Origin of the sequence: Anoxybacillus suryakundensis (assembly GCF_001418025.1) — a bacterium.
GTDB lineage: Bacteria > Bacillota > Bacilli > Bacillales > Anoxybacillaceae > Anoxybacillus > Anoxybacillus tengchongensis.
The window spans coordinates 1-57,671 of sequence record NZ_LIOK01000009.1; the positions used below are offsets into that span (position 1 = coordinate 1).

The following is a 57,671-nucleotide window of genomic DNA, read 5'->3' on the forward strand; positions in this document are numbered from 1 at the left end:
TTGATCAATAATGGGCAAGACTCGCTTCGTTTCATCGGAATACTCCTTTCCATGATAGTTTTTCTGCCGATGAATAGTGGTTGGAGCCTCATTCTGTTTTAGATATTTGCTTACGGTATTTCTTGAAATCCCTAATTTTTGAGCAATTTGTCGTTGGGATAGACCTTCTACCTCATGCAAGAATTTGATATGATGAAATTGAGCCATCTTGATCATCCTTTTTCTCTCCCTCTGATTAAAAGTTTAGGCACTTTCAATCATAAGGGAGGTAATGAAAATTGGAAATCAGGTGGCTCATTTTTTATGTGATCGAACCCTTCAAAAGTGGCTCAATTTTAAATTATCAAATACAGCAACATATGTGGCCAGCGAAGCAACACCCGCAGAATGTGAACTTGGCATACCTCCTGTTTCAAAAAAAAGCGACCAATCCCACTTTTTTGTTTTTCTTTTCGTCAATGGAATTTTTAAAAATTGCGCTAACGCAATTGTACATAATGCTGTTTGAATGGCTCGATTCATGTCACTGCCTCCTCTTTATATATATTTTTCGAAAGAGACGGATACAATATGCACAGGAGGTGGACATAATGAGTAAAAATAACGGAAGGAATCGTGGGCAAAACGCTCCAAGCGTCAATCCACAAGGATATGATGCTACATTTACACCCGAGCCAAAAAGTGCCTTAGAAAATGCGGCGAAAAAAACGAACAAAAAATAAAGAAGAGAGCGGTCTGCTCTCTTCTTATCGTTTTAATTTTTCGCGTAATACCATCGGTAAAATACCGCCATGGCGATAGTAGTCAATTTCTACTTCGCTATCGAAACGAACAAGTACTTCAAATTCTTTTTTGTTTCCTTGTTCGTCTGTTGCTGTTACTTTAACGTAGTCGCGCGGTTTGACGTTTTCATCAATATGCACTTCAAATACTTCTTTACCTGTCAATCCAAGCGTCTCAGCATTTTCCCCTTCTTTGAATTGAAGTGGTAATACTCCCATAAGTACAAGGTTTGAACGATGGATACGCTCAAAACTTTCAGCAATAACTGTTTTAATACCAAGCAAGTACGTTCCTTTTGCTGCCCAGTCACGCGAACTTCCCATTCCGTAGTCTTTACCAGCGACGACAACAAGTCCTGTGCCATCTTGCTTATATTTCATGCATGCATCGTAAATCGACATAACTTCGCCTGTTGGCCAATATGTTGTATAGCCACCTTCTGTACCTGGTGCAATTTGGTTACGGATACGAATATTCGCAAATGTACCTCGCATCATCACTTCGTGGTTACCACGACGAGACCCATACGAGTTAAAGTCCTTTGGATCGACACCTTTAGAAATCAAATATTTTCCTGCTGGTGTATTTACACCAATTGATCCAGCTGGTGAAATGTGGTCTGTTGTAACAGAGTCGCCCAACTTACCAACCACTCTCAAACCAGTAAGTGGTTTTACTTCTTCCACTTCTGGGGATAGTCCTTCAAAGAATGGTGGATTTTGAATGTACGTTGAATTTTCATCCCATTGATAAAGCGGCTCGTCCGTCGTTTCGATCGCGTTCCAACGCGCGTTATCATCGAATACTCGCTCGTATTCTTTACGGAACAATTCTGGTGTTACCGCTTGTTTCACAACTTCTTTCACTTCTTCGGTAGATGGCCAAATATCATTAAAGTACACATCATTTCCATTTTGATCTTTACCGATCGGATCATTTAATAAATCGATGTCGACGGTTCCAGCTAGTGCATATGCCACAACAAGCGGTGGTGACGCTAAATAGTTGCCTTTGACGAGCGGATGAATGCGCCCTTCAAAGTTTCTGTTACCAGACAATACGCTTGTTACGAGCAAATCATTTTCTGCAATCGCCTTTTCAAGCTCTGGAACAAGTGGACCAGAGTTACCGATACATGTTGTACAACCGTAACCGACGATATTAAAGCCAATTTGCTCTAGGTAAGGGAGAAGACCTGAATCTTTTAAGTACCCTGTGACAACTTTTGAACCAGGTGCAAGCGATGTTTTCACATATTTCGGCACTTTCAAACCTTTTTCTACCGCTTTTTTGGCCACTAGTCCTGCACCGATTAACACATATGGGTTAGATGTGTTCGTACAGCTTGTAATCGCCGCAATGGCAATCGCACCTGTTTTCATTTTTATTTCTTCGCCGTTTAACGTAACTGTTATTTCTTTATCAAAATCCGCCTCAGTCAAGCCAAAACCTTGGTTTCCTTGTGGAGAAACGACAGCTTGACGGAACGATTCTTTCATTTTTGAAAGCGGAATTAAATCTTGTGGACGTTTTGGTCCAGAAAGATTTGGTTCAATTTCTGATAAGTTAATCTCAACAACATCTGTAAATACAGGCTCTTGTGTATCTGGGGTATAGAACAAACCGTTTGCCTTGCAATATGCTTCAACCACTTGCACATGTTGCTCGTCACGACCTGTTAAACGCAAGTAATCAAGCGCCTCTGCGTCCACCGGGAAGAAGCCACATGTCGCCCCATATTCAGGTGCCATGTTCGCTACTGTTGCACGATCAGCTAACGGTAATGTCGCAACACCAGGTCCGAAAAATTCAACGAACTTGCCGACAACACCTTTTTTCCGAAGCACTTGTGTCACTTTTAACGCAAGGTCTGTTGCCGTTGTTCCATTTGGCAATTTTCCTGTTAAGCGCACACCGATCACTTCTGGTACTGGGAAGTACGAAGGTTGTCCAAGCATACCTGCTTCTGCTTCGATACCACCAACGCCCCAACCGAGTACACCAATGCCATTAATCATCGTTGTGTGAGAATCCGTACCTACAAGTGTATCCGGGAACGCTTCATATTCACCATTTTCCCCTTCAACAACGTGAACAACGTTTGCTAAATACTCTAAGTTTACTTGATGCACAATACCTGTTGCTGGTGGGACAGCACGATAATTGCTAAACGCTTTTTGTGCCCATTTTAAAAACTTGTAGCGTTCTGCATTGCGCTCAAATTCTAAATTCATGTTATACTCGAGCGCATCTTCTGTTCCAGCTTTATCTACTTGAACAGAGTGGTCGATCACAAGATCAACAGGAATTTCGGGGTTAATTTCGTACGGATCTCCACCGATGTCCGCCATCGCTTTGCGCATAGATGCTAAATCAACAACGGCAGGGACACCTGTAAAGTCTTGCAAAATAACGCGAGACGGTTTAAATGGAACGTCTACATCTTTCAGTTCGCTCGTTCCCCATTTCGCCAAATTTTCAACATGCTCTTTTGTAATAACGCGTCCATCAACTTGACGAAGTACGGATTCAAGAAGTACTTTAATGGAATACGGAAGGCGTGATACGTCTCCGATTCCTGCTTCTGCAAGCGCTTGTAAGCGATAGTAATGATATTTTTTTCCGTTTACCTCAAATGTAGAACGAGCTTGAAACACATCATTTTTCACCATTATGTATTACCCCCTTCTAAACAAATCATCTTCTCCCACACCCACAAAATTCCTACGCTTTTATCTTAATACAATGCTCTACATAAGTAAATAATAATTGTTTATAAGTTTCAGATAAATGCATATTTTTTTGCTCTCTTTCCAACAATAGTTGCAGGAGGTGAAACAAGATGGTAAAAAGAAAAGCTAATCATGTAATCCCTGGCATGAATGATGCGAGTGCCCAAGGAAAAGGTGCCGGCTACAATGAAGAATTCTCCAATGAGCCGCTGACAGAAGCGCAAAAACAAAATAATAAAAAACGGAAGAAAAATCAATAATCCCGCTCTAAGCGGGATTATTCATACATGTTGACTTCGTCGACAATCGCTTGCAAATCGTGGCGAAATTGTTCAAGCTGTTTTCGTTGTTTTTCCGAAGCTACTTCAAGTGCGTTATTAATTTGCTCAAACGCTTCATTTACCTCTTGTTTCAAATGGTGCAATTGACTTCCATAATCTGCATCACTTTTTACAAGATGATCGTACCATTCTTTTGCTTCCATTGTTCCTTGTTGCGCAGCTTCAAACGCTTGTTGCTTATTTTTATGATAAGGCATGTGATTCACTTCCTCTCTTTTTAATATTATTGTGCCTATTCACGGACGAAATATGCATAAATACCGTTTATCATGCCATCATATGAAAGAAAGGAGTGTTCTACATGAACAAAAATACAAGCAAAGATATGCGCAAAAATGCCCCAAAAGGAGATAATCCGGGACAACCAGAACCACTTAGTGGTTCAAAAAAAGTAAAAAATCAGAATCATACCCGTCAAAAGCATAACTCAAGTCACGATATGTAAAAGAGCTGACGCCATTGTCAGCTCTTTTACTTGATTCCGTTATTATTTTTTTACATAATAAACGTTGAGGTGGAATGTATGCTAACAGGTTGGTTTCTATGGTTTATTTTATTTTGGGTCGTTTTTCTTCTCGTTATGATGTCGATCGGTGGGTTTTTTATGTTTCGAAAATTTTTAAAACGTTTGCCAAAAGAAGATGGAAAATCCGAATTAGACTGGCAAGAGTATTACATTGAACAAACGCGTCACTTATGGTCTGAAAAAGAAAAAGAGTTACTTGAAGATTTAGTTCGTCCTGTTCCCGAGCTATTTCGTGATGTAGCTCGCCAAAAAATTGCTGGCAAAATTGGAGAGTTAGCGTTACAAGAGAAAGTGAATCGAATTACAGAAGATTTAGTTGTCCGTGGCTATATTCTCGCCACACCAAAACGGGACCATAAATTTTTAATGAAAGCACTACGAGAAAAACAAATTGATTTTACAAAATACGAACATTTACTAGCCAAAAAAAGCTAATCGCCTGTTGCTGATTAGCTTTTTTCTTTTATTTCGCGTTGAAGTCGACGATACGATGCGTACATCGCTACGCGCCACGGAACGATCATCGAAAAGGCTAAAATCCAAAACATTCCCGCGAGTTCTCCGTACTCAATAGTGCGACTTAAATATGTTTTTAGAGCTAGACGCAATACAATTAAACCAACAAAAATAAAAACGAACGCTTTTGATCGTTGTAAGTAAATGTCGTTACCTCGAACTTCAAACGAGGATGTTTTAATTAACAAAACAGAAAAAAGCGCCCCAACAAAAATTGCTTCTACACATTCTAGCGCCGTTACTCGAAACATCGGATGAAGAAACATAAGAGCACCTGTGCTCATAAAAATAGGGGGTAATATAATTTTTTTGGCGTTTGTCGGTTTTTCGGCTGCTTTCATACGAATAAAGAAAACGATTCCAGCCATAAATACCGCAAATACTGAACTAAAAATAGCCAAAGTGAATCTTCCTTTCCCGTCTTACTGTAACACACGTTGAATGGCTTCCATGACGCGACTTTCATCAAATGGTTTTACGATAAAATCGAGCGCTCCTGCTTCAATAGCTTCAACGACCATCTTTTGTTGTCCCATTGCTGAACACATAATAATTTTTGCATCCGGATCATGCAATTTAATTTCCTTGACAGCTTCAAGTCCGCTCATTATCGGCATCGTAATATCGAGTGTCACCACGTCTGGCTTTAACTCTATATAGAGCTCAACAGCTTCTTTCCCGTTTTCTGCTTCCCCTATCACTTCATGATTTGCTTTTTTTAAAATGTTCGCTAATGTCATGCGCATAAATTTTGCATCATCGACAATTAAAATTCTCGCCATTTTCTTTCCCTCCACACCCTAAGAAACTAGAAACCTGTAAAGCCACCAAATATATTTGTCATATAGATCGTGATTTTCGTCATCCAGTCAAAAAACAACACAACCCCCATACCAATCATGACATATCCACCGACTTTCATTAGCTTAACATGATGTCTTCGAATCCAACCCATTTTTCCAATAAAAAACGATAAAAGTAAAAACGGCAAAGCAAAACCAAGTGAATAGGCCGTCATATAAACAACACCTAAACTCGGGTTCGTCGCTGCTAGAGCAATGACCGATACTAAAATCGGACCTGTACACGGTGTCCAACCAGCAGCAAACGCCATACCGATAAGAAAAGAACCAATGTAACCTGATGGACGTTGTTGAAATGATAAACGTCGATCAGTCATTAAAAAGGCGGGCTTAAAGATGCCGATAATAACAAATCCAAAAAATACCATCAATATTGCCCCAATTTGACGAATGAGATCTTGGTATGTATGAAAAAAACGTCCAAGCATAGATGTACCAAAACCAATGGCGATAAAAATAAATGAAAATCCGAGCAAAAAAAATAACGTATGTAACAAACTTCTTTTTTGTAGCAATGCATAATCGGATTTTAAATCACTAACAGAAATTCCTGTAATATATGATAAAAAAGCTGGATAAAGTGGTAAGCAGCATGGGGATATAAACGAAAGCACACCTGCCCCAAACGCAACAAGCAGTTGAATGTCCATATGATTGACACTCCATTCTTTCTTCATTTAATTATATTTTATCAAAAAAATACAAATACGAGCAACAGCTTCTTCCTGTGCTAAAAAAGACACTCGTCACGAGTGCCTTGCCTTTATTTTAACTGGTTATTCATTGCTTTCATCATTTGATTAATTTTCTTTTGCGATGGAGTCATACCCATTTGCATCATCATCATTCGAATCATTTGCTCGTTAATCGGTGGATTTTTCTTTAAGTAGTTCATCATTGTTTTACGCGCAATAAAAAATCCTAGGGCAACGCCAGCAGCAAGCGCTACAATGCCTACTAAAATCATTTCCCACATATTTTTTCCTCCTTCATGTTGTCTACATTACACTATACTAAACAATAACGGTTTGTACAATATGTTCAGCAAAAAATCTTTATTCGATAATAAAACGGGGAGATGTGCTCCCCGTTTTATTATTTGTCTAATAATGCTTTAACTCGTGCCACAACGTTTTCCACTGTAAATCCATATTCTTGCATAATTTTTTCACCAGGTGCCGAGGCCCCGAAGCGATCGATAGCTAAAATATCACCTTCATCACCTGTATAGCGCTCCCAGCCAAGAGATGAACCCATTTCGATAGCAAGACGCTTTTTCACATGCTTTGGAATGACACTCTCTTTATATTGCGCTGGTTGCGCTTCAAAACGATCCCATGAAGGCATGCTTACAACAGAAACATGAATACCTTCATTCGCTAACGCTTTTTGTGCTTCTACCGCTAAGCTCACTTCTGAACCAGATGCAAGCAATAATGCTTGTACTTCCCCTTGCGCTTCAGAAACAACGTACGCTCCTTTTTTCACTCCTTCATATGCACGCTCCGCTGTCGTTGCTAGCGTAGGAAGATTTTGACGTGTCAACACAAGTGCCGTCGGACGATCTGTGGATTCTACAGCTAATCGCCATGCAGCTGCTGTTTCGTTTGCATCTGCTGGACGAATGACACATACATTCGGCATCGCTCTTAATGAAGCGAGTTGTTCAATTGGTTCGTGCGTTGGACCATCTTCACCAACCGCAATGCTGTCATGTGTAAATACATATGTGACAGGTAATCCCATAAGCGCAGCAAGTCGAATCGCTGGACGTAAATAATCTGAAAAGACGAAGAACGTACCACCGTACACTTTCACACCGCCGTGAAGCGCCATACCATTTAACGCTGCGCCCATCGCAAATTCACGTACACCAAACCAAATGTTACGACCTTCATAACTTCCAGGTAAGAAGTCCCCTGCTCCTTTAATCAACGTTTTATTTGAACCTGCTAAGTCTGCGGATCCACCTAAAAATTGTGGTACGACTTTTGCGATTGCATTCAGTACTTCTCCAGAAGAAGCACGTGTCGCTAGACTTTTTCCTTCTACATATACCGGTAACTCTTTTTCCCATCCTTCAGGAAGTTTGCCATCAATCGCCATGCGTAATTGTTTTGCTAAGTCTGGATACGCCTTTTCATATTCAGCAAATAAAGCATTCCACTCTGCTTCTTTTTTCTCTCCGGCTTCTTTTACTACTTTTTCAAAATGAGCGTACACTTCGTCTGGAACATAAAAATCTTCTTCAAACGTCCATTTATATGCTTGTTTTGTTAGCTTAATTTCATCTTTCCCAAGCGGGGCACCATGTACATCTGCTGTTCCTGCCTTGTTTGGTGAACCGTAACCGATTGTTGTTTTCACTTCAATTAATGTCGGGCGTTCTAAATCTTTTTGAGCTTCAGCAATAGCTCGAGCAATTTCCTCGATGTTATTACCATCTTCTACACGAATATATTGCCATCCGTACGCTTTGAAACGTTGTTCTACACTTTCTGAAAACGAGAGATTTAATTCACCATCTAGCGAAATATCATTCGAATCATAAAGGACAATGAGGCGACCGAGTTTTAAGTGACCAGCTAACGAAGCAGCTTCTGCAGAAACCCCTTCCATTAAGTCACCATCACCGCAAATGGCATATGTAAAGTGATTGATGATTTCGAAGTTATCTTTGTTGTATGTAGCCGCTAAATGACGCTCTGCCATCGCCATTCCGACAGCCATCGCAATCCCTTGCCCAAGCGGTCCAGTCGTTGCTTCGACACCTGGTGTATGACCGTATTCTGGATGTCCCGGTGTTTTACTTCCCCATTGACGAAACTGTTTAATGTCTTCCATCGTGACATCGTAACCGCTTAAATGGAGCAAGCTATACAACAGCATAGAACCATGTCCTGCTGATAATACAAAGCGATCCCGGTTGAACCATTTTGGATTGCGCGGATTATGGTTCATAAACTTCGTCCATAATGTATACGCCATTGGCGCTGCACCCATTGGCATACCTGGATGACCAGAATTTGCTTTTTCAATAGCATCAATTGACAACGTACGAATGGCTGTAATTGATAATTGTTCGATAGAGTGTGTCATTATCTTCATCCTTTCGTTTGCAAGCATTCTCACCTTTTATGATATAGAAAAGTTCGTAAAATGTACAATGGTTCACAACATTTTTTTTGACAAACTACTGAAAAAAGAGAACATCTATGTAGTATGTTCTCCATGATAAGCACATTAATGCAAACGTTTTTTCTTACTATCCTTTAATTTTTTTGGTGTGACATCATTGCCATTTGGATCAATAACTTTTACAGCATGCAACGTTTCAATCATCGACGCTCGAAAGGCAGCAATATACTCTGTACGGAGTTGAAGCTGTTCTTGCTTTTCTTCATCTGTAAGACCTTCTACTTTTGCTTTTTTAGCTAGCGCATTAATTCGTGCTATTTTTTCAGAAGATAACATTCAACCTCATTCCTTTGTATTAACATTTTTGCTCGTATCATCATACAAAAATTTTTCTTTGTTGGCAAGTTGCTCATATTCTTTGTATCGGCGATGAACGGTAGCTTTTGATACATCATATCCTAGTGAACGGAGCGTAGCCGCAATTTCTGCGAACGTTAAGCGATTTTGACGCAAACGAACAATGTCTTCTATCGGTACGTCTTTCCTATCTCTTCCAGCCTGTTTACCAACATTGCGTAAATTATTTTCCGGTCGATAGCCGTTTTGAACAGCCCGTTGCATCCCACGTTTAATTTTTAAGTTATGTATTTTTCTTTGATACTCCTCTACAATACTAATGATTTCTAACACCATCGAATCGGCTTCTGACAACTGAAGCTCCCCACGATGACTAACTGTATACACGTGAATACCTTCTTTTTGTAAACAACGGAGAAGGGCAATTTTTGCATTTCCCCGTCCGAGCCTTGTTTCATCTTGAACGAGAACGACATCAATGCGATGTTGTTTAATGGCATCAAGCAACTCCATAATTCCTACGCGTTCAATGTCATAACCACTTGCCTGTTCTTCAATGATCTTGATAATATTCATTTCATATTCTTGGGCTAATTTTTTGAGCTCCTCTTTTTGTCTTTGTAACGATGTTTCTTGCGCCTGTTTTGTCGTACTTACACGACAATAAATAATTGCGTTCATCCGTCATCCCTTTCTCTATGGTTTGTTAGCAACAAGTTGATTTTCATGATTTGATTTTAACACAGGAATGACAATTTTCTCACCAACGATTAATCGGTCATCCGAACGCCCATTTACTTTCATCACCCATTCAATAAATTGCTGGTGCGACAATTGATGCTCGTGTTTATATTGATCTGCAAGCTCCCATAACGTATCGCCGGCTGATACTGTAATCTCAACATATTTTTCTTTATCCACAGATTGTGTTACATGTAGAAATGCCCATACAAATAGTACACTAAATAAAACCATCACCACATAATGTGATTTCCCCATACGACCTACCCCCTAGAACATTTGTTTGTATACATAATAACGGGAACTTTTGTTCGTGTCAACTACTTTTTCGAACTTATGTTTGTATTCACGTACAAAATTATGTTATAATATGGACAAAAATTGAAAAGGAAGAGGTGTATAATGATGACGAAATTGTCAAAACGGCAACAACAAATTTTGGACTTTATTAAACAAGAAGTGCGTACAAAAGGGTATCCACCGTCAGTAAGAGAAATTGGCGAAGCAGTTGGTTTAGCCTCGAGTTCTACCGTCCACGGACATTTAGCTCGTTTAGAAAGTAAAGGCTTCATCCGACGCGACCCTACAAAACCTCGAGCTATTGAGATTTTGGACGAGCACGAATCCATCCCAAAAACCAATGTCATCAATGTTCCGATCGTTGGAAAAGTCACAGCCGGACAACCAATTACTGCAATTGAAAACATTGAAGAATATTTCCCTCTTCCAGAACGGTTCGTCTCACCAGATGATCAAGTATTTATGCTACAAATTGTCGGAGAAAGCATGATTGAAGCCGGTATTTTAGACGGAGACTATGTGATCGTTCGGCAACAACAAACCGCTAATAATGGGGATATCGTTGTAGCGATGACTGAAGATCATGAGGCGACAGTGAAGCGATTTTTTAAAGAAAAAGATTATATCCGTTTGCAACCCGAAAATTCAGCGATGGAACCAATTATTGTTCAAAATGCTACAATTTTAGGGAAAGTCATAGGTGTATATCGTGCCATTCATTAAAAAAGGGAACATAAAAAAGCTAACGGAAAAACCGTTAGCTTTTTTAGTAAAGACTCATATATTGCTCACGTTCCCATGGATGTACCGCTGTGCGGAACATATCCCACTCAATTTCTTTCGCTTCGACAAAGTGCTCGAATAAATGTTTGCCAAGCGCGTTAACAATTACTTCATCCGATTTTAAGTTTTGAAGCGCTTCTGCTAATGTTGCAGGTAAGTCAACAATACCTTCTTCTAAGCGTTCCTCCTTTGTCATCACATAAATATTGCGATCGACTGGTGCAGGAGGTGTTAATTTATTTTTGATTCCATCTAATCCAGCTGCCAATAATACAGCCATCGCTAAATATGGGTTTGCCGCAGGGTCTACACTACGCACTTCAATGCGCGTACTCATGCCACGTGACGCAGGAATGCGAATAAGCGGGCTTCGGTTGCGTGCTGACCAAGCAACGTAACAAGGTGCCTCATATCCTGGTACAAGTCGCTTATACGAGTTCACCGTCGGGTTTGTTACTGCTGTAAAGTTTGGCGCATGCTTTAACACACCTGCGATAAACTGCAATGCTGTTTCACTTAATTGCAATCGACCGTTTGGATCAAAGAAAGCATTTTCACCATTTTTAAAGAGCGATAAGTTACAATGCATGCCTGAACCATTCACGCCAAAAAGCGGTTTTGGCATAAATGTCGCATGCAAACCGTGTTTACGTGCAACTGTTTTTACGACAAGTTTAAATGTTTGAATATCGTCGCATGCTTTTACGGCATTCGCATACTTGAAGTCAATTTCATGTTGCCCTGGTGCAACTTCATGATGGGATGCTTCGATTTCAAATCCCATCTCCTCTAACTCTAGTACAATATCGCGTCGGCAGTTTTCACCTAAATCCGTTGGTGCTAAGTCAAAGTAACCGCCATTATCGTTTAACTCTAACGTCGGCTCTCCTTTTTCATCTAACTTAAATAAGAAAAATTCCGGCTCTGGACCTAAATTAAACTCTGTAAATCCGAGCTCCTCCATCTCTTTTAATACACGTTTTAAGTTATAACGTGGACACCCTTCAAATGGCGTACCATCTGGATTGTAAATATCACAAATAAAACGTGCCACTTTTCCTTTTTCTGCTGTCCACGGAAAAATCACAAATGTATCTAAATCTGGGTATAAATACATATCAGACTCTTCGATACGAACAAATCCTTCGATCGATGATCCGTCAAACATCATTTTATTATCGAGCGCCTTTTGTAATTGACTAACTGGAATTTCCACATTTTTAATCGTGCCGAGAATGTCTGTAAACTGCAAACGAATATACTTTACATTCTCTTCCTTAACAATACGAAAAATGTCTTCTTTCGTGTACTTAGCCATACATATTCCTCCCCCAAAATGAAAAAGATCATTTATGTTAAAAAACATAAATTTTTAGTGAAAAAAGCGAGCAATATCTCCTTGACGAAGCGATGCCCGATTAAAACGGCCGGCTTGCATTAACTCGGCACGCAACAGTTTGCGCAACTCCGCTTCGGACAAATCTTGTTTCATCACTTTCGGTGCAACAGATGGCGTTGTTTCCGTATGTTGTTGTTGACGCGAAGCAAAAATTTGTTTAATGCCTGCTAAATTAACACCTTGCTCGATTAAATCTTTAATTTCAAGCAAACGATCCACGTCATTAAACGAAAATAATCGGCGGTTACCTTCTGTCCGAGCAGGTGAAACAAGACCGTGTTCCTCATAATAACGAATTTGTCGCGCTGATAAATCTGTTAATTGCATAACGATGCCCATTGGAAATAACGGCATGGAGCGACGAATGTGACTATTCATGTCGACCCCTCCTTACGTAATACGTATTTTCATTTTATTCTATGTCACTTTATATGTCAATGATATGTTATATTTTATCACATATTTTTTCTGAAAGATTTTATAATTGAATTAATTGTTTTTCAAGCAATCGATCAATCGCCATACACACAGCAATTTTTACATGTGAATACGTTAATCCGCCTTGCACATACGCCACATAAGGCGGCCGAATTGGCCCATCAGCTGATAGTTCAATGCTTGCACCTTGTACAAACGTTCCTGCGGCCATAATGACGTCATCTTCATAGCCTGGCATGTAGTTTGGATATGGCGTAAAATGCGAATTGACAGGAGACGCAAATTGAATCGCTTGACAAAATGCGATCATTTGTTCTGCATCGTCAAATTGCACAGATTGAATTAAATCGGTGCGTGTTGCGTTCCATGTCGGATACGTATTCATACCAATACGCTCAAGCATCGCCGCAGTAAAGACCGCGCCTTTTAACGCTTGGCCGACAACATGTGGCGCTAAAAAAAAGCCCTGATACATCTCCTGCAAGCTGTACAGAGAGGCGCCTGCTTCCGCACCAATTCCCGGTGATGTCATCCGATACGCACACATTTCGATATATTCGCGTTTACCAACGAGATATCCTCCTGTTTTTGCTAATCCGCCACCTGGATTTTTAATAAGTGAACCAGCAATTAAGTCTGCACCAATATGGCATGGTTCCTGCTCTTCGACAAATTCTCCATAACAGTTATCGACAAACACGACGACGTCTTGTTTGATTGCTTTGACAAAATCAATCATCTCTTTTATTTCAGCAATAGTAAACGACGGACGAGGGTCATATCCTTTCGAGCGTTGAATGCCGATCATTTTCGTCCGTTCGTTAATCGCTTGTTTCACCGCTGCAAAATCGACTTTCCCTTCAGTGGTCAGCGGAACGCTCTGATAGTCGATATGGAACTCTTTTAACGAACCGATGCCTTTGCCACGAATACCGACGATTTCTTCGAGCGTATCGTATGGTTTGCCGGTAATATATAATAGTTCATCTCCCGGACGTAATACACCAAATAAGGCAATTGTAATCGCATGCGTGCCAGAAATAATTTGTGGACGAACGAGCGCCCTTTCTCCTCCGAATACGTCGGCATACACTTTTTCGAGCGTATCACGTCCGATGTCATCATAGCCATATCCTGTCGATGGAATAAAATGTGCATCGCTTACTTGATGGTGGCGAAAGCTTTGTAATACACGATATTGATTGGAATCCATACGCTCATCAATTGCTTGATGAATCGGCGCAATTTGTGCCTCAATTTCTTTAACGAGCCTGGCAATTTTTTCTCCATGTGTAAAATGCTGAAACATAACAAAACCCTTTCTATTTACTGTATGTTCTTAGTTGTAACAAAAGTGGATGCTCTGGCAATATGTAACCACTACATTCATACATACCACTTTGTTCATTGAAATGAATGTGTCGTACAATTGTTTCTGCTTTTAGCTGGGCGAGCAATTTTCCTACAAACGCTGGAATCGCCACATCGTAACGCTCCATCGCTTCTGTCATCTTTTCTTCAATAAAGCTGCGCAAATTTTGAACATCTTGTTCATAAAACGCACTCACTAACATATAATCAGTCTTCGGGCTTGGTACAAAGCTTGGAAGAACGATGTCACGTTTGTTATATACCGTCGCCATTGGAATGTTTGTCGCTTCCAGCTCCTCAAGCAAACGGTAAACGGTTTGTTCATGTTGAATATAGTCCGGATTTGACGAATCAACAATATGTAAAATTAAGTCGGCTTCTTTCACTTCTTCTAGCGTCGAACGAAACGCCGCAACGAGCGTTGTCGGCAAGTCTTGAATAAACCCGACCGTGTCCGTCAAAAGCGTGGTATAGCCACTTGGTAACACCAGTTTCCTTGTGAGCGGGTCTAGTGTCGCGAACAATAAATTTTCTTCAAACGCATCCGCGTTCGTGAGCCGGTTAAAAAGCGTTGATTTCCCAGCGTTTGTGTAGCCGACTAGCGCGATTTGAAACACCGCATTTCTCTTTCGTCGTTCGCGATACCGTCCGCGATGTTCAACGACCGCTTTTAGCTGCGCTTTAATTTCGTCGATGCGGCGACGAATATGACGACGGTCTGTTTCTAGTTTCGTTTCTCCCGGTCCTCTCGTCCCGATTCCACCGCCTAATCGAGAAAGTTTTACACCTTGTCCACTTAAGCGCGGCAAAATATATTGTAACTGAGCAAGCTCGACTTGCAATTTCCCTTCCCTTGAGCGAGCACGGCTTGCGAAAATATCTAAAATAAGTTGCGTCCGATCAATGACGCGTACGTTTAATAACTTCGTTAAGTTGCGGTTTTGGCTTGGTGACAATTCATCATTAAAAATAACGACATCTGGTTCAAGCTGTTCAACAAGCCGAACAAGTTCTTCCACTTTTCCTTTACCGATATATGTCGCTGGATGAATCGTGTCCCGTTTTTGTGTAACACTTATGACTACCTCACCGTTTGCAGTATGAACGAGTGAAGCAAGCTCTTCTAGCGAATACGAGAACCTTTCATCATCAACGTGTGGTAATTGACACCCAACGATAATGACTCGCTCTTGTTCTTTTTGCATATTTTCCCTCTTTCCTGTTGAACGTCTGTTCTCATCATAACAAATCTTATGTAAAAGTGCTATGACTGAAAAATGATCGTTGATTTTTTCATATTTTATACATAAAATTTTAACGTAATGTTACATTATAGAAAGGATTGCGAGAATGACTTGGGAAGTATTAAGTATGATTGGTACCATTGCTTTTGCGATTAGTGGAGCTATTGTCGCTATGGAAGAGGAATACGATATTTTAGGTGTATACATCCTTGGAATTGTTACGGCATTTGGTGGCGGTGCTGTGCGCAACGTATTAATTGGTGTACCTGTATCTATTCTTTGGCAACAACAAACACTTTTTTTTATTGCATTTATTGCGATGACGATTGTCTATTTGTTTCCACAAAAAACGTTGCCTCATTGGCAACGTTGGGGAAACTTTTTCGATGCCCTTGGACTTTCAGCCTTCGCCATTCAAGGGGCGCTGTATGCCGTTCAAATGAATCGTCCGCTAAGCGCAGTGATTGTTGCGGCTGTATTAACTGGGAGTGGTGGCGGAATGATTCGCGATATACTAGCCGGAAGAAAGCCTCTTGTATTACGTGATGAAATTTATGCTGTTTGGGCCATTGTAGCGGGGGTTGCTGTCGGAACGGGAATCGTACATTCTTCTGTTAGTTTGTATGTATTATTTGTTATCGTTGCAACTTTGCGCATTTTATCTTATACATACAACTGGAAATTGCCGAATAAGTCATTGAAGGCGGAAAACTGAAACAGAGGGTGTCCCGAAAATAACGGGACACCCTTTCTTATTACCATGTATACCATGAAACACCTTCATAAAACTATGTCGTCCCTCATTATTCTTCGTATCGTTCAACAATAGTCGCGGTTGCCATGCCGTGCCCAATGCAAATCGTTAATAGTCCATAGCGTCCCCTTCGTCGTTCAAGTTCGTGAACGAGCGACGTTATCAGTTTCACACCCGTTGCCCCAAGCGGATGACCTAACGCAATCGCACCGCCGTTGACGTTTACTTTCGAAAGCGGCGCACCGATTTCTTTTTGCCAAGCAAGGACAACAGGAGCAAACGCTTCGTTAATTTCGACAAGATCGATATCGTCAATCGTAAGGTTCGCTTTTTGCAATATTTTTTTCGTCGCCGGAATGACGCCGTCCAACATGTATGTCGGGTCGGAGCCGACGACCGTTTGGGCGATGATTTTTGCTTTCGGCTTCAAGCCGAGGCGAAGTGCTGTTTCGCGCTCCATCAGTAGCACGGCCGCTGCGCCGTCGCTCATTTGACTTGCGTTTCCAGCTGTAATTTTTCCGTCTTGTTTAAAGACCGGCTTCAACACTGCCAACGCTTCAAGCGATGTATCTTGGCGCGGTCCTTCATCGGCGGTTACGATGATGTCGTTGCCGTCTTGATCAATCCCACCTACTGGTACAATTTCTTCAGTGAAACGACCTTCTGCTTGCGCCCGAAGCGCCCGTTGGTGGCTTTCGTACGCATATGCATCTAACTGTTCTCGTGTCAATCCGTATTTTTCAGCAATCAATTCAGCAGAAATGCCTTGGTGGACGAATTCGTATTTTTCATGGAGCGACGGTGGAATCGTCCGCTCGTTTCCATCGCTTAAAATCGGCACTTTCGTCATACTTTCCACACCAGCCGCAATCGTGATGTCCATATCGCCTGATTTAATTTCCTGCGCAGCGAAATGAAGCGCCTGCTGCCCCGAACCGCACATGCGGTTAATTTGCACTGCGGGCACGTCAATGGGAAATCCTGCCTCAAGTGCCGCTAAACGCCCGATATTATATCCTTGCTCGCCAATCGGTGTCACGCATCCCATGACAATGTCCTCAACAAATTGCTTTTTTACTCCGGCTCGCTTGACGACTTCCTCAAGCACGACAGCCGCTAAATGAACCGGATGTTTATCGCGAAACACTCCGTTTCGCTTGCCAACAGGGGTGCGTACCGCTTCGACAATCACCACTTCTCGCATATCTTTCCCTTCTTTCACTCGTATGTGTAAAACCCTTTGCCTGTTTTTCGGCCGAGATGTCCTGCTTCGACAAGTTTGCGAAGCGTTTGTGGCGGGCGGAACCGGTCGCCATATGCTTCTGTCATATTTTCACTGACAAATAACATCGTATCTAACCCAACTAAATCGGCAAGTTCAAGCGGTCCCATTGGGTAATTCAGCCCGAGGCGAATCGCTTTGTCAATATGTTCCGCAGAGGCGACCCCTTCTTCATACATGCGAATGCATTCAATCATATGCGCCGCGATCGCTCTTGTCGTCACAAATCCTTGCATATCCTTGACGAGAACCGTTTCTTTGCCGATAGATTCCGATAGTTGTTGAATCGCTTCGATCGTTTGTTCGGACGTCGCCACGCCTTTGACGATCTCAATGAGCTTCATGACTGGCGCTGGGTTAAACCAATGCATGCCGATGACTTGGCTCGGACGTTTGGTGGCTGCGGCAATCGCCGTGACGCTTAATTCCGACGTATTTGTCGCTAAAATGGCTTCTTGTTTCGCATAGCGGTCAAGCTGTTCAAACACTTGTTTTTTGAGCGGCAAATGTTCTGGGACCGCTTCGATGACAACGTCCGCTTCTTTTACTGCTTCTTGCAAATTCGTTTCGGTTTGAATGCGAGCAAGAATAGCCGTTGCCTCTTGTTCTTGTAGTTTGCCAGCTTTTACGAAACGAGAAACGCTTTTTTGAATGGACTTCATTCCTTTTTCAAGCGCCGCTTCGGAAACATCGTATAAATAAACCGTTTTTCCGCCCATCGCTAGCGACTGGGCAATGCCGCTTCCCATTAAGCCAGCACCGATGACCGCCATTATTTGCATCATTAACTCCTCCTATTGAACGTTTGTAAAATAGTCGCGCAATTGTTCACGTAATTTCATTTTCAAAAATTTTCCGACACTCGTTTTCGGAATTTCGTTCATAAAGACGATCTCATCTGGCAGCCACCATTTCGCAAATTGCGGGCGTAAAAAGTCGTATAGTTCCTCTTTTGTCACATGTTTTCCTTCCTTCACTACAACGCAAGCGATCGGTCGCTCTTGCCATTGCGGGTGCGGCACAGCAACAACCGCCGCTTCAAACACGGCTTCATGCGCCATCAACGCGTTTTCTAAATCGACAGACGAAATCCACTCCCCGCCACTTTTAATGACGTCTTTCGTGCGGTCGACAATTTTAATAAACCCTTCTTCATCTACTGTCACGACATCGCCTGTATATAGCCACCCGTCGCGAAATGCATCTTTGCTTCGTTCATCGTTGTAGTATTCGTCGGCAATCCACGGACCGCGCAAGCATAGTTCGCCCATTTCTGTTCCATTCCATGCTACTTCGCCGTCTTTGCCAATCACTTTCATTTCTACCCCAGGGACAAGAAATCCTTGCTTCGCACGGATGTCCAATTTTTCTTCGTTCGATACGTGCTGTTGGTAGCTTTTCAGACGCGATAAGACGACAAGCGGGCTCGTTTCCGTCATGCCGTATGCGTGTACGAACGGGATGCCGTATTTTTCTTCAAAGGCGCGAATCATTCCTTTCGGCGCTGCTGAACCGCCACATAAAATGCGCGTTACGCTGCGTAAATCGTACGTGCCTTTCTCCAATTCGTTCAATAAGCCAAGCCAAACGGTCGGCACACCAGCGGCAAGTGTCACTTTTTCTTGTTCCATTAGTTCTGCCAATATTTTCGGTGTAAATGCCGCCCCCGGCATAACAAGCGTCGTCCCAAACCAAACCGCGGCAAACGGCAAGCCCCACGCATTCGCATGAAACATCGGCACGACCGGCAGCGCCACATCCGATTCCGATAGTGCCGCACTATCGGCAAGCCCTAGCGCCATGCTATGGAGAACGATGCCGCGATGGGAGTATAATACGCCCTTCGGATTCCCGGTTGTCGCAGACGTATAGCACATGCCAGCAGGATGATGCTCGTCGATATCTTTGACAAATGAAATCGGTTCGGCTTGTTGTAACAATTCCTCATAATGATAAACAGGCGACAGCGCCGTCTCCGGAAGCGTCGGCTCATCGGTCATAATAATAAACGCCTCGACGTTTATTTCGTCTTTCACCCGTTCAATGAGCGGCAATAAATCGTCGTCAATCAATAGCACGCGGTCGTTGGCGTGGTTAATAATATACGCGATATGTTGCGGCGACAGGCGAATGTTAATCGTGTGCAACACCGCCCCAATGCCTGGAATGGCAAAATACGCTTCTAAATGGCGATGATGGTTCCACGCAAATGTACCAACACGATCTCCTGTATTGACGCCAAGTGTTCGTAGTGCACTAGCAAGCTTTCTCGTCCGCTCGCCAATTTCTTTATACGTATGGCGGACAATCCCGTTTTTCATCCGCGAAATGACTTGTTTTTTCGGAAAAAACATTTCTGCCCGTTCAAGCATTGTCGCAATATTTAATGGAATGTTCATCATTTACCACCACTCCTTTATGTTCGTTTAGTTTTGGGGCTCGTGTACGTTTCGTAAAAAACTGCTCATCGTAACGGGTCGCTACTTCGATTTGGTCGTTGTCGATATGAATCATTTTTCGGTACGTATCGCTTGTAAACCACGTTTTCGCCTCATCGGTTTCTAATACCGGTGTTAAACAACAGTCGACTTGTCCAGAAAAAGCGATCCATTGTTGAAACGTTTTCGAACGAAACAACTGCTTTATTTCTAGAAAGAGAGGATTGTCGTCGCAAGCCGCTGATAAATGCCCTTCATACCATTCAGGCTTTTCGACTGCATCGCAAAAATTGCGCCAAAAATGCGCTTCAAGCGCCGCGAGCGCCACGTACCGCCCGTCTTTCGTTTCGTACAGATGATACGACACAACTGTCCCAGCTAATATCGGAATGCCATTTTTTTGTCCGGTATAGTGCTCGAATACAAAATGGTTCGTCATCATCGCAAGCAATCCATCAACAAGGGAAACGTCTATATAACGTCCTTTCCCCGTCCGTTCGCGCGCATATAACGCAGCGGTAATTTGTTCGACGACATGCATGCTCCCGATGAGATCAGCAAGCGTAATCGTCGGATGAATTGGGCGACCGTCCGCTTTCAGCTGGGCTAAAACACCTGAAAGCGCCATGTAGTTTAAATCATGACTTCCAAACGATGCATACCGGCTATGTTGACCGTAGCCACTAATCGAACAATATACGAGTGATGGATTCATAATGGATACGTCTTCATAGCCGAGCCCAAGTTTTTTCATAACACCGGGGCGAAAACTTTCGATAACAACGTCCGCTTGGCGGATGAGCTGTTGCGCCGTTTGAACATCTGCTGCATTTTTCAAATCTAGCGCTATGCTTTTTTTATTTTTATTGTTCGCATCAAACAGGCAGTCGTCGGCTAGCTCCCGCATCCGATCGCCTGCTTTTGGCTCAATTTTGATGACTTCCGCTCCTAAATCCGCTAAGCGAAGGCTAGCAAATGGGCCAGGGAGGTAGTGAGAAAAATCAACCACTTTGATTCCGTCCAGCAATAAAATCCCCCCTAAAGCCCGAGATGTTTCGCGATGATCATTTTCATTACTTCGTTCGTGCCTGCATAAATAGCACTAACTGGGATGTCGCGATAACGTCTAGCAATTTCGTATTCTTCCATATAGCCATAGCCTCCATGAAGCTGCATTCCTTCCGAAGCGACACGCTTTGCCATTTCCGTCATCCACCATTTCGCCATCGATACGTTGGCCACGACGTCTTTCCCCGCAATATGCTGTTCGATAATATCATCAAGAAACGCGCGCCCTAATGCAATTTCCGTTGCCATTTCCGCTAGCCGGAATTGGACGGTTTGAAATTGGCTAATCGTTTTTCCAAACGCTGTACGCTCTTTCACATATCGTTTCGTTAAGTCAAACATCACTTCTGCTGCTGTTTGGGCAGCGATGGCGACGATAAGCCGCTCTTGTTGTAATTTTTCCATTAAATAGTAAAAACCTTTTCCTTCTTCGCCAAGCAAGTTTTCTGCCGGAACTTTCGCGTCGCTAAAAAATAACTCGGCTGTATCTTGGGCATGCAAGCCGACTTTTTCTAGCTTCCGGCCGCGTGTAAATCCCGGTGTTTCTCGTTCGACGACAAGGAGACTCATGCCTTTATGCGGCGGATTGGCCTGCGGATTTGTTTTGCAGACGACGATGACTAAATCCGCATGAATGCCGTTTGTAATAAACGTTTTTTGCCCGTTGACGATATAATGGTCACCATGTTTCACTGCTGTTGTTGCAATACTTGCTAAATCAGAACCTGCTCCTGGCTCAGTCATCGCAATAGCGGTGACAAACTCCCCAGACACGCATTTTGGCAACCATTTTTTCTTTTGCTCGTCTGTTCCGTACGACGCGATGTACGGAACGACGATATCATTATGCAAGCCGATGCCGACAAGGCTTGACCCTACTTTTTCTAACTCTTCATTAATGACGACCGAATAGCCGAAATCGGCACCAAATCCACCATATGTTTCGTCTACCCACGGACAAAGGAAGCCGTTCTCCCCCATTTTCCTCCAAAACTCCCGTGGAATGATTCCTTGTTTTTCCCATTCGGTATAAAACGGATACGCTTCTTTTTGTAAAAATTTACGGAACGCTTCACGAAATATATGATGTTCTTCCTGTAAATATGTTGCCATGCTGTCACCACCCTATGATTGCGCCATTTTCTTCATTTGTTCGCGCAATAAAAACTTTTGAATTTTTCCGCTCGCATTGCGTGGTAGTGCATCGACGAAATAATAGGCGCGCGGTCGTTTGTATGGCGCGAGTTTGTCGCTTTGTTTGCAAAACGCCTCTAATTGTTCGACGGTAAGCGCGTTGTCTTTTTTCACAACAAACGCAACAACTTTTTCTCCCCATAGCGCATCCGGCTCTCCAAGTACAGCGACATCAAGCACTCCTTCATGCTCATAAAGCACGTCTTCTACTTCGCGCGGATAGACGTTTTCTCCTCCGCTAATAATCATGTCATCGACGCGATCGGCAACGTATAAATACCCTTCTTCATCCATATAGCCTAAATCGCCGGAATGATACCAGCCTTTATACATCGCTTTTTCCGTCGCATCTTCACGGTTATAGTAGCCAACCATCATGCACGGGCCTTTGACAATAATTTCGCCGACTTGTCCTGGCGGCAAGATGTCGTCTGGGTCAGACGGTCCATCTTCGCGCGGTTTGACGATGCGAATTTCATGGTTTAAGCACGCGCGCCCGGCAGACCCGGCTTTCGTTAATTGCTCATCTTCGTATAAGAAAGTCACCGCCGGTCCCATTTCCGTCATGCCGTACGCTTGAATTAATTCAATTCCTAACCGCTCTTTGCATTCTTTCACAAGCACTGGCGCCATCGGAGCAGCTCCGTATAATCCGATGCGAAGCGACGATAAATCATAATCGGACAATTTCTCTTGCAGCAGCATATTCCACATCGTCGGTGCAGCAAATAATATAGTAATTCGCTCTTGCTCGATGACGCTTAACACTTGTTTCGGATCAAAATGGTGGACGATGACGTTTGTTGCTCCAGCGTGAACACGCGGAAGGAAACAACAATGCAATTCTGCGCAATGAAACATCGGTGCGGTGACAAGTCCCCGCTCTGTTTCGCGAATGCGCATAACGGAATTGCAAATCAAGCTTTGTTCGACCATGTCGCGATGTCGATGCATCACTCCTTTTGGTCGCCCTGTCGTTCCGCTTGTGTACATAATCGCATACAAGTCATGTTCAAAAACATCGATGACTGGAAGTTCGCTATTTGCGCGTTGGATTTGTTCACGATAGGAAACTGCATATGCTGGTGCTTGCCCATCAATGGCCCAAAAAGAAATATGTGGAAATTCACGATGGATGGCTGCGATTTGTGGCTCAACGGCTTGTTCAAATAGCACGATTTTTGGAGTAGCATCAGCTAAAATGTAAGCGATTTCTTGTGAACGTAAACGAAAGTTGATCGGGTTGAAGACAGCCCCGATTTTCGCGCACGCAAAAAAAGCAGTCGCCAGTTCTGCCGTATTAAATAACACGGTCGATACGCGATCTCCTTTTCGGACTCCCGCTCCTAAGAAAGCGTTTGCAAGTTGGTCCACTTCTTTTTCCCATGCTTCGTACGTATAACGAAGCCCTGTACGAACATCAACAAGCGCCTCTTTTTTGGGGAATTTCCTTACAGACTGTGAAAATAGTTCTCCAATTGTAATATGCAAAATAACCCCTCCTCAACTTTTTATATTAATATAAGTAATATTTTTTATTTTCAGACTATATTCTACAAAATAAAAAAGAAACCCTTCTTTCTTACATAAAAAATAAGGAAGGTTCCCCTCCCCTATTCATTCAACAACTAGATCCCGTTCTCGTATAATCATCAATTCTTTTTTATCATAACGCCCTTCATGCAACAGGCGCACTGCTTGTTTCCGAATTGCTTTTTCAATCAAATTTCGAATGTAACGACCGTTACTAAACTTTCTTTGATACCCCCCAGTTAACAGCTGTTCAATATGTTCACGTAGCTTTCGTTCTGCTTCGGAAGTAAGCTCATATTCTCTCATGTGAAGCATTTGTTTTGCGATTTGTACAAGTTCCTCTGCTGTGTAATCAGGAAATTCGAGCATTAACGGAAAACGTGACGGCAATCCTGGGTTTAACGATAAAAAATAATCCATCTCAGCCGGATATCCGGCTAAAATTACGACTAAATCGTCAGAAAAATCTTCAATTCCTTTTACTAATGTATCGATGGCTTCTTTTCCAAAATCTTTTTCTCCTCCGCGTGCAAGTGAGTAAGCTTCATCAATAAACAAAATGCCTCCGCGTGCTTTTTTAATTAAATCGCGCGTTTTATTCGCTGTATGACCGATGTATTCACCGACTAAATCAGCACGTTCTGCTTCAATAAAGTGTCCTTTGGATAAAACGTTCATTTCTAAAAACAACTTCCCAAGAATGCGAGCAACTGTCGTTTTCCCTGTACCTGGGTTCCCTTTAAAAATCATATGAAGCGATTGTTTATTTCCTTTCAATCCGTTCACTTGACGCGCTTTATTAATATATAGCCAAGCATAAATTTCCTTAATTAATTTTTTCACTTCACTCAGTCCAACTAATTCATCTAGCTCTTTTTGGATTTCTTTCAGCACCGCATGTTGATGATAATCAATTCGATTAGGTGCTTCTTCTTTTGGCAAGTAATTGACATTTTTTGCGTTAAGCACAATATTAATTTGACTTTTCGTTTGCTTCATCGTCAACTCTGACAAGGCGCTGTCACCTCTCCTTCATCGTTGCTTCTTTTATCAATATACGCTGTTGTTGCCTATTTCGTGACAAATGCCTAATGAAAAAAATCGCCCACCGATATGGTGAGCGATTTGGGTTACTCGATCTCGATTTTCACATTTTTTTGTGGTGCAAATGTGGAAATCGCATGTTTATAAATTAGTTGTTGTCTTCCGTCCACTTCCAATAACACTGTAAAATTGTCAAATCCTTTCACTAATCCACGCAATTGAAATCCATTCAGTAAAAATACAGTAACCGTCGTTTCTTCCTTCCGCAATTGATTTAAAAACTGATCTTGAATGTTTATTGTGTTTTTCATTACGTCGTCCTCCTCTTTTTCTCTCTACATTACGTCTATATATTCGCTTGAAAGCGAAACTTTCCTTCTATGTAATGCAAAATTTCATTGACCCGCATCTCAAACATTGTGTCATCCGTCATGTCAAACCATCGAACAGGCATTTGGTTGCGGAACCATGTAAGTTGGCGCTTCGCGTAGCGACGGGAGTTTTGTTTCAACTGTTCGATCGCTTCTTCAAGCGTAATTTCTCCATCCAAGTGTGCATAGAGCTCTTTATAACCGATGGCTTGAATGGCTTGACAGTCGTGTAAACCTTGATCATACAATCGCTTCACTTCTTCAATCAATCCTTGAGCAATCATTTCATCTACTCGCCGATTAATACGTTCATATAGTTTTTCTCGTTCCATTGCCAACCCAATGAGTGCAACGTTGTAAACAAGTTGTCGTTTTTGTTCTTTTAGCCATTCTGTCATTGTTTTCCCTGTGCAATGGTAAATTTCTAACGCACGTATGACACGGCGAACATTATTCGGATGGATACGTTCTGCACTTAAAGGATCTATACGTTTCAGTTGTTCATACAGCTCATCAGGCGAATATCGCTCGAGCGACTGACGATACAAGCTGTTGGAAGGTGCATCTGAAAATTGATAATCATAAATAACAGATTGAATATATAGCCCTGTACCACCAACGATGATTGGAAGCTTTCCTCGTCTCGTAATGTCTGTAATAAGTGAGCGAGCAAGCGTCTGAAACTCTGCAACAGAAAAAGATTCATGCGGCTCTTTTATATTTAGTAAATGATGTGGAATACCTTCCATTTCTTCTTGACGAATTTTAGCCGTTCCGATATCTAGTCCTTTATATACTTGCATCGAGTCTCCATTAATAATTTCTCCGTTTAAACGCTTGGCTAACTCTATGCTCATTTTTGTTTTCCCTACAGCCGTTGGACCAATTAACACAACGACTTTTTCTTCCATAAAATACCACTACTTTCCACTCTAATTCACATTCATTTATTATAGACAAACCTTGTACATTTTATCATCTCATTTTGAAAAATTTCATTCGAAAGCGGACGAAAAATATCCGCTTTCTACATGACACGTTTAAACATTTTTTCTAGTTCATAAGTAGAAAAATGAATAATAATTGGACGACCGTGCGGGCATGTAAACGGATTGCTTGTTTTACGCAACGACTCGAGCAATGCAAATATTTCATCGTTGCGCAAAAATTGATTCGCTTTAATCGACTGTTTACAACTCATCATAATCGCTGCTTTTTCCCGGAGTTGCTTGATGTCTACTTTTTTCATTATTAACACTTGCTTAATCATTTCCTCAATAATTACTGCTTCTTCCCCTTTTGGAAACCATTGAGGATGAGAGCGAACAATAAAACTGTTATGACCAAACGGCTCTAAAAACACACCGCACGCAGCTAATTGGTCGCGGTAACTTTCAATAAGTAAATACTCACTTGATGAATAAGTAAGCGTCAGTGGAATAAGTAAAGGCTGTAACTCATTTGTAACACTTGCTAATTTTTCACGGAAGTATTCGTATTTAATTCGTTCTTGTGCAGCATGTTGGTCAATAATATACAGCCCGTTTTCATTTTGAGCTAAAATATATGTCCCGTGCATTTGGCCAATCGGATATAATGGCGGAATGCGTTCTCGATCCATCTCTTCTATTACATGTTCACTTGGAACAACAGGTTCTACATCGAGTGTCTTAACATCTTGATCACGGGTACGCTCGTCACTTCTCTCTAAAACGATTCTCTTTTCTGTTTTCTTTTCCTGATCATGATGTACCTTCGTTACACGAGGTGACACCCCATTGGATTCTTTCACGATATGTTCAAACGAAAACGTTTGTTGTTCTGTTTTCGGTTTTTCCACTCGTGGTATGGTTATCTCGGGAATGAGCGTCTTTTTTTGAAATGCTTGGCGAATCGTTTGTTGAACGAGTTCGTTTAATTCTCCTTCTTTACTAAAACGCACTTCCAACTTGGCTGGATGAACGTTTACATCTACAAGAAGTGGATCCATAACAATATTTAAAAATGCAATCGGATGCCGTCCAATTGGAAGAAGCGTATGATATCCTTCTTCAATCGCTTTATATAACGAATAGTTTTTAATATATCGTCCATTGACGATGGTCGTCATATAGTTCCGGGACGCACGCGTCACCTCAGGTAAAGCAACATAACCGTTAATTGTAAAATCAAGAGTCTCCGCACGAATAGCAATCATTTTTTTTGCAATATCAATTCCGTAAATCGCAGCTAACACTTGCCGTACATCCCCATTTCCGTTCGTATAAAACAGTTGTTTTCCGTTATGTGTTAACCGAAATGAAATATGCGGATGTGCAAGCGCTAGACGATTGATCACATCAACAATGTGACCAAGCTCCGTATGAATGGTCTTCATATATTTTAGACGAGCTGGTGTATTGAAAAATAGATGGGAAACAGTAATATCTGTTCCTTTTCGACTGCTCGTCCGACTATGTTGCACAAGTTCCCCGCCTTTTAAAACGAGCCACGTTCCTGATCTTTCACCAGTACTCGTCTTCAATTCTAAATGGGAAACGGAAGCAATACTAGGCAACGCTTCTCCTCGAAAGCCGAGTGTACGAATGCGAAACAAATCTGTTTCTTCTTTAATTTTACTTGTTGCGTGTCGTTCGAAAGCTAAAAAACAATCTTCCTCTTCTAACCCATCTCCGTTGTCAACCACGCGAATTTTTGCCAATCCCGCTTCTTCTAACTCGACTTCAATGATCGTGCTATGAGCATCAATCGCATTTTCAACAAGTTCCTTCACAACAGAAGCCGGGCGTTCCACAACTTCCCCTGCTGCAATTTTATTCGCTAACGCGTCATCAAGTTTGCGAATTTTCCCCACGTTTTTCCTCCTTTCACTTTAGTAGCTTTTGAATGTCATATAGTTTATTCATCGCTTCAAGCGGTGTCATATCAAGTAAATCGAGCGCCTGAATACGCTTAATCACTTCTTTCTCTTTTTTTGATATATCCGAACGCACTTTGTCATGTCGTTCTTCAAACATGCTTAATTGCTCAAACTTCTCTTTCTTGTCTTTTATGATCGGTGTCGAATTTGATTCAAATTCAAATAAAATTTGTTCAGCCCGTTGAATCAAATCTAACGGCAACTTAGCTAAGTGAGCTACATGAATGCCGTAGCTTTTATCCGCTGGACCTTCTTTAATTTTATGCAAAAAGATGACTTTACCATTTTCTTCTACCGCACTCACATGAACATTTTTTAGGCGTGGCAATCGTTGTTCGAGTGCCGTTAATTCGTGATAGTGAGTACTAAATAGTGTTTTGGCGCCAATGCGATCATGAATATACTCGATCATGGCTTGAGCAAGCGCCATACCGTCATATGTGGATGTTCCACGACCAATCTCATCAAATAAAATAAGACTATTTTGCGTCGCGTGAACGATCGCATGACGTGCTTCTAACATCTCAACCATAAATGTACTTTGACCTGCAACTAAATCGTCAGCCGCTCCAATACGCGTAAATACTTGATCAAAGATCGGTAATATCGCTTCTTCCGCTGGAACAAAACAACCAATTTGTGCCATAATAGCTGTTAATGCAATTTGACGCATGTATGTGCTTTTTCCAGACATATTCGGTCCTGTAATAAGCAGCATTTCTCGTTCAGCATCCATATAACAATCGTTTGGAACATAAATATTTGATCCTAATACTTTTTCAACAACAGGATGTCGCCCCTGTCGAACTACAAGACGACGATCGTGGGAAAACTGCGGTTTACAGTAATTATATTTTTCACTGACAGTAGCAAAACATTGTAAAACATCTAATTGGCTCATGTTTTTTGCTAATTTTTGTAAACGTGCAATATATTGTTTTACTTGTTCACGTATAGAAACAAATAATTCATATTCTAATTCTATGCTTTTTTCTTCTGCTTCTAAAATAAGTGCTTCTTTTTCTTTCAACTCTTTCGTCACAAAACGCTCGGCATTAGCTAGCGTTTGTTTACGTTCATATCGTCCTTCCGGTAATAAGTGCAAATTTGCTTTTGTTACTTCGATATAATATCCAAACACTCGATTATAACCAATCTTTAACGATTTAATTCCCGTTAATTCCCGTTCTTTCGCTTCTAACTGCGCAATCCACGTTTTCCCATTTCGACTAGCATCTCGAAATCGATCCAACGTTTCGTTATAACCATCTTTAATGATTCCACCCTCCTTCACAGAAAGAGGGGGATTTTCTTCAATTGCTTCTTCTAACAATTGAACAAGTTCTTCGCATGCATCTAACTGTTGTGCAAATGATTGAATGTGCTTATCATGAATTTGCATAAGAAGTGAGGAAATGAAAGGTACTTGTTTTAACGACTTTTTCAATTGAACTAAATCACGCGCGTTCACATTTCCAAACGCCACACGTCCAGCTAACCGCTCTAAATCATATACACTGCGAAGATATTCACGTAATTCTTGTCGCTCAAAATAATGTATCAAAAATTGCTCAACAAAATGCAATCGCTGTTCAATTTTTTCACGATCTAATAACGGACGATCAATCCATTGCTTAAGTAGACGCCCGCCCATTGCGGTCATCGTCTCATCAAGAAGCCAAAAAAGGGAACCTGCTTTTCCTTTTGTCCGCATCGTTTCCGTTAACTCTAAATTCCGTTTGGAATACATATCGATTTTCATATGCGAATTAACTTCATACAGCTCGACCGGCTGCAGATGCGTCAAATTTCGTTTCTGTGTTTTTACTAAGTAATTCAATAATCTTCCAAACGTCACGAGTAACTTTTCTTGTTTCAAATGTGAAACAACAGATTCACAAGACGGTGGAATCATTGTTTCATCCTCACATGAAACCGTGAGAGCATATCGTTCTTGTAGGGATTGACATTGTTCTTTAGACGTCGTCGCAACAACAATTTCTTTTGTGCCAATGGAATAAATTTCATTGAACACATCTTCAAACGAATGAAGAAGCGTGATGCGACTTTCCCCGGTTGTCAAATCTGTATACGCGAGTCCGTACGTACCATCTTCAAATGACGTCAATGAGGTTAAATAGTTGTTTGCTTTCTCTTCAAGCTGCTTCCCTTCCATAACCGTTCCTGGTGTAATGAGTTGAACAACTTCTCGGCGCACTACCCCTTTCGCCGTTTTTGGATCTTCAACTTGCTCACAAATCGCAACTTTATAACCTTTCTCAATCAAACGTTCAATGTACATAGCAGCCGAATGATAAGGCACCCCGCACATCGGTACACGTTCTTCTCCCCCGCCATCTCGGCTTGTAAGCGTAATTTCTAATTCTTGTGATGCTTTAATTGCATCTTCAAAAAACATTTCATAAAAATCACCGAGGCGAAAAAATAAAAAAGCATCTTTATATTGTGACTTAATTGCTAAATATTGTTGAATCATCGGTGTGTAAGTCATGCTCTTTCCTCCAACGTTCCGAGATATTGACTTCAATTATTATAACAAAAATAAAAACTAGGAAGAATAAACTTCCTAGTTTTTATTGCTCCCTTCTTGAAGAAGCTCTTCATCTAACTGTTCTAATTCCGCTTCAATATCTTCCTCTATTTCGTCTGATGATGTATCAACGACTGCAATACGTACTTTTGTTTCTCCGATGACTTCTGCAACAAACTCTCGCTCTACTTCGACAGTTACTTTATTTCCGTTTGGGGCAATCGTACATTCTAAACAATTTGGTTGTTGAACAACGCGTGCAATCACTTCTTGTTCTTCACTAATAAGCTCTTCGTTACGATACTTTAACGGAATCATATCGGTGTACGATACCGTCTCTGTAAGCACTTCCGTTTTTGTATTATCGTTGTACGAATACCAAACGTTCACATCATACTTGCCATGAATTTCAACATTGCGATCTACCTTTTTTGCTTCGTACCGATGATTAATAATCCAACAACCGAGCACGCTTGTTGGACGATGTTGAGCGGAAACCGTATGCGTCGATTGCGTAAACTTTCGGCCTTTTCCCACAACCGCTTTTGTAATAATTTCTCTGTATTGGGACATGAAACAAACCCTCCTCAAAAATGCATTGTTCATTTTATCCTATGCACGAAAAAACTAAAAGTGTACATAAAAAAACAATCATTCCGTATAGTTCATTGTATGCAGCTTCTTCGAAATATGTACAAAAACATAAAAAAGAGCCCATAAAAATGGACTCTTTAATGGCAATGGCCACAATGGCTATGTTTCACTTGAGCTCCTGTTTCCCCTCGCAGCACATCTCCGCCCGTTGATGTAATAATTTCATCTGTTACCGTCTTTGAAATAGTGGAAGCAACAAGTTGCAATAAGTCGTTAATTTCTACTTGCGATTGTTTAAATTGTTCTACAATTGGAATGTCTGATAGCTGTTCGTAAATGTCGTCAATTTCTGCTTCCACTTTTTTCAGCGCTTCGATTTTTCCATAATGCTGTAAGTTGACAGCTTGTTTTTGTAACGATTTCATTTTAGCAATCATCGTGCGCACTTTTTCATTTTCGTGAATTTTTGCTTCTGCTTGTTTAAAAATCTCTACCTCTTCTGTTTCAGCGATCATTTTAGCTAATTCTTTTGCTTTTTGTACGATGTCATCTTTCGTATATTTCGCCACGCTATTTCACCTCGATCATTTCTTCTATCATTTCTCCGTTCAACGTCCACGTTTTTGCCTCTGTAATTCGCACTTTTACAAGTTGACCGATTGCTGACTTAGGGCCAACGAAGTTAACAAGCTTGTTTTTACGTGTGTATCCAGCGAGAACGTCCGGATTGTTTTTACTTTCCCCTTCGACTAATACTTCGACAACTTGTCCCTCGTACTCCTTCATTTTTCTCGCAGAAATTTCGTTTACTAATGCATTTAATCGTTGTAAACGTTCTTTTTTCACTTCCATCGGTACGTTGTCGACCATTTTTGCTGCTGGCGTTCCTTCACGTGGCGAGTAAATGAACGTAAATGCAGAATCGAACTCTACCTCACGATATAGCGACAACGTTTCTTCAAACTGCTCATCTGTTTCATTTGGAAAACCGACAATAATGTCTGTTGTGAGCGCTACACCAGGAATCGCTTCTTTAATTTTGCGAACAAGCTCTAAATATTGTTCACGTGTATATTTACGTGCCATCATTTTTAACACTTCACTACTTCCCGATTGAACCGGCAAGTGAATGTGTTCCACTAAATTTCCACCTTTCGCTAACACTTCGATTAAGCGGTCATCAAAATCACGTGGATGGCTTGTTGTGAAGCGAATACGTGGAATATCAATTTTACGCAACTCATCCATTAAATCACCAAGACCATATTTCATATCGGTAAAGTCTTTTCCATACGCATTCACGTTTTGTCCTAAAAGAGTAATTTCTTTATATCCTTGTGCGGCTAAGTGACGTACTTCTTGAATAATATCTTCTGGACGGCGGCTACGCTCTTTACCACGTGTATATGGGACAATACAGTACGTACAAAACTTATCGCAACCATACATAATATTAACCCACGCTTTAATATTTCCTTTTCGCACTTTTGGTAAGTTTTCGATGACATCGCCTTCTTTTGACCATACTTCAACAACCATTTCTTTTGACATGTACGCTTCTTTCAAAATATACGGAAGACGATGAATATTGTGCGTACCGAAAATCATATCAACGTATTGGAATTGTTTTAAAATTTTATTGACGACCGATTCTTCTTGTGACATACAGCCACATACACCAAGCAATAAATCAGGGTTGTTTTGCTTCAATGGCTTTAAGTGACCAATTTCTCCGAATACTTTATTCTCCGCATTTTCACGAATCGCACACGTATTTAACAAAATGACGTTTGCATCTTCTGGACGATCCGTCGGTTCATAACCAAGCGCCATAAAAATTCCAGCCATCACTTCTGTATCGTGCTCATTCATTTGACAGCCGTACGTGCGGATGTAAAATTTTCGACCGTTCCCCATGCCACGAAATTCTTCTGGAATCGAAAAATCTTTATGGTATTTCACTTCCTCTTTTCCTCGTTTTTTCGCCTCTTTCAAAGATGGGGGAACAAATACAGTTGAAAAATATTTTTCATAGTCTTGACTCGTTTTTTGCTTTAAACGTTGCAAATTTTCATCCAAAGCGGATTTTTTGTCCGTTGGATGATCGGGTTCAATTTGTGCTGTGTACTGTAAACGTTGTTTTTCATTCATTGTTATTTCTCCTTTCTTTTATTCGTACGTGCACACTAACATAGTATATTATTTTCCGGACTTTTAAACAATGTTTTTCCATAAAAAAGAGGATGGCTTTCACCACCCTCTTTCCTTTCTTACATAAATTCTGCCACAAGTTGTTCAAATTTTTCTTTACTAATTGTTAAATCCGCTTCTGTCAGTGGTTTTTCGCTATAACCTGGTACAAGATCTTGATATGATTTACGCTCTTTATTTTGATAAATAAGCCCTGTAACGAGTCCTTTATGTTTCATTAACGTTTGCATCGCCATTTCACGATTTGAAGGATCGTATCCTTCAATAGAGCTTAAACTCGTTAAATTGTCTTTAAACCAATCGTATGTGTTCACTTTATTGTATGTGACGCAAGGGCTAAATACGTTAATGAGCGAAAATCCTTTATGCTTCATTCCTTCTTCAATTAATTGCGTCAATTCTTTTAAGTCGCTAGAAAAGCTTTGAGCGACGAACGTTGCTCCTGCAGTTAACGCCATTTCCATAATCGACAATGCTGGTTCAACTGACCCTTGTGGCGTACTTTTCGTTTTAAAACCCACTTCACTACGCGGTGATGTTTGACCTTTTGTTAAACCGTAAATTTGGTTGTCCATGACGATGTACGTAATATCGATATTACGACGAATCGCATGAATCGTATGTCCCATTCCGATCGCAAATCCATCACCGTCACCACCAGCAGCAATGACAGTCAAGTCACGATTGGCCATTTTCACCCCTTGGGCAATTGGAAGTGCCCGACCGTGAACACCGTGGAAACCATATGAATTAATGTAACCAGAAATACGCCCGGAACAACCAATTCCAGATACAACAACAAGTTCATGTGGTTCAAGTCCAACGTTGGCAGCTGCGCGTTGAATGGCTGCTTGCACGGAAAAGTCACCACAACCTGGACACCAGTTCGGTTTAATGTTATTTCGAAAATCTTTAAATGTCGCCATGTTTAAAACAACTCCTTGCATTTTGTATAAACTTCGTGCGGTAAGAACGGGTTGCCATCATATTTCAACACGTTAAATACTTTCTCAGCATGTCCAACGTTCATTTTCAAAATGTTGGCAAGTTGTCCTGTTGCGTTATTTTCAACAACAACAACTTTTTTCGCTGATTGCACAAGCGGCAACATTTCTTCAGTTGGGAACGGATGAATGAGACGAACGTGTGCATGGTTTACTTTGATGCCATCGCGCTCCAAACGTTCCATCGCCTCTTCAATTGCCCCACGCGTTGAGTTAAACCCAACGATTAATAAATCCGCTTCCTCATGCTTCACATGTTTATGAACTGGTGTCGGGAATTGAATATGTTTTAGTTTGCGTAAACGCTTATCCATTTGCGCAATACGATTCGCTGCTACTTCAGAAGGACGACCTGTTTCATCGTGCTCAACGCCTGTGACATGATGAATACCATTTTTCATTCCAGGCAATACACGCGGTGACACGCCGTCTTCTGTCACTTCATATCGTTTAAAACAACCTTTGTCTGGAATTTCAGGAAGCTCCCCTGTTACGAGCTTGCCACGACGAATTTCAAGTTTATCATATTCTAGCGGCTCAACGGTTTGCTTACCTAACGAAAGTTGCAAGTCTGTTAAAACAATGACTGGACATTGATACTCTTCTGCAATATTAAACGCTTCAACCATATCGTAAAAAGCTTCTTGCACAGTACTTGGCGCCATGACAACTTTCGGAATCTCTCCGTGCGTACCGTAAATCATTGCCATTAAATCTGACTGCTCTTGTTTTGTCGGAAGACCTGTGCTTGGACCACCGCGTTGCGTATCAACAATGACAATTGGTGTTTCTGTAATTCCAGCTAATCCGATCGCTTCCATCATAAGCGAAAGACCAGGACCAGCTGAAGCTGTCAACGTACGTACACCCGCATAGTTTGCGCCAATAGCCATCGTACAAGCTGCGATTTCATCTTCTGTTTGAATGACAGTGCCACCGAACTGTGGAAGTTTTTTAATTAAGTATTCCATAATTTCAGATGCTGGCGTAATTGGGTAAGCCGCCATGAAACGAGCGCCACCAGCAAGTGCACCAAGCGCAATCGCGTCGTTTCCAATCATAAACATTCTCTTTTTGCCATCTGCCTTATCAAGTTGCATTAATTGAATGTTGTCACCAAGTTGTTCACGCATAAACTGAGCGCCCGCTCTGATCGCTTCCATGTTTTTAGCAACGACTTGTTCGCCTTTGCGACCGAAAATCTCCTGAACGACCCCTTCATATACGCTAATATCGAGACCGAGCACTGCGCTGGAAGCTCCGACTGCAACCATGTTTTTCATTAAAGCTGTTCCTAATTCTGTTGCGATATCTGTAAATGGAACCGCATACAACGTAGCTCTTGACTCATCTGGAATCGTCGGATTAAACTTGGCGTCTGCGATGACGATCCCGCCTTGACGCAACTCGTGAAAGTTAAAATCAATTGTCTCTTGGTCAAAAGCTACTAATATATCAAGATCATCGGCAATCGAACGAACTTGTGTTGTGCTGACACGAATTTTATTGTTCGTGTGACCACCTTTAATTCGAGATGAAAAGTGGCGATAACCGTATAAATAGTAGCCTAGTCGGTTGAGCGCAATGGAGAATATCTCTCCCGTACTTTCAATACCTTCCCCTTGTTGTCCTCCAACTTTCCATGAAAGTTGACTAATCATGTCTTACACCCCTTTAAAGTTCCATCAATTGTGACGTAACATTGTACGATTATAAGTGTAGCACTTTTCCAAAAAAAGCTCTACCATTTCGCTTAATAAATTTTTTGAAAAATTTCATATACTAAACGCTTTCATTCTAGCCCTATTGCAAAAAAATTGCAACATATTTGTTACAAAAATGTGAATTTTTCTTCCGATTTTTTATTGAGGAATTCGCTCATAAAAATTGCAAAACAAAAATTTTCTCACTTGCTCTTCTTTAAAATGTTTTAGCAACTCGTCAATGAAATGAGTGTAATGGGAAACATTCGCCAATTGATCGACTGTTTCAAAAATGCCATCAAAATCAGATCCGAAGCCAATATGATTTTCCCCACCTAACGAACAAATATGGTCGATATGACGCAATACATCTGTTACCGTCGTCGTTTGCGTGTCATGACGTAAAAATTGTGGAACAAACGTCACACCAATGACCCCATTTTTCTTAATCAGCGCTTCAATTTGATCATCACGCAAATTGCGCGGATGCGGGCAAAGCGTGTACGCATTTGAATGTGAAGCAATCGGATAATGAGCCAATTCAATGACATCCCAAAACGCTCGTTCACTTAAATGTGACACATCTGTCCAGCATTGTTGTTCGTTCAATAAATGAACAACTTCTTTCCCGAATTTCGTTAAACCTCCCCCCCGTTGCTCGAGTGCCCCATCCGCTACCATATTTGCATCATTCCACGTTAAACCGACAGAACGAACACCAAGTCGAAGAAGTGTACGCAGTTGCGTTAAACTTTCACCAATGGCTTCACATCCTTCTAATGTGAGCATGGCGCCAATTTCATTTGGTTGTAATTGATCAATTTCTTTTTTTGAACGAACAACTTTCATATTTGGCTGTGACACAACCTTCTCATAAAAATAATCAATCATCTCTAAAGCTACGAAAAAACGTGACTCAGGCCTTACATGTTTTGGGATATAAATAGCAAATCCTTGTACAGTTATACCTGCCTGCTTTAATCCATCGTACGTTACATGTAACGACGGACTGCGTTCAAACGATACATCTTGGTCACAAAATAATTGATATAAAACGTCACAATGAGCGTCAAATATACGCACAACGATCCCTCCGTAAAAAAATAGGGCTTCACTTTTTTATAGCTAATAAATGATCAAATTACAAAAATAACCTGTTTGCTTAACAAGCAAACAGGTTTATGCGTATTAACGCGGCTCAACAATGAGTTTAATTGCTGTCCGCTCTTCTCCATCAATTTGAATGTCCGTAAATGCAGGAATACAAATGAGATCAACTCCGCTCGGTGCTACGAATCCTCGCGCGATTGCTACTGCCTTAACGGCTTGATTTAATGCACCTGCGCCAATTGCTTGAATTTCGGCTGCACCGCGCTCCCTCAACACGCCTGCAAGTGCACCAGCTACGGAATTAGGATTAGACTTTGCTGAAACTTTTAATATTTCCATTTCTAGCTCCTCCTCGTTTCTAACAATTGCTTGTAAAAAAGTTGTACTGTTCATTATATATTCATCCCTGTTTGCCTGTATTCCTGCTACCATATGAAATTTTTCTGAAAAATCTTAAAAGAGGAACTAGTCGAAATATGGGTGATCGTCATTAATCATAATCCGTTGAATCGATTTCGTTTTTCCGCTTTTTTCATCTACCTCAATGAGCACAGCATTCAACTGCGCGCGTCCTGTGGTGACTTCAAAACGAACAGGTAAGCCCGTTAAAAATTTGCGCAATACTGCTTCACGATCCACTCCCAAAACCCCGTCATAAGGTCCCGTCATACCGACATCGGTAATATAACCCGTTCCGTTTAGCAAAATGCGTGAGTCAGCCGTTTGAACGTGTGTATGCGTGCCAACAACAGCACTTACTCGACCGTCTAAATACCATCCCATCGCTTGTTTCTCGCTCGTTGCTTCCGCATGAAAATCAACGAGAATCACAGGAGTCCGCGCAAGCGCCATTTCTACTAATTCATCTGCTTTTTTAAATGGGCAATCAATTGCTGGCAAAAACGTTCTTCCTTGCAAATTGATTACCGCGACTTCATATCCCTCTACTTGAATAAACACAATCCCTTTTCCAGGTGTACCTGCTGGAAAATTTGCCGGACGGACAAGTACTTTCGCTTGATCAATAAATTCGAAAATTTCACGATTATCCCACGAATGATTTCCAAGCGTCACCACATGTACTCCCATCTCTAAAAAACGGCGATATATTTTTTCGGTCATCCCTTTCCCACCAGCAGCATTTTCGCCGTTAACAACAATCACATGTGGCTTATATTTTGCCTTTAGTTTCGGGACGTATTCATCAACCATTTTTCTCCCCGGCTGTCCAACAACATCACCGATAAATAATATTTTCATCGTATTACCCTTTCTATACTCATGATTTCTATTTTTCAGTTTCGCACAAAATAAAACGTTTATCAATACGAAAAAGCTACCCCATATGAGGAGTAGCTTTTATTTTGCATATTCCACAGCCCGCGTTTCACGAATGACAGTAACTTTAATATGACCTGGGTAATCAAGCTCTTCTTCAATGCGCTTTCGAATATCACGTGCTAAACGATGCGCTTCCAAGTCATCAATCAGGTCTGGCTTGACCATAATACGAATTTCGCGCCCTGCTTGAATAGCATATGATTTTTCAACCCCTTCATATGACTCAGCAATCTCTTCAAGCTTTTCAAGGCGACGAATATAGTTTTCTAATGTTTCGCTACGAGCACCTGGTCGAGCGGCTGATAACGCGTCTGCAGCAGCGACAAGAACAGCAATAATAGACGTTGGCTCCGTATCACCATGATGGGAAGCGATACTGTTAATGACAACCGGATGCTCTTTATATTTAGTTGCTAACTCTACACCAATTTCAACATGGCTTCCTTCTACTTCGTGGTCAACAGCTTTTCCGATGTCATGAAGAAGACCTGCTCGTCTTGCAAGCATCTCATCTTCTCCTAACTCAGCTGCCATTAAGCCAGCTAAGTATGCGACTTCCATCGAATGTTTAAGGACATTTTGTCCATAGCTTGTACGGAACTTCAATCGCCCTAAAATTTTAATTAAATCTGGATGCAATCCGTGAACACCAACTTCGAACGTTGTTTGCTCTCCAACTTCACGAATATGCTCATCCACTTCTCTTCTCGCTTTTTCGACCATTTCTTCAATTCGCGCCGGATGAATACGCCCGTCTTGAACAAGCTTATCTAAAGCAAGTCTAGCCGTTTCGCGACGAATTGGGTCAAATCCGGATAAAATTACCGCTTCTGGTGTATCATCGATAATTAAATCGATTCCCGTTAGCGTTTCTAGCGTCCGAATGTTACGCCCTTCGCGACCAATGATACGACCTTTCATTTCGTCATTTGGCAAGTTCACAACAGATACAGTCGTTTCTGCTACATGATCAGCAGCACAGCGTTGAATAGCAAGCGATAAAATTTCTTTTGCTTTTTTATCAGCTTCTTCTTTCACTTTCGTCTCTGCTTCTTTGACCATAAGCGCGATTTCATGAGAAAGTTCTTTCTCTACACGCTCTAAAATGATTTGCCGTGCTTCCTCACGCGTCAAGTTAGAAATACGCTCAAGTTCTGCTTGTTCTTTTCGAACGAGTTCTTCCACTTTGCTTTCCATCTCTTCAATATGCTGTTGTCTTTCATTGAGAGAATTCTCTTTTTTCTCAAGCAACGCCTCTCGTTTATTTAAAGATTCGTCCTTTCGATCGAGATTCTCTTCCTTTTGTAACAAACGATTTTCCTGTTTTTGTAATTCACTTCTTCGTTCGCGAATTTCTCGTTCTGCTTCCACACGAAGTTTGTGAATTTCATCCTTTGCTTCAAGGAGAGCCTCTTTTTTCAATGCGTCTGCTTCTCGTTTCGCTTCTTCGATCATTTGCTTGGCAGCTGCTTGTGCACCACCAATTTTTGCCTCGGCAATGGATTTACGAACAAAAAAGCCAACAACTGCACCGACGACTAGGGCAAGCAAAGCGGAGATGATCGTTTCACCCATTGTCCTCACCTCCTCTTGCTATAAATTCGTTACTTCATCAATGTCGGCATGTACATTGCAACCATTCAACATACACTTCAAAATTGTCAAATATACATGTACATTTTAAAGGTGACCTTTCATATTGTCAAGGCTTGTCATTGTGGGAAAGCGTTTCATATGGTTCAAATTACAAAATAAAACAAAAAGAGACACAACGTGCCTCTTTTTACTCTAAAAAGTCCAAGTCATCTTCACGCACAGGTGTTGCTGATACACCTGTTGTAATGCCATAATGTTGACGAATTTCACGAGCAATTTCTTCCATGATATGTGGGTTTTCTTTTAAAAATTGTTTGGCATTTTCGCGCCCTTGTCCTAATCGTTCATCTTTGTATGAATACCAAGCACCGCTTTTTTGAATAATGTCGAGCTCAGCACCCATATCAATGATTTCACCTTCCTTTGAAATTCCTTCCCCATACATAATATCTACGTCTGCTGTTTTAAATGGTGGCGCTACTTTGTTTTTCACGACTTTAATTTTCGTTTTATTTCCAACCATGTCGTTACCTTGCTTGATTTGTTCAGCACGACGCACTTCTAAACGAACAGACGCATAAAACTTCAATGCACGACCGCCAGGAGTTGTCTCCGGGTTTCCAAACATAACCCCTACTTTCTCCCTTATTTGGTTAATAAAAATAGCAATTGTTTTAGATTTGTTAATCGCACCAGATAGTTTTCGTAGCGCTTGAGACATGAGTCGTGCCTGTAATCCAACGTGAGCATCGCCCATTTCCCCTTCAATTTCCGCTTTTGGAACAAGGGCAGCAACGGAGTCAATAACAATAATGTCAACTGCTCCACTGCGTACAAGCGCTTCCGCAATTTCTAATGCTTGCTCTCCTGTATCCGGTTGTGAAAGCAACAATTCATCAATATTCACACCTAACTTCTCAGCATAAACAGGATCTAGGGCATGTTCTGCATCAATAAACGCTGCTTGACCACCTTGCTTTTGTACTTCAGCAATGGCGTGAAGAGCAACTGTTGTTTTCCCCGAGGATTCCGGACCATAAATTTCAATAATACGTCCACGCGGATATCCTCCTACTCCGAGCGCAATATCAAGTGCAAGAGAGCCACTCGATACAGTCGAAATTTGTCGATCTGTTTGCTCCCCTAGCTTCATAATGGAACCTTTTCCAAACTGTTTCTCAATTTGCTTTAACGCTTGTTCTAAAGCTGCTTGACGATCGTTCAAAGAAACTCCTCCTTTTGCTTGTGAGAAATAAAGCAGTCACTGCTACTTATTACTATACATGTTTTATGTTTATTTGCCAAGAAAAAAACGAATAAATGTTCGTAAATCAATGTAGCAGTTGTAGTAAATAATAACAACCGTATTTCGCTGCCCGCATCCGAATGGCTTGACGATCACCAGATAATGTCAGTGGAAATGTTTTCGTCCTTTGCTCAGTCGCTATCCCAATCCAAACCGTTCCTACTCGTTTTCCTTCCAATTCACTTGGTCCTGCGACACCTGTGAAGCTAATTCCAATATCGCTTCGGCAAAGCTTTCGAACGTTTTCTGCCAACAATTGGGCGCACCGTTCACTTACTGCTCCCTCTGTTTGTAATATTTCTTTCGGCACATGAAGTACATTTTCCTTTATTTCATTCGTATAACATACAACTCCTCCCGCTATAACTGAAGAAGCTGTCGGAAGTGCAGTCATTCCCTCTAAAAACAATCCTCCCGTTAAACTCTCAGCAACAGCAAGCGTCTTATTCTTTGTTTTTAATGTAGCTAACAGTTTACTAAACAACGTTTCATCGTTGTAACCGTAAAAATAAGGACGCACGCGTGCTAAAATTTTTTGCTCTACCTCGTTAATCATTCGCTTCGCTTCTTCTTCGCGTTCATGCTTCGCTGTTAAGCGAAGAGTCACTTCACCATCAGACGCAAGTGGAGCGATCGTTGGATTTGTTTGCGCATCAATCAAATCTTCTATTTCTGCTTCTAGTTGTGATTCACCGATATGAAAAAAGCGCAAAACGAGCGATACGATTTTTTCGCGAACATGAAGTTTTTGCAATAAAAAAGGACGTCCATATTTTATGAACATCGGTTTCATTTCTTTCGGTGGCCCTGGGAGAAGCATATATGTGATATGGTCAACAGTAATTGCCATGCCAGGAGCCATCCCATGTTCATTTTTTAGCACACAACTTCCTTCCAACACAAGCGCCTGTTTTCGGTTGTTAGGAGACATCGGGCGATTTGTTTTCGAAAAATAATCACAAATGGAACGCCATGCTTCTTCATCTAAGACAAGTGATTTATTCAGCATCTTCGCAATCGTTTCTTTTGTTAAATCGTCCTTTGTTGGCCCAAGTCCTCCTGTAAAAATAATCAAATTCGAGCGTTGCTTAGCCATTTCAATCGCATGTATAAGTCTTTGAGGATTATCCCCAACAACCGTATGGTAATATACATCTATCCCTATTTCAGCTAATTGTTGCGATAAAAATTGGGCATTTGTATTCGTAATTTGACCAAGTAAAAGCTCCGAGCCGACCGCAATGATTTCCGCCTTCATCTTTCTCCCATCCCCTTTTTATTTACTTTGAATGACGAAATGCATGTTTATTTTTTGCGAAATAGTCCCATCCTGACCAAATCGTGAAAATGAGTGCGATCCATAAGGAAATATCCGCAAACGGAAACGACAACAAGGAGAAAGGAATATTATGCAAAAGAAGGGCAGCAATTGCTATAATTTGCGTCCACGTTTTAATTTTCCCAAGCATATTGGCTGCTACAACTTCACCTTCTCCAGCTAACACGAGTCGCAATCCCGTTACTGCAAATTCACGACTAATGATAACAATGACCATCCACGCTGGCGCCAACTCCAATTGAACGAGCGCAATGAGCGCAGCAGACACAAGTAATTTATCTGCAAGCGGATCAAGAAATTTTCCTAAATTTGTTACCAACCCATATTTTCGTGCATAATATCCATCAACCCAATCTGTTGTTGATGCAATAATAAAAATAAGCGCAGCAACAACGTGTGTCATTGGCAACTGTTCCGTCCCAATTTGAATCATCCCTAAATCAATTGGTGCCAACAAAAAAATAAGGAAAAAAGGAATGAGTAGCATTCGTGCAATCGTAATTTGATTCGGTATATTCACAGTACTAACCTCCAACACATCATACAACATTACTGTTTTTTATAAATAATCGTAATATCTTGGCGTACGTGATCACTTGGATTCACAGGGTATTGAAGTGTTTGTCCATTTATTTTCACTTCTGTATTTAATGTTTGTCCGATAACTAACAGCACCTCTGTTTCGTTCGTCAAATCGAACGTTTCAGCTTGATTTGCGTACATCATTTTGCGTGCAAATGCTTTTCCCTTCCCGTTTTTTACTTCAATCCAAGCATCGCCCTTTGTTACAATGTCAATAATCAACTGTTCCCCTATCACTTCAAGCGTCGATTTTCGACCATTCGTTTCCAATACTTCGACCATTGCTTTCGATGATTGTTCTTGTTGTTCTTTTTCCTTTTCTAGTTTTTGTTCATTTTGTTTTTCAGGTTGTTGCTCGGTCGCTTGCTCAGACTGCTCGAATTCTGTCTTTTCATCAATCACTTGCTCTTGGGGCTGTTCGTTCACCGTTCTATTTTGAAAGAAAAACCAAAGAACAACTGCTACGCCAACAGCTAGCATACCAATTAAAATTTTCGGAAGGACATCAAGTACTTTTTCACCTTGTTCTGATAGTTGTCGCGATTTAACACGAGACAACTCGCCTGGAAGTTCTTCTTGTTGAGCATTCGGAATTTCATTTGCATATTGTTCAAACAGCTCATCCGGATTAAGACCGACCGCCTCCGCATATTGACGAATAAATGCCCGGACATAAAACTTCCCTGGCATAATGACATAATTTCCTTGTTCAATTGCAATTAAATATCGCTTTTGAATTTTAGTGATTTCTTGTAAATAATCTAAACTCATATTGCGCTGTTCTCTCGCTTCTTTTAAAAGCTTCCCTAACTCTGTCAACGGAAACACCTTCCATCTTTAAAAATCGATATTTGAAAAACCGTCGTTACCAAAGAAAGAGGATTGGTCAACGAGATCATACGTAATTTCCTCATCTGCATCATGACGCAATTCGATAATATAATCAAAATCATCCAATTTATATTCCGTATGCCTTACAAAAATATCAGGATGTTCAATTACTTTTGTTGCTGGTAATCGCATCAACTCACGAATAAGCTGCCAATGCCGCTCGTTTGAACGACGTGTTGATACAATTCCATCAATAATAAAGACATTATTTTCGCTATACTCATCTTCAATAAGCTGACTGCGAATCGTTTGCTTAATTAACGTAGAAGAAACAAATAACCAACGTTTATTCGCGCATACGCTCGCAGCTACAATGGATTCCGTTTTTCCAACACGCGGCATACCGCGAATGCCAATTAACTTGTGGCCTTCTTGTTTAAATAGCTCCGCCATAAAATCGACGAGCAAACCTAATTCATCTCGAACAAAACGGAACGTTTTTTTATCATCAGCATCGCGCTGAATGTAGCGCCCATGCCGAACAGCAAGACGGTCTCGAAGCTTTGGTTCACGCAACTTTGTTACCGTGATATCTTCCATCGTTGCTAAAATCGATTGTAGTCGTTCAATTTGTTCATGACTTTTACATAGCAAAAGCATGCCTCTACGTGAATGATCCACTCCGTTAATCGTGACGATGTTAATGGACAACATGCCAAGAAGCGATGCAATATCCCCTAACAATCCCGGACGATTCATATGTATTTCATATTCTAAATACCATTCTTTTTTCTCCATATACCCCTTCTCCCCTTTACGTTACACGATACGATCATTGAAGCAACACTTTGTCGAAACACGCATGTATGTTTATTTTACCATCTGAATGCGAGAATGAAAAGGACAGACAACTGTTTTTTGTGAACAGATAAACATAGTAAAACAAGCTGGCGAATATCACCAGCTTGCTTATATCGCTTATTTATTTTGCACAAGCTTGATCATCATGTTCGCAATCGCATGTTGCTCTTGCTCATTCGCCACATGCCATAAATCAGCAAGTACACGCTCTTCCGGATTTTTCGGATCGACTTGTTTCGCTAAATAATCTCCAATCTGATAAGCGATATCTGAAATAACTTGTTGGCTCATTCCTTGAGCTTCTGCTTGATGAAGACGATCAGCTAAAAAGCTTTTCCATTGCTCAAAATTATCAAGAACAGACATATGCAAACCTCCTTGAAATTCGTTTCAAGAACAGTTTGCCTCATGAAATAAAAAATTATGCTTGCTTAACAATACCAACCACCATTGACGGATAAAATTTGACCCGTAATATACGATGCATAGTCAGAGATTAAAAATGACACCGCTTTTGCTACATCTTCTGGTTTTCCGATTCTCCCAATTGGAATTTCATTCGTTAACGCTTCTAACTCTTCTTCAGTAAACTCATGAAGCATCGGTGTATCAATGGCTCCTGGAGCAACAGCGTTTACTCGTATACCACTCGGCGCAACTTCTTTCGCTAACGCTTTAACAAACGTATTTTGTGCCCCCTTCACCATCGAATACAATACTTCGCATGACGCCCCTGTGAGTCCCCAGATCGATGAAATAACAACAATTTGCCCGTGACGTTGTTGAATCATAGAAGGCAACAATCGTTTTGTCAGTAAAAATGGACTTGTTACATGCAATTGCACCATTCGCTCTACTTGTTCGTCATCCATATCCGTCACCAAGCCATAAGCACTCATCCCACTGTTATGGACGATGACGTCAAGCGGATGGAAGACGGAAGATACTAACACATCTACCCCTGAAGGATGGGATAAATCTGATTGGATGGCATATGTTTTTGTTGATAATTCTTTCATTAAAGATTGGATGGATTGCTCATTTTTATAGTAATGCAAATACAAGCCATATCCATCTTTCGCAAGTTGTCGGGCAATGGCTTGCCCAATCCCTCCGCTTGCTCCTGTAATTAACGCATATTTCATCTTCCTTCACCTTTTCGGGACAACTTGACATACTGTGAACTGTTCATGCATAAAACATTCGCGGGCAACTGCTTTTATATCATCCGATGTCAATGATTGTAACGTCCTTACGACATCGAATAAACTCATTTCATCGAATGCGTAACGAGTGAACTGATTCGCAATATACTCAAGCGAGTTCAACGATCGTAGAAATGATCCGATTTTTTTTCTTTTCATCCGCTCTACTTGTTCATCTTCAATATCGGAAAACTGTACAAGAATACGCTGAATTTCTTCCGCTAATTGATCCGGTTGCGATGTGTCGCCACCAATTAAACCAAATCCAAAATCACTTTCTTCTGTATAATCGACCATAAATGTTTCATCAATTAATCCTTGTTGATATAACCACTCATAGTGTGGTGAACTTTTTCCAAATAAATAATCAAGCAATAGTCCCATCGCACATTCATGTTTTAATTTTTCTTTCCCCTTTGCATATATATGTTTTGCTTTTATGCCAACAAGGCATTTTGGTGTCTGTACGTTCATTTCAATGACATGTTTCTTGCGTGCGACATGTGTTGGCTCTTCATACCGAAAGCGCTCAATCTCTTTCGGTGAACGGAATGTTTTTTTTGTTTGATTATTCCGTATTTGTTCGAGTATAGTCAATGGATCAACCGGACCGGTAACAAACAATAACATATTACTCGGGTGATAAAACGTCTCATAACATTCATACAATAAATCTTTTGTAATATGTGAAATGGACTCCACCGTTCCTGCAATATCAATTTTTACAGGATGATTGTGATACATGCTCTCAATTGTTCCAAAATACAAACGCCAATCTGGATGATCGTCATACATACGAATTTCTTGGGCGATAATCCCTTTTTCTTTTTCAACTGTTTGCTCTGTGAAATATGGTTCTTGGACAAAATCGAGTAAAGTTTCTAAGTTTTTCTCTAGATTTGTCGTGCTAGAAAATAAATAGGCCGTGCGTGTAAACGATGTAAAAGCATTCGCAGATGCTCCTTGTTTGCTAAACGTTTGAAATACATCACCGTCTTCTTTTTCAAACAATTTATGCTCTAAAAAATGGGCGATACCATCCGGCACTTTTTTCATACTCGTTTTTCCATACGGAGTAAAATAGTTATCCACTGAACCGTATTTCGTTGTAAATGTTGCATATGTTTTATTAAATTCCTTTTTCGGTAAAATATAAACATCTAATCCGTTGTTTAACCGCTCATAAAATAATTGTTCTTGTAACTGATCATAGCGAATGACCTTCATTGTTTCTCACCTTCCTTCTCCGTTAAAAAATAAATGGTATCTAATTCAATTTTTTTACCTACACGAACAACATCTTCACGCGTCACTTTTTCGATCCCTTCTAACCATTCAGCTAATGGGCGTTGTCGTGTTGCAATAACGTTATGATAAGAGATCTCAATCATTCCCCGCGCTGTATCAACCGTTTCTAACAGTTGATTACGAATGACTGCTTTTGTTTGAGTGATTTCCTCATCGCTAAATTGCCCATTGCGCATCGCTTCCGCCTGAGCATGAATAATTTCAAGTGCACGCTCATAATTGCTCGGTTCAATGCCTGCCATCACCATCATCATTCCTTGATGACTTTCGATACGCGAAGCTGCATAATAAGCTAAACTCGCCTTTTCTCGCACATTCATAAACAATTTTGAATGGGCAAACCCACCAAAGATCCCATTCCATACTTGTAACGCATTGTAATCCGCATCGTTATATGTCGTATTTGTTCGATAGCCAAGATGTAGCTTTCCTTGCTTCACATCTTGTTTTTCTATAACTTCTTGCACATTTGTTCGTTTCGCTAACGTTGTCGTTTCAATCGAACGCAAAGGACGAGCCTCTAGTGAAAAACGCTCAGCAACACCATGTTCTACATCCGTTAGCGTCACATCTCCGACAATGTATAAGTCTATTTCATCGTGTTTTAACATGTGCTCGTAATGTTTATATAAACGTTTAGCATCAATTGTATCAACATCATTCAGTTTACCGTGAACATCGAGAGCATAAGGCGAACCTTTATACATCTCTTCAATGAGTCGATGTTGAGCATATCTCATTTTATCATCAAACAACGATTGTATTTTTTGTTTTAATGCTCGTTTTTCTTGCTCAACGATGGCAACAGAAAATCCACCTTGCTCAGTAAGCGGACGAAACACCATATCGCTAAAGAGCGTCAACGCTTCGCGCAGTAGTGGAGATGTATCGCCTAAAAATTTTTCGTTTGCCACATCCATTCGGATCGTAATTACATGATGTTCCCCTTTTTTCGCCAAATCTACTTGTAACGTCGCACCGTATAATTCATCTAAATATGTACGAAACTCCTTCATGGAAGGATGTCGCTCTGTAGCATTTTGTAGCACATACGGAACGAGCGCACGCATCGTTATATCTTGTTCGCATAATGGAGCTTTCATCTTTAACACGAGCGTATTCGTTTTATATTTTTTTGTTGGAATGACATGAAGGCGAAGGCCGCCTATTGTTTTCACTTCTTCTTGAAACATACAATCACTTCCTTTTTATTTTATATCCTCGACATTTTTTCTTTCTCTTATCCGCTAAATAAATCGGATGACAAGTATCGCTCTCCTGTATCTGGTGCCATACAAAGCACACGTGCATCTTTCGGGAGAGTTCGCGCCACTTGAACTGCACAAAAAGCAGCTGCCCCGGCTGAAGCCCCTACTAAAATTCCTTCTTCTGATGCCAATCGGCGCGCCATCGTTTGTGCCTCTTCATCTTTGACAAGCAAAATATCATCATATACGTTTCGGTTTAAAATACGAGGGATAAATCCTGGTCCAGTGCCTGGAATTTTATGTGATCCCGGCTGTCCACCTGATAATACAGGAGATCCGTACGGCTCAACTACATAAATATGTAAATTAGGGAACTTTTTCTTCAACTCTTCCCCTGTTCCTGTTACCGTTCCCCCTGTTCCTGCCGTAAGTACAAACGCATCAATTCCTTCTGGAAATGCTTCTATAATTTCAAGCGCTGTACTCGCTCGATGGGCATCTGGATTTGCTTTATTTTCAAATTGCATGGGAATGAAACTATGTGGAATGCTCTCAGCAAGTCGATATGCTTCATCAATAGCTCCTTGCATACGCAAAGATGCAGGAGTTAAGTGCACTTCCGCTCCGTATGCTTTTAATAAATTGACACGTTCCTTTGTCGCATTATCTGGCATCGTAATGATGCAACGATAACCTTTTGCTGCGCATACCATCGCTAACCCAATTCCTGTATTGCCTGATGTTGGCTCAATGATCGTGCTTTGAAAAGGGGCAATTTTACCTTCTTGTTCTGCTCGCTCAATCATTCGTCTAGCCGCACGATCTTTTACACTTCCACCAGGATTAAACGATTCAAGTTTCATATATACACTTGCACCATTTGGAAAAACGACACGATTGAGCTTCACAATTGGCGTATTTCCAATCAAGTCAATGATAGATCCGCACATTTTCTCTCCTTCTTTCTATGTAAACCTTTTTTCCTATTGTACTACATATAAACATGACAATGGTGTCGAAACGTTTGAAGAAACCGAAAAAATAAGCTAAAATACACATGCGGGTATTTCAATATACATGGAGGCGATGATGTAATGCGAAGATGGTTTTCTTTTTTACTTACATTTCTTTTCATCGTAAGTGGATGTGCACAAGATCGTTATACAAATATTTCTGTCGATGAAGCTGCACAAATGATGCAAAAAGAAGACGTTGTTGTGCTCGATGTCCGTACAGAAGAGGAATATGCTTCTGGTCATATTCCTGGAGCTATTTTATTACCTTTACAACAACTTCCTGATCGTATGAATGAGCTTAACAAAAACAAAACGTATATTGTCGTTTGTCGTTCAGGTAATCGCTCAGCGCAGGCAAGCGAACTGCTAGTAAAAGAAGGGTTCACAAATATATATAATATGACTGGCGGTATGAACGAATGGAAAGGTGAAGTTGAAAAATAGGAGAGCCCCCCTCCTATTTTTCAATTAAAAACGATATACGTTGTTCTTTTTCGTTCCATATAAGCGCAGCGTTGAATGTACTTTCCCCTTTTTTAAATCCTTTGATGACATTCGTTTTTCCTTCTATTAATAATTTTTTGACGTTTGTTTGTGAAATCGACTTCCCTAACATTGTTTTCGAAATAGTAAATGAACACTTTGTTTTCGCATAGTTGATACATCCGTAAAACGAGCCTTTATCCACAACGGAGCCTCCACAAATCTTACATGTTCCAACATTTTTTTCAATCGTTGCTTTTTTCTTTTGCTGAATCGAAGCGGTATCTAGCCCTTCAAATGACCAATGATTTGCCATTTGTACCGCATCGGTCACAATTTTCGCCGCCAATTTTTTTACTTGTTCCATAAATGCTGTGGACGATGCTTTTTCTTCGCCAATTTCACTTAACCGTTGCTCCCATTTTGCGGTCATTTCCGGTGACGCCAAAATGTGCGGGCCGATTGCTTCGATTAATACCTTTCCTTTATCGGTTACATATACTTGATTATTTTTTATCTCAATATAATTTCTCTGTTTTAACGTTGTAATAATGGAGGCGCGAGTAGCTTCTGTCCCGAGTCCTTCTGTTTTTGCTAATACTTTCTCTAATTGCTCGTCATCTAAAAATTTTCCTGCTGTTTTCATTAACGTAATGAGTTCTCCTTCTGTATACCGTTTTGGAGGTTGCGTTTTTCCTTCTTTCACATACACATCATATACCGTTCCTTTTTCTCCACGTTGTACATTCGGTAAAAGTTCTCCATCATCATCCGGCATAATGAACACAGTCCGCCAGCCTGTTTGTATTTGCTTTTTTCCTTTTGAAATAAAACGTGCACGCCCATCGACAACAGTTACAATTGTCGTATAGTCAAATATCGCCTCTTCACAATGGGCAGCAATTAATCTTCGAACGATGAGGTCATAAATATTTCGTTCATCATGACTTAGCTTTGTTAAATCTGGGACTTGTTCGGTCGGGATGATGGCGTAGTGATCCGTCACTTTCTTTTCGTTTACATAACGTTTATTATGTAAAATTGATTTGTGGGAAAGTGGAAAATAGGAAGCATACTCCTCCTTTTGCGAGATCTGCTTTAAAATATAAGGAAATGTTTCCGCTTCTCCTTTTGTCACATATTGTGAATCAGAACGCGGATACGATACATATCCTTTTTGATATAGTTTTTGTAATATATCTAACGTTTTTTGTGGTGAATATTTAAAACGCTTGTTTGCCGTTGCTTGCAATGTTGATAAATTAAATAAAAGCGGCGGTACAAATGTTTTTCGTTCACGTGTGACTTCCGCTACTTCTACTTGTTTTTGTTTGCAAAATGTGCACACTTTTTTAGCAAGCTGCTCGTCATATGTGCGGGTTTCATTTTCATGCCACCATTTTCCTTCATATCGCTTTCCATTCACATCAAACGTCGCAACAACTTCCCAAAACGGTTCGGGACGAAATTGCTCAATTTCTTTTTCCCTTCTCACAATAAGAGCGAGCGTAGGCGTTTGTACCCGACCAACAGAAAAGACGTCGTTCATTCCTTTTTGTTTCAATAAAATCGTATACACTCTCGATGCATTTATACCAACAAGCCAATCGGCACATGTTCGTGCATACGCTTCCTCGTATAAAGGACGTGTTTGTTTTTCATCCAACAACTGACGGAATCCTTGTTCAATCGCTTTCGGTGTTAACGATGAAATCCAAAGCCGTTTGATCGGTTTTTTTACACCGCTCATATAGATGATGTTTCGAATGATTAATTCCCCTTCTCTCCCTGCATCACCAGCATGAATAATCTCAGTTACTTCAGGCTTACGAAGCAATTGTTTAATGATCGCAAACTGTTTCCCTTTTTTTCGAGCGATTTCATATTGAAAACGATCCGGAATGATCGGTAACGTATTAAGTGTCCATCGCTTCCATCTTTCTTCATACGTTTCAGGGGAAGCTAATTCAAATAAATGTCCAACTGCCCATGTCATATAGGCCCCCTTTGGAAACAATTCATTTGGTAAAATTTCGATATATCCTTCTTTTTTTTTCGTTTGAAAAATAGATGCTAAGGTTATCCCTTGATCAGGTTTTTCAGCAATAATGACTTTCATTTTTTTCACCTCTTGACGAAAAGAAACCTGCTCAGCTAGCGAGCAGGTTATTTAGCAGCTTCTGTTTCATGTTTCTTCCATTGCGTACGCATCATGAGCGACTGAATAATCGAAAAACATCCACCAATGACCCAATATAGCGATAAAGCTGAAGGGACAGAACTTGCTCCCATAAAAATCATGACAGGCATCACATATGACATGATTTTCATTTGTGTCGCCGCTTCTGTTGTTGTAGCAGATGGAGATAAACGCATCGAAATAAAGGTCGTTAAACTTGCTAATATAGGCATAATGAGATATGGATCACGATGACCGAGTTGCATCCATAAAAATGAATGTAGCTTAATTTCTTCCGTTCGCGAAATCGCGTAATACAACGACATAAAAATAGGCATTTGAATAAAAATCGGCAAGCAACCGCTCATTGGATTGACACCATGTTTTTGGTATAGTTGCATCATCTCTTGTTGCAGCTTTCGTTGTGCTTCCATATCTGTGCCTTTATATTTTTGTTGCAGTTTTTGGATTTCCGGACGAATGCGCTGCATCGCAATATTTGTCCGAAACTGTTTGACCATCAGCGGAAGCAGCCCGAAACGGACAACAATCGTCAATGCAATAATCGCAAGCCCGTAATTTTCTTGAAATGCGTGTCCAAGCATAAGCAGTAACTTGGACATCGGATAAACAAAATAATGATCCCATATACCTTGACTATGTTCTGTAATCGGCACATTTCGATTACATGCACTTAATAGCAATACTAAAAATAAAACAATCCATTTTTTCACGATGTCACTCCTCCTTGTTTGTTATCATAAGCAAACAAGGAGTGTCCTTCCTTCTTCATCACTGGCATGCGATCGTTCGTTTATTGGAATTTTTCGTTGTTGAAACATAATAAAACGCGTATGAAACGGCATATGTCTATATGCATCGTTTAGCTTTGCACACCCGTCCTCACCGTATGCGACGAACCGTTCAACGAAGATCACATGATTGGCTTGTCGCGTCACATAACACGTCATCGCCACAACAAACACACTTAATAGTGATACATACGTAAACATGTCAAATGAAAACTCAATAAACATGCTCATAGCTCCCCTTCCCCTATCATTATAACATGGGGAAAAGAAAATTACATACGGGAACGAAAATGAGCATTGATTTGTCCTTTTCTCATCGTTTCACGAATTTCTTTCATCATTTCATAACGAATTTCTCTCGTTTGCACTCCTTCCTCACGTTTGTTTGCGATTTCAACAAGCCATTCAACATCAGCAAATGAATATTTTCTCGTCCCTTTGGATCGATCAGGAAAAATAAGTTGCCGTTCTTCATAGTAACGAATTTGTCTCGGTGACAAACCTGTTAACTCACTAACAATACCAATGGAAATTACTTTTTTATGTTTATACGAATCCATCTTCATCCCCCTGATCGATGTAACTTTTTATAACACAATCATATATTATTTTTTCAATTTTTACATGTTTTTTGTTATTAAAGTTAACAAATTCGGTTTTTGTGTTATGAAAAATAACAAAAATGGTGCTCAACAAAACAAAAATATATATAATGATTAGCAAACGAAACATACGGAGGGATAAAAGAAAATGGGGACACTTTTGCAAAAAACAATGAAACAAAAGCAATTTTACATCGACCAAATCAATAAGGGGGGAAAGAGATGTACGCCTGTTACACCATTGGACGGTATCGGAACTACGAAGAAAATATGAACAACTTCGAAAGGAGATTGAAAATGAACAAACAAGCAATTGATTTAGCTAAGCAAATTATTGAACTTGATTTACAAAGAGACGCCATGTTCGAACAGCTTCTTGCGCTTCTTGGCGATCACGCCTACGAAATATTACGATATATGCAAAACAAGTATTAAAGGCTCTCGCCGATAGCAAGAGCCTTTTTACATTATTTCAAAAATTCATTTGAATTACTTAACTACACGTATTTGTTTATTTACTAAAATCGTGATTTCACCTTCCCCAATTTGTTCGCCGTCGGCATGTAGCGGAAGAGCAGTATGACTAGTAACACGAATATATTTACCTTTAAACGTATGTACTCCCTTCATTTTTACATGCCCTCCCCAAAAAACAGTCACAAACAAGGCGAGCAATTTTAACCGTGATACATCATCGACGACAACAACATCAAAATGTTGATCATTCGACTGTGCAAATGGAGCTATTTTCATTCCTCCACCATAATATGGGTGATTCGCAACAGTAACAAGCCACACTTTTGAAAAAACATATTGTTTTTGATCAACAGTCAATTGAACGGCTGTTGGTTGATATGTAAAAAGTTCCTTTAATAAATAAAAAACGTAAACAAACTTCCCTAAATATAATTGATTTAAAATATGTTTCCATTTTGATGCATTCACTTTTCTTGAGATTTGTGCATCAAATCCACAACCGACATTGTTAACAAAAATGCCTCTTTTTGTGCCTTGAAAAATCCCAATATCATACAAATGATCCCCCGTATGTTTTATACTTGATAATATATGATCAAACACTTTGTTCCATTTTGTTGGTAGTTTTATCCCTCGAGCGAAATCGTTTCCTGTCCCAGCGGGAATATATCCGACAGCCACATGATCATACATCGCAACGCCATTCATCACTTCATGGATCGTTCCATCCCCACCAACAGCAATTAATATAAACGGTTCATGTTTTTGTTCAGCGAATTGTTGCGCTAGCTTCGCTCCATCTCCCTGTTTTTGTGTAAATACAACATGATAATGAATATGACGACGTTGAAGTTCTCGCTCTATTTTCCCCCATATTTTTTTACACTTTCCATTTTTTGCTGAAGGATTTACAATAAAATGTAATACCAAGCCTTCTCCCCCATTCCCTATTTCACCCTTTCCTTTTATTCTAACACGGCGTATACATGTGTGACATCAATCTTTTCCCTTGACATAATTTTTGAAGCCCTATACAATTAAAAACAAATTGTTGCACCGAACGATTGATAGCAAGCTCGTTTTATTGTTTTACCTTAGCGTTTTTGACATGGCCACATGGCAAAAACGAAAAGGTCGATGGCGAAACGAGTTAGGCTAAAAATATATCGGTATGTTTCACTTGGTCTATACGTGAGGCATGCCGTTTTTTGTTTCTAAAGGGGGGTCATTGTGAAAACAAAAGGGGAACTAGAAGATCAAATTAGTCGCGCTCTCACCCAATGGGAAAAAGAATATCTAGGCCGCGGTCCACTCTCTGTAAAAACAGATATTTTGCGAAACATGGTTATCGTGCAGTTACGCGGCATTTTAACTCCTGCTGAAAAAGTATTGTGTGAAACAAAGGAAGGGATGTTGTCCATTAAACGCATCCGTTCAGATTTAATTGAGTCAGGTAGTGAACAGTTAAAACAAATGATTTATACATTAACAGGGAAACAAGTAACAAGTATGCATACAGATATTAGTACAAAAACTGGAGAGCGAATGATCGTCTTTTTGTTACAAGAACCAATCGATATACAAGGTTGATCTTTTAAAGGCCCATTGTGGTCAGTAAAAGATAAGCCGGAAATATTTTTCGACCCGATCGAAAAATGTTTCTGGCTTTTTTTGTTGAATAAGAGAAATAGAAGGAGAGGATTGTCATGCAAGAAATGATTATCAACAACTTAACATCACCGGCTATTTTATTTTTTATCCTCGGTATTATTGCGGCGCTCGTCAAATCAGATTTAAAATTACCAACGGGATTAAATGAATCGTTAAGCATTTATTTGTTAATTGCTATCGGTATGAAGGGTGGCATTGAACTTGCGGAACATTCTTTTCGTGAGCTTATTCGCCCATTAGTTGGGACATTATCTCTCGGTATTATCATCCCGATCATTACGTTTGCGGTTTGTCGTCGTCTCGGCATTGATCGTAAAAATGCAACAGGCATTGCAGCAACGTATGGATCAGTTAGTATCGTTACATTTGGTGCCGCGCTTGCTTTTGTCGAACAAGCAAATATTTCGTATGAAAGCTATATGAACGCATTTGTCGTCTTATTAGAGAGTCCCGCAATCATCGTGTCGCTCGTCATATTGAAGTTGCTAGAAAACCGCTCGTATAAGCAAGAAGTAATATATCGCTTCTCTGCTACATCGGTATACGGACCGATTATTAAGGAAGGGCTATTCGGAAAAAGCGTGTTTTTAATGGTTGGCAGCCTTCTCGTCGGATTAGTTGGTGGAGATCGCGCTCTTACGATTGTTAAACCTTTATTTATTGATTTATATCCGAGTGTGCTCGTCCTTTTTTTACTTGGAATGGGACTAACAGCTGGAAATCAGCTTGCAGCTGTTCGGAAGTATGGAATAAAATTGCTCGCCTTAGGAATCTTCTTACCACCTATATACGGATTTTTAGGGGTTGTCATCGGCTATTATTCAGGGCTATCTTTCGGAGGAACGATTTTACTTAGCGTGCTTGCCGCAAGTGCCTCTTACATTGCAGCTCCAGCCGCGATGCGTGCATCTGTCCCAGAAGCCAACCCCGCCATTTATCTCGGTATGGCACTTGGACTTACGTTTCCGTTCAACTTAACGATCGGTATGCCATTATATTACGAAATGGCGAAATGGTTTTATTAAAAAAGCAAGGGCAGCCCCTTGCTTTTTTCATGCCTTATGTTATCGTAATGTTACAAAACAAATGAAGAAAAGGTGTGGATGATGAATCGTTACGTCGTCATTGGTGGAGGCATTGTCGGCGCCTCCGTTGCTTTTCATCTCGCAAAAGAAAAAATACACGTCATTTTAATCGATCGCGAAGACCAAGGACAAGCAACGAAAGCAGCAGCAGGTATTATTTGTCCATGGACTTCGCAACGGCGAAATAAGAAATGGTACGCTCTCGCAAAAGGTGGAGCAGCATTTTATCCACAGTTGATTGAACAATTACAAGCATACGGTCACCAAACAGGGTATAAACGTGTCGGGGCAATTTGCTTACATCATGATTTTGATAAATTACAAAGTATGGAAGAACGCGTGTATAAACGACGGGAAGAAGCTCCTGAAATTGGAGAAATTATTCGCTTGTCTCCAAAAGAAGTAAAAGCACGATTTCCTGTGTTAAGTAGCGAGTACGAAGCGTTATATGTGAGCGGAG

61 protein-coding genes and 1 pseudogene (1 of these 62 running past the window's edge) are annotated in these 57,671 nt (G+C 40.7%); 11 read left to right on the plus strand and 51 right to left on the minus strand.

Annotated features, from left to right (window positions below; genetic code table 11):
• Both ASC42_RS08045 and ASC42_RS08050 read right to left on the minus strand, forming a co-directional pair.
• The coding region (locus ASC42_RS08045; protein ID WP_141653506.1) for a sigma factor-like helix-turn-helix DNA-binding protein at positions 1 to 216 on the minus strand (216 nt) is incomplete at its 3' end.
• 132 nt (positions 217 to 348) lie between these two features.
• Positions 349 to 522, minus strand: a pseudogene (locus tag ASC42_RS08050) (divergent PAP2 family protein); the annotation flags it as partial.
• A 68-nt stretch (positions 523 to 590) separates the two neighbouring features.
• On the opposite strand from ASC42_RS08050, the gene ASC42_RS08055 reads away from it, so the two are divergent.
• Entirely contained in the window at positions 591 to 722 is a 132-nt protein-coding gene (locus ASC42_RS08055; RefSeq protein ID WP_021094632.1) for a Small acid-soluble spore protein, read from the plus strand.
• A gap of 24 nt (positions 723 to 746) precedes the next feature.
• Here the strand turns inward: ASC42_RS08055 and acnA are convergent, their stop codons facing one another.
• Positions 747 to 3,455 carry an aconitate hydratase AcnA gene (gene acnA / locus ASC42_RS08060; RefSeq protein ID WP_055441330.1) on the minus strand — a complete coding sequence of 903 codons (2,709 nt, stop codon included), beginning with the start codon at positions 3,453 to 3,455 and terminating at the stop codon, positions 747 to 749.
• 170 nt (positions 3,456 to 3,625) lie between these two features.
• On the opposite strand from acnA, the gene sspO reads away from it, so the two are divergent.
• Positions 3,626 to 3,775: a small acid-soluble spore protein O gene (sspO, locus tag ASC42_RS08065; RefSeq protein ID WP_032099534.1), complete on the plus strand. Its 150-nt coding sequence runs from the start codon at positions 3,626 to 3,628 to the stop codon at positions 3,773 to 3,775.
• Positions 3,776 to 3,792: 17 nt separating this feature from the next.
• Here sspO and ASC42_RS08070 read toward each other — a convergent pair whose 3' ends face one another.
• Positions 3,793 to 4,053 (minus strand): hypothetical protein, encoded by a 261-nt coding sequence (locus ASC42_RS08070; RefSeq protein WP_035019584.1) that lies wholly within the window; start codon positions 4,051 to 4,053, stop codon positions 3,793 to 3,795.
• A 104-nt stretch (positions 4,054 to 4,157) separates the two neighbouring features.
• Between ASC42_RS08070 and ASC42_RS08075 the strand changes: the two genes are divergently transcribed.
• The gene (locus ASC42_RS08075; RefSeq protein WP_006318326.1) at positions 4,158 to 4,301 is read left to right on the plus strand and encodes a small acid-soluble spore protein P; all 144 of its coding nucleotides are present in this window, start codon (positions 4,158 to 4,160) and stop codon (positions 4,299 to 4,301) included.
• Between the two features lie 78 nt (positions 4,302 to 4,379).
• The gene (locus tag ASC42_RS08080) at positions 4,380 to 4,817 is read left to right on the plus strand and encodes a DUF2621 domain-containing protein (RefSeq protein ID WP_032099536.1); all 438 of its coding nucleotides are present in this window, start codon (positions 4,380 to 4,382) and stop codon (positions 4,815 to 4,817) included.
• Positions 4,818 to 4,831: 14 nt separating this feature from the next.
• On the opposite strand, the gene ASC42_RS08085 is transcribed toward ASC42_RS08080, so the two are convergent.
• The 8 genes from ASC42_RS08085 to yneA all read right to left on the minus strand — a co-directional run bounded on the left by ASC42_RS08085 (position 4,832) and on the right by yneA (position 10,255).
• Complete coding sequence (locus tag ASC42_RS08085) at positions 4,832 to 5,299, minus strand: CcdC family protein (RefSeq protein WP_055441331.1); 468 nt, start codon at positions 5,297 to 5,299, stop codon at positions 4,832 to 4,834.
• 21 nt (positions 5,300 to 5,320) lie between these two features.
• Entirely contained in the window at positions 5,321 to 5,680 is a 360-nt protein-coding gene (locus ASC42_RS08090) for a response regulator (protein WP_055441332.1), read from the minus strand.
• A 26-nt stretch (positions 5,681 to 5,706) separates the two neighbouring features.
• Positions 5,707 to 6,411 (minus strand): cytochrome c biogenesis CcdA family protein, encoded by a 705-nt coding sequence (locus tag ASC42_RS08095; protein WP_055441333.1) that lies wholly within the window; start codon positions 6,409 to 6,411, stop codon positions 5,707 to 5,709.
• 113 nt (positions 6,412 to 6,524) lie between these two features.
• Positions 6,525 to 6,737 (minus strand): YneF family protein, encoded by a 213-nt coding sequence (locus ASC42_RS08100; RefSeq protein ID WP_003398951.1) that lies wholly within the window; start codon positions 6,735 to 6,737, stop codon positions 6,525 to 6,527.
• 119 nt (positions 6,738 to 6,856) lie between these two features.
• Positions 6,857 to 8,860: a transketolase gene (gene tkt, locus ASC42_RS08105; protein WP_055441334.1), complete on the minus strand. Its 2,004-nt coding sequence runs from the start codon at positions 8,858 to 8,860 to the stop codon at positions 6,857 to 6,859.
• Between the two features lie 144 nt (positions 8,861 to 9,004).
• Complete coding sequence (locus ASC42_RS08110; RefSeq protein WP_032099542.1) at positions 9,005 to 9,235, minus strand: DUF896 domain-containing protein; 231 nt, start codon at positions 9,233 to 9,235, stop codon at positions 9,005 to 9,007.
• Between the two features lie 6 nt (positions 9,236 to 9,241).
• Entirely contained in the window at positions 9,242 to 9,937 is a 696-nt protein-coding gene (locus ASC42_RS08115; RefSeq protein WP_055441335.1) for a YneB family resolvase-like protein, read from the minus strand.
• Between the two features lie 15 nt (positions 9,938 to 9,952).
• The gene (yneA, locus tag ASC42_RS08120; protein WP_032099544.1) at positions 9,953 to 10,255 is read right to left on the minus strand and encodes a cell division suppressor protein YneA; all 303 of its coding nucleotides are present in this window, start codon (positions 10,253 to 10,255) and stop codon (positions 9,953 to 9,955) included.
• Positions 10,256 to 10,402: 147 nt separating this feature from the next.
• Between yneA and lexA the strand changes: the two genes are divergently transcribed.
• Positions 10,403 to 11,020: a transcriptional repressor LexA gene (gene lexA / locus ASC42_RS08125; RefSeq protein ID WP_032099545.1), complete on the plus strand. Its 618-nt coding sequence runs from the start codon at positions 10,403 to 10,405 to the stop codon at positions 11,018 to 11,020.
• Positions 11,021 to 11,063: 43 nt separating this feature from the next.
• Here lexA and glnA read toward each other — a convergent pair whose 3' ends face one another.
• The 4 genes from glnA to hflX all read right to left on the minus strand — a co-directional run bounded on the left by glnA (position 11,064) and on the right by hflX (position 15,493).
• The gene (gene glnA / locus ASC42_RS08130) at positions 11,064 to 12,398 is read right to left on the minus strand and encodes a type I glutamate--ammonia ligase (RefSeq protein ID WP_055441336.1); all 1,335 of its coding nucleotides are present in this window, start codon (positions 12,396 to 12,398) and stop codon (positions 11,064 to 11,066) included.
• Between the two features lie 54 nt (positions 12,399 to 12,452).
• Positions 12,453 to 12,857: a MerR family transcriptional regulator gene (locus ASC42_RS08135; protein ID WP_055441337.1), complete on the minus strand. Its 405-nt coding sequence runs from the start codon at positions 12,855 to 12,857 to the stop codon at positions 12,453 to 12,455.
• 100 nt (positions 12,858 to 12,957) lie between these two features.
• Positions 12,958 to 14,226 carry a methionine gamma-lyase family protein gene (locus tag ASC42_RS08140; RefSeq protein WP_055441338.1) on the minus strand — a complete coding sequence of 423 codons (1,269 nt, stop codon included), beginning with the start codon at positions 14,224 to 14,226 and terminating at the stop codon, positions 12,958 to 12,960.
• Between the two features lie 13 nt (positions 14,227 to 14,239).
• Positions 14,240 to 15,493, minus strand: coding sequence for a GTPase HflX (hflX, locus tag ASC42_RS08145; RefSeq protein ID WP_055441339.1), 1,254 nt, complete (start codon positions 15,491 to 15,493; stop codon positions 14,240 to 14,242).
• 145 nt (positions 15,494 to 15,638) lie between these two features.
• On the opposite strand from hflX, the gene ASC42_RS08150 reads away from it, so the two are divergent.
• Positions 15,639 to 16,247 (plus strand): trimeric intracellular cation channel family protein, encoded by a 609-nt coding sequence (locus ASC42_RS08150; RefSeq protein WP_055441340.1) that lies wholly within the window; start codon positions 15,639 to 15,641, stop codon positions 16,245 to 16,247.
• Positions 16,248 to 16,335: 88 nt separating this feature from the next.
• Here the strand turns inward: ASC42_RS08150 and ASC42_RS08155 are convergent, their stop codons facing one another.
• The 30 genes from ASC42_RS08155 to cysK form a co-directional block, all read right to left on the minus strand.
• Positions 16,336 to 17,490, minus strand: a complete 1,155-nt coding sequence (locus ASC42_RS08155) for a thiolase family protein (protein WP_055441419.1) — start codon at positions 17,488 to 17,490, stop codon at positions 16,336 to 16,338.
• Positions 17,491 to 17,504: 14 nt separating this feature from the next.
• Entirely contained in the window at positions 17,505 to 18,353 is an 849-nt protein-coding gene (locus tag ASC42_RS08160; protein ID WP_055441341.1) for a 3-hydroxyacyl-CoA dehydrogenase family protein, read from the minus strand.
• Between the two features lie 9 nt (positions 18,354 to 18,362).
• Complete coding sequence (locus tag ASC42_RS08165) at positions 18,363 to 19,970, minus strand: long-chain fatty acid--CoA ligase (protein ID WP_055441342.1); 1,608 nt, start codon at positions 19,968 to 19,970, stop codon at positions 18,363 to 18,365.
• On the minus strand, positions 19,933 to 21,033 hold the full coding sequence (locus tag ASC42_RS08170) for a CaiB/BaiF CoA transferase family protein (protein ID WP_055441343.1): 1,101 nt from the start codon (positions 21,031 to 21,033) through the stop codon (positions 19,933 to 19,935). The genes ASC42_RS08165 and ASC42_RS08170 overlap by 38 nt, the downstream gene beginning before the upstream one ends.
• Before the next feature lie 11 nt (positions 21,034 to 21,044).
• Complete coding sequence (locus ASC42_RS08175; protein WP_055441344.1) at positions 21,045 to 22,187, minus strand: acyl-CoA dehydrogenase family protein; 1,143 nt, start codon at positions 22,185 to 22,187, stop codon at positions 21,045 to 21,047.
• A gap of 12 nt (positions 22,188 to 22,199) precedes the next feature.
• Entirely contained in the window at positions 22,200 to 23,759 is a 1,560-nt protein-coding gene (locus ASC42_RS08180; RefSeq protein WP_055441345.1) for a fatty acid--CoA ligase, read from the minus strand.
• Between the two features lie 126 nt (positions 23,760 to 23,885).
• Positions 23,886 to 24,815 (minus strand): stage V sporulation protein K, encoded by a 930-nt coding sequence (gene spoVK / locus ASC42_RS08185; RefSeq protein ID WP_055441346.1) that lies wholly within the window; start codon positions 24,813 to 24,815, stop codon positions 23,886 to 23,888.
• Positions 24,816 to 24,931: 116 nt separating this feature from the next.
• Positions 24,932 to 25,156 carry an RNA chaperone Hfq gene (gene hfq / locus ASC42_RS08190; protein ID WP_012575112.1) on the minus strand — a complete coding sequence of 75 codons (225 nt, stop codon included), beginning with the start codon at positions 25,154 to 25,156 and terminating at the stop codon, positions 24,932 to 24,934.
• A gap of 35 nt (positions 25,157 to 25,191) precedes the next feature.
• Positions 25,192 to 26,127: a tRNA (adenosine(37)-N6)-dimethylallyltransferase MiaA gene (gene miaA, locus ASC42_RS08195; RefSeq protein WP_055441347.1), complete on the minus strand. Its 936-nt coding sequence runs from the start codon at positions 26,125 to 26,127 to the stop codon at positions 25,192 to 25,194.
• A gap of 116 nt (positions 26,128 to 26,243) precedes the next feature.
• Positions 26,244 to 28,070: a DNA mismatch repair endonuclease MutL gene (gene mutL, locus ASC42_RS08200; protein WP_055441348.1), complete on the minus strand. Its 1,827-nt coding sequence runs from the start codon at positions 28,068 to 28,070 to the stop codon at positions 26,244 to 26,246.
• 13 nt (positions 28,071 to 28,083) lie between these two features.
• Positions 28,084 to 30,648, minus strand: coding sequence for a DNA mismatch repair protein MutS (gene mutS, locus ASC42_RS08205; protein WP_055441349.1), 2,565 nt, complete (start codon positions 30,646 to 30,648; stop codon positions 28,084 to 28,086).
• Positions 30,649 to 30,723: 75 nt separating this feature from the next.
• Entirely contained in the window at positions 30,724 to 31,260 is a 537-nt protein-coding gene (locus tag ASC42_RS08210) for an outer spore coat protein CotE (protein ID WP_055441350.1), read from the minus strand.
• Between the two features lie 158 nt (positions 31,261 to 31,418).
• Complete coding sequence (locus ASC42_RS08215) at positions 31,419 to 31,850, minus strand: YlbF/YmcA family competence regulator (protein WP_055441351.1); 432 nt, start codon at positions 31,848 to 31,850, stop codon at positions 31,419 to 31,421.
• Position 31,851: 1 nt separating this feature from the next.
• Complete coding sequence (gene miaB / locus ASC42_RS08220) at positions 31,852 to 33,432, minus strand: tRNA (N6-isopentenyl adenosine(37)-C2)-methylthiotransferase MiaB (protein WP_055441352.1); 1,581 nt, start codon at positions 33,430 to 33,432, stop codon at positions 31,852 to 31,854.
• Positions 33,433 to 33,551: 119 nt separating this feature from the next.
• Positions 33,552 to 34,418, minus strand: a complete 867-nt coding sequence (locus tag ASC42_RS08225) for a 2-oxoacid:ferredoxin oxidoreductase subunit beta (RefSeq protein ID WP_055441353.1) — start codon at positions 34,416 to 34,418, stop codon at positions 33,552 to 33,554.
• A gap of 2 nt (positions 34,419 to 34,420) precedes the next feature.
• The gene (locus ASC42_RS08230) at positions 34,421 to 36,157 is read right to left on the minus strand and encodes a 2-oxoacid:acceptor oxidoreductase subunit alpha (protein WP_055441354.1); all 1,737 of its coding nucleotides are present in this window, start codon (positions 36,155 to 36,157) and stop codon (positions 34,421 to 34,423) included.
• Positions 36,158 to 36,358: 201 nt separating this feature from the next.
• Positions 36,359 to 37,282 (minus strand): dipeptidase, encoded by a 924-nt coding sequence (locus ASC42_RS08235; RefSeq protein ID WP_055441355.1) that lies wholly within the window; start codon positions 37,280 to 37,282, stop codon positions 36,359 to 36,361.
• 105 nt (positions 37,283 to 37,387) lie between these two features.
• The gene (spoVS, locus tag ASC42_RS08240) at positions 37,388 to 37,648 is read right to left on the minus strand and encodes a stage V sporulation protein SpoVS (RefSeq protein ID WP_003181955.1); all 261 of its coding nucleotides are present in this window, start codon (positions 37,646 to 37,648) and stop codon (positions 37,388 to 37,390) included.
• A 126-nt stretch (positions 37,649 to 37,774) separates the two neighbouring features.
• A complete protein-coding gene (locus tag ASC42_RS08245; RefSeq protein WP_055441356.1) occupies positions 37,775 to 38,569 on the minus strand; it encodes a TIGR00282 family metallophosphoesterase in 795 nt (264 codons plus the stop codon).
• Positions 38,570 to 38,668: 99 nt separating this feature from the next.
• Complete coding sequence (rny, locus tag ASC42_RS08250) at positions 38,669 to 40,225, minus strand: ribonuclease Y (RefSeq protein ID WP_055441357.1); 1,557 nt, start codon at positions 40,223 to 40,225, stop codon at positions 38,669 to 38,671.
• A 208-nt stretch (positions 40,226 to 40,433) separates the two neighbouring features.
• Positions 40,434 to 41,471 (minus strand): recombinase RecA, encoded by a 1,038-nt coding sequence (recA, locus tag ASC42_RS08255; RefSeq protein ID WP_055441358.1) that lies wholly within the window; start codon positions 41,469 to 41,471, stop codon positions 40,434 to 40,436.
• A 106-nt stretch (positions 41,472 to 41,577) separates the two neighbouring features.
• A complete protein-coding gene (locus tag ASC42_RS08260) occupies positions 41,578 to 42,810 on the minus strand; it encodes a competence/damage-inducible protein A (protein ID WP_055441359.1) in 1,233 nt (410 codons plus the stop codon).
• 22 nt (positions 42,811 to 42,832) lie between these two features.
• Positions 42,833 to 43,411: a CDP-diacylglycerol--glycerol-3-phosphate 3-phosphatidyltransferase gene (pgsA, locus tag ASC42_RS08265; RefSeq protein ID WP_055441360.1), complete on the minus strand. Its 579-nt coding sequence runs from the start codon at positions 43,409 to 43,411 to the stop codon at positions 42,833 to 42,835.
• A gap of 29 nt (positions 43,412 to 43,440) precedes the next feature.
• Entirely contained in the window at positions 43,441 to 44,301 is an 861-nt protein-coding gene (locus ASC42_RS08270) for a helix-turn-helix domain-containing protein (protein WP_055441361.1), read from the minus strand.
• A 9-nt stretch (positions 44,302 to 44,310) separates the two neighbouring features.
• Positions 44,311 to 45,102 carry a DUF3388 domain-containing protein gene (locus ASC42_RS08275; protein WP_032099568.1) on the minus strand — a complete coding sequence of 264 codons (792 nt, stop codon included), beginning with the start codon at positions 45,100 to 45,102 and terminating at the stop codon, positions 44,311 to 44,313.
• A 180-nt stretch (positions 45,103 to 45,282) separates the two neighbouring features.
• On the minus strand, positions 45,283 to 45,531 hold the full coding sequence (locus ASC42_RS08280; RefSeq protein ID WP_032099569.1) for a DUF3243 domain-containing protein: 249 nt from the start codon (positions 45,529 to 45,531) through the stop codon (positions 45,283 to 45,285).
• A 65-nt stretch (positions 45,532 to 45,596) separates the two neighbouring features.
• A complete protein-coding gene (gene ymfI, locus ASC42_RS08285) occupies positions 45,597 to 46,310 on the minus strand; it encodes an elongation factor P 5-aminopentanone reductase (protein ID WP_032099570.1) in 714 nt (237 codons plus the stop codon).
• Between the two features lie 6 nt (positions 46,311 to 46,316).
• Positions 46,317 to 47,597 (minus strand): EF-P 5-aminopentanol modification-associated protein YfmH, encoded by a 1,281-nt coding sequence (yfmH, locus tag ASC42_RS08290; RefSeq protein ID WP_055441362.1) that lies wholly within the window; start codon positions 47,595 to 47,597, stop codon positions 46,317 to 46,319.
• Positions 47,594 to 48,871, minus strand: coding sequence for an EF-P 5-aminopentanol modification-associated protein YfmF (gene yfmF, locus ASC42_RS08295; protein WP_055441363.1), 1,278 nt, complete (start codon positions 48,869 to 48,871; stop codon positions 47,594 to 47,596). The genes yfmH and yfmF overlap by 4 nt, the downstream gene beginning before the upstream one ends.
• A gap of 47 nt (positions 48,872 to 48,918) precedes the next feature.
• Positions 48,919 to 49,836, minus strand: coding sequence for a cysteine synthase A (gene cysK, locus ASC42_RS08300; RefSeq protein WP_055441364.1), 918 nt, complete (start codon positions 49,834 to 49,836; stop codon positions 48,919 to 48,921).
• A 144-nt stretch (positions 49,837 to 49,980) separates the two neighbouring features.
• Here cysK and ASC42_RS08305 point away from each other — a divergent pair, with 144 nt between their 5' ends.
• Positions 49,981 to 50,346 (plus strand): rhodanese-like domain-containing protein, encoded by a 366-nt coding sequence (locus tag ASC42_RS08305; protein ID WP_055441365.1) that lies wholly within the window; start codon positions 49,981 to 49,983, stop codon positions 50,344 to 50,346.
• A gap of 13 nt (positions 50,347 to 50,359) precedes the next feature.
• Here ASC42_RS08305 and ASC42_RS08310 read toward each other — a convergent pair whose 3' ends face one another.
• The 4 genes from ASC42_RS08310 to ASC42_RS08325 are packed head-to-tail and all read right to left on the minus strand — an operon-like array spanning position 50,360 to position 53,936.
• Positions 50,360 to 52,504, minus strand: coding sequence for a DNA topoisomerase III (locus ASC42_RS08310; protein ID WP_055441366.1), 2,145 nt, complete (start codon positions 52,502 to 52,504; stop codon positions 50,360 to 50,362).
• Positions 52,505 to 52,551: 47 nt separating this feature from the next.
• Positions 52,552 to 53,298 carry a membrane protein insertase YidC gene (yidC, locus tag ASC42_RS08315; protein ID WP_055441367.1) on the minus strand — a complete coding sequence of 249 codons (747 nt, stop codon included), beginning with the start codon at positions 53,296 to 53,298 and terminating at the stop codon, positions 52,552 to 52,554.
• A gap of 24 nt (positions 53,299 to 53,322) precedes the next feature.
• Positions 53,323 to 53,607 (minus strand): hypothetical protein, encoded by a 285-nt coding sequence (locus ASC42_RS08320; protein ID WP_245191162.1) that lies wholly within the window; start codon positions 53,605 to 53,607, stop codon positions 53,323 to 53,325.
• A 41-nt stretch (positions 53,608 to 53,648) separates the two neighbouring features.
• Positions 53,649 to 53,936: a MerR family transcriptional regulator gene (locus ASC42_RS08325; protein WP_004890703.1), complete on the minus strand. Its 288-nt coding sequence runs from the start codon at positions 53,934 to 53,936 to the stop codon at positions 53,649 to 53,651.
• Positions 53,937 to 54,200: 264 nt separating this feature from the next.
• On the opposite strand from ASC42_RS08325, the gene ASC42_RS14145 reads away from it, so the two are divergent.
• The gene (locus tag ASC42_RS14145) at positions 54,201 to 54,413 is read left to right on the plus strand and encodes a hypothetical protein (RefSeq protein WP_209424236.1); all 213 of its coding nucleotides are present in this window, start codon (positions 54,201 to 54,203) and stop codon (positions 54,411 to 54,413) included.
• A gap of 54 nt (positions 54,414 to 54,467) precedes the next feature.
• On the opposite strand, the gene ASC42_RS08335 is transcribed toward ASC42_RS14145, so the two are convergent.
• Entirely contained in the window at positions 54,468 to 55,385 is a 918-nt protein-coding gene (locus ASC42_RS08335) for a diacylglycerol/lipid kinase family protein (RefSeq protein WP_055441370.1), read from the minus strand.
• A 300-nt stretch (positions 55,386 to 55,685) separates the two neighbouring features.
• On the opposite strand from ASC42_RS08335, the gene ASC42_RS08340 reads away from it, so the two are divergent.
• From ASC42_RS08340 to ASC42_RS08350, 3 genes are all read left to right on the plus strand, one after another.
• Positions 55,686 to 56,045 carry a Na-translocating system protein MpsC family protein gene (locus ASC42_RS08340; protein ID WP_032099579.1) on the plus strand — a complete coding sequence of 120 codons (360 nt, stop codon included), beginning with the start codon at positions 55,686 to 55,688 and terminating at the stop codon, positions 56,043 to 56,045.
• 116 nt (positions 56,046 to 56,161) lie between these two features.
• The gene (locus ASC42_RS08345; RefSeq protein WP_055441371.1) at positions 56,162 to 57,151 is read left to right on the plus strand and encodes a sodium-dependent bicarbonate transport family permease; all 990 of its coding nucleotides are present in this window, start codon (positions 56,162 to 56,164) and stop codon (positions 57,149 to 57,151) included.
• 81 nt (positions 57,152 to 57,232) lie between these two features.
• Positions 57,233 to 57,671, plus strand: partial view of an NAD(P)/FAD-dependent oxidoreductase gene (locus ASC42_RS08350; protein WP_055441372.1) — the 5' portion only. Its footprint extends 683 nt past the window's final position; the window shows 439 of its 1,122 coding nt (coding positions 1-439); its start codon is at positions 57,233 to 57,235; its stop codon lies off the right edge, out of view.

Excerpts from the sequence above, each read along its gene's own strand:
- ASC42_RS08055 (WP_021094632.1), top strand. The coding sequence starts at position 591 with ATGAGTAAAAATAACGGAAGGAATCGTGGGCAAAACGCTCCAAGCGTC.
- acnA (WP_055441330.1), bottom strand. The coding sequence starts at position 3,455 with ATGGTGAAAAATGATGTGTTTCAAGCTCGTTCTACATTTGAGGTAAAC.
- sspO (WP_032099534.1), top strand. The coding sequence starts at position 3,626 with ATGGTAAAAAGAAAAGCTAATCATGTAATCCCTGGCATGAATGATGCG.
- ASC42_RS08070 (WP_035019584.1), bottom strand. The coding sequence starts at position 4,053 with ATGCCTTATCATAAAAATAAGCAACAAGCGTTTGAAGCTGCGCAACAA.
- ASC42_RS08075 (WP_006318326.1), top strand. The coding sequence starts at position 4,158 with ATGAACAAAAATACAAGCAAAGATATGCGCAAAAATGCCCCAAAAGGA.
- ASC42_RS08080 (WP_032099536.1), top strand. The coding sequence starts at position 4,380 with ATGCTAACAGGTTGGTTTCTATGGTTTATTTTATTTTGGGTCGTTTTT.
- ASC42_RS08090 (WP_055441332.1), bottom strand. The coding sequence starts at position 5,680 with ATGGCGAGAATTTTAATTGTCGATGATGCAAAATTTATGCGCATGACA.
- ASC42_RS08095 (WP_055441333.1), bottom strand. The coding sequence starts at position 6,411 with ATGGACATTCAACTGCTTGTTGCGTTTGGGGCAGGTGTGCTTTCGTTT.
- ASC42_RS08100 (WP_003398951.1), bottom strand. The coding sequence starts at position 6,737 with ATGTGGGAAATGATTTTAGTAGGCATTGTAGCGCTTGCTGCTGGCGTT.
- tkt (WP_055441334.1), bottom strand. The coding sequence starts at position 8,860 with ATGACACACTCTATCGAACAATTATCAATTACAGCCATTCGTACGTTG.
- ASC42_RS08110 (WP_032099542.1), bottom strand. The coding sequence starts at position 9,235 with ATGTTATCTTCTGAAAAAATAGCACGAATTAATGCGCTAGCTAAAAAA.
- ASC42_RS08115 (WP_055441335.1), bottom strand. The coding sequence starts at position 9,937 with ATGAACGCAATTATTTATTGTCGTGTAAGTACGACAAAACAGGCGCAA.
- yneA (WP_032099544.1), bottom strand. The coding sequence starts at position 10,255 with ATGGGGAAATCACATTATGTGGTGATGGTTTTATTTAGTGTACTATTT.
- lexA (WP_032099545.1), top strand. The coding sequence starts at position 10,403 with ATGACGAAATTGTCAAAACGGCAACAACAAATTTTGGACTTTATTAAA.
- glnA (WP_055441336.1), bottom strand. The coding sequence starts at position 12,398 with ATGGCTAAGTACACGAAAGAAGACATTTTTCGTATTGTTAAGGAAGAG.
- ASC42_RS08135 (WP_055441337.1), bottom strand. The coding sequence starts at position 12,857 with ATGAATAGTCACATTCGTCGCTCCATGCCGTTATTTCCAATGGGCATC.
- ASC42_RS08140 (WP_055441338.1), bottom strand. The coding sequence starts at position 14,226 with ATGTTTCAGCATTTTACACATGGAGAAAAAATTGCCAGGCTCGTTAAA.
- hflX (WP_055441339.1), bottom strand. The coding sequence starts at position 15,493 with ATGCAAAAAGAACAAGAGCGAGTCATTATCGTTGGGTGTCAATTACCA.
- ASC42_RS08150 (WP_055441340.1), top strand. The coding sequence starts at position 15,639 with ATGACTTGGGAAGTATTAAGTATGATTGGTACCATTGCTTTTGCGATT.
- ASC42_RS08155 (WP_055441419.1), bottom strand. The coding sequence starts at position 17,490 with ATGCGAGAAGTGGTGATTGTCGAAGCGGTACGCACCCCTGTTGGCAAG.
- ASC42_RS08160 (WP_055441341.1), bottom strand. The coding sequence starts at position 18,353 with ATGATGCAAATAATGGCGGTCATCGGTGCTGGCTTAATGGGAAGCGGC.
- ASC42_RS08165 (WP_055441342.1), bottom strand. The coding sequence starts at position 19,970 with ATGATGAACATTCCATTAAATATTGCGACAATGCTTGAACGGGCAGAA.
- ASC42_RS08175 (WP_055441344.1), bottom strand. The coding sequence starts at position 22,187 with ATGGCAACATATTTACAGGAAGAACATCATATATTTCGTGAAGCGTTC.
- hfq (WP_012575112.1), bottom strand. The coding sequence starts at position 25,156 with ATGAAAAACACAATAAACATTCAAGATCAGTTTTTAAATCAATTGCGG.
- miaA (WP_055441347.1), bottom strand. The coding sequence starts at position 26,127 with ATGGAAGAAAAAGTCGTTGTGTTAATTGGTCCAACGGCTGTAGGGAAA.
- mutS (WP_055441349.1), bottom strand. The coding sequence starts at position 30,648 with ATGACTTACACACCGATGATTCAACAATATTTAGCAATTAAGTCACAA.
- ASC42_RS08210 (WP_055441350.1), bottom strand. The coding sequence starts at position 31,260 with ATGTCCCAATACAGAGAAATTATTACAAAAGCGGTTGTGGGAAAAGGC.
- miaB (WP_055441352.1), bottom strand. The coding sequence starts at position 33,432 with ATGAATGAAAAACAACGTTTACAGTACACAGCACAAATTGAACCCGAT.
- ASC42_RS08225 (WP_055441353.1), bottom strand. The coding sequence starts at position 34,418 with ATGGCGACATTTAAAGATTTTCGAAATAACATTAAACCGAACTGGTGT.
- ASC42_RS08230 (WP_055441354.1), bottom strand. The coding sequence starts at position 36,157 with ATGATTAGTCAACTTTCATGGAAAGTTGGAGGACAACAAGGGGAAGGT.
- spoVS (WP_003181955.1), bottom strand. The coding sequence starts at position 37,648 with ATGGAAATATTAAAAGTTTCAGCAAAGTCTAATCCTAATTCCGTAGCT.
- ASC42_RS08245 (WP_055441356.1), bottom strand. The coding sequence starts at position 38,569 with ATGAAAATATTATTTATCGGTGATGTTGTTGGACAGCCGGGGAGAAAA.
- rny (WP_055441357.1), bottom strand. The coding sequence starts at position 40,225 with ATGGGTGAAACGATCATCTCCGCTTTGCTTGCCCTAGTCGTCGGTGCA.
- ASC42_RS08260 (WP_055441359.1), bottom strand. The coding sequence starts at position 42,810 with ATGAAGGCGGAAATCATTGCGGTCGGCTCGGAGCTTTTACTTGGTCAA.
- ASC42_RS08275 (WP_032099568.1), bottom strand. The coding sequence starts at position 45,102 with ATGGAGAAAAAAGAATGGTATTTAGAATATGAAATACATATGAATCGT.
- ASC42_RS08280 (WP_032099569.1), bottom strand. The coding sequence starts at position 45,531 with ATGTCTGTTCTTGATAATTTTGAGCAATGGAAAAGCTTTTTAGCTGAT.
- ymfI (WP_032099570.1), bottom strand. The coding sequence starts at position 46,310 with ATGAAATATGCGTTAATTACAGGAGCAAGCGGAGGGATTGGGCAAGCC.
- yfmH (WP_055441362.1), bottom strand. The coding sequence starts at position 47,597 with ATGAAGGTCATTCGCTATGATCAGTTACAAGAACAATTATTTTATGAG.
- yfmF (WP_055441363.1), bottom strand. The coding sequence starts at position 48,871 with ATGTTTCAAGAAGAAGTGAAAACAATAGGCGGCCTTCGCCTTCATGTC.
- cysK (WP_055441364.1), bottom strand. The coding sequence starts at position 49,836 with ATGTGCGGATCTATCATTGACTTGATTGGAAATACGCCAATTGTGAAG.
- ASC42_RS08305 (WP_055441365.1), top strand. The coding sequence starts at position 49,981 with ATGCGAAGATGGTTTTCTTTTTTACTTACATTTCTTTTCATCGTAAGT.
- ASC42_RS08310 (WP_055441366.1), bottom strand. The coding sequence starts at position 52,504 with ATGAAAGTCATTATTGCTGAAAAACCTGATCAAGGGATAACCTTAGCA.
- ASC42_RS08320 (WP_245191162.1), bottom strand. The coding sequence starts at position 53,607 with ATGAGCATGTTTATTGAGTTTTCATTTGACATGTTTACGTATGTATCA.
- ASC42_RS08325 (WP_004890703.1), bottom strand. The coding sequence starts at position 53,936 with ATGGATTCGTATAAACATAAAAAAGTAATTTCCATTGGTATTGTTAGT.
- ASC42_RS14145 (WP_209424236.1), top strand. The coding sequence starts at position 54,201 with ATGTACGCCTGTTACACCATTGGACGGTATCGGAACTACGAAGAAAAT.
- ASC42_RS08345 (WP_055441371.1), top strand. The coding sequence starts at position 56,162 with ATGCAAGAAATGATTATCAACAACTTAACATCACCGGCTATTTTATTT.